Consider the following 53176-nt stretch of genomic DNA (forward strand, 5'->3'; position numbering starts at 1 on the left):
CTTTCCGAGTTACTTCATGCTGGCTGGCCTGTTCCGGCCGGGTTTGCTGTAACAACGGAATGCTGTCGCGAGTTCAGTACCCGTCTTGGACATTGTTCTACGGATGCAGCTCAGGAGGTGGAAAGTGCGATCCATCATTTGGAACAGCGCACGGGTAAGCTCTTCGGTGATGCCAAGACACCGCTTCTACTTTCCGTTAAGCCGAGTGAAGTTCGTACTACTACGAATGAACAGGAGTTGTTCCTGTATATTGGCCTTAATGATGTGACGGTGGAAGGGTTCGCTGAGCAATTGGGAGATCGCTACTATGCACTTCATTGTTATCGAAACTTACTTCAGAGCTATGGTTACTTGGTACATGGAATTCCATATGAATTATTTGGTGAAATCGCAGATGAGCCTGAAATTCAGGATGAAATTGTATTAGAACGAATCATCACCGAGCACAAAATAATAATTGAAATTCATGGTAGGACACCATTTCCTCAAGAGGTGAAGGCTCAACTCTACCAAGCACTGGGAGCATTCTCCAATTTGCACTGTAGTCCAGTTCTAGTGCAGGTAATGATGAATGGGGAATATGGTGATTTTATAAGTTCAGAAGCAGCATGCAAGACGGCTGTTGATATGGTGAGTAAAGGCTTGATTACACAAGAAGAAGCCCTATTGCGAATAGAGCCATCTCAAGTGACGGAATTAATCGGATTCATAGGACAGACCTCACAGCAATCAGTAGCAGTACAACAGTTGCTTGAATGGGCTGATGAGGTAAGGTCTGTACTGGTGCTTGCCAATGTAAACCATCCAAGAGATAGTGTCCTCGCTCGAGCGTTAGGAGCAGAAGGGATAGGGCAATGTCAGATCGAGACAATGCTGTTATCACCATCTCGAATACCTTTTGTCCAGAAGATGATCGCAGCTGACAACGAATACGAGCGTAGACGTGGGGTAGAACGTTTACTTCCGATGCTGCAAGCGGACTTTGAACAATTTTTCGAAGTGATGGATGGTTATCCGGTAACGATTAGTCTGCTCGACTCGGCATGGGATGAACGATTGCTTGATGTTGAAGCTGATCTGCTCGATATGCAGATTGAAGCGATTTTTCGCGCTGCCTTAAAAGGCATTCGTCAGGGACTGTGGGTACGACCCGAAATTTTGATTCCACCTGTAAGCGATTCCAGTGAATTGCAACGATTGAGGGAGCTGGTGGATCATATAGCTGACCAGATTTTGGGCGAGGAAAAAAGGCATTGTCTATATAAAGTAGGCGCAACTATAGAAATCTCTAGAGCGGGCACAATCGCAACTCAAATGGCTCGCATTGCTGACTTTTTCTCATTCAGAGCGTTGGATGTTCAAGAAAATAAAAATCTTGTGGAAATGAGCGTTGTACAGGGTAAAGCCCGTAAACCGTATCTCAGGTCAGGAGTCTGTGGAGAACAAGCTGCGAATGCAGCTACGATTGCTTACTGCCATCGCATAGGATTAGATTATGTGAGCTGTCCCCCAGAGCAGGTTCCGTTTGCACGAATTGTGGCTGCGCAAGCGGCGATTAGAGAGCAGAAGCAGGGCAAGACCGTACAGAATCATGACATCTCAACGACAGCGTAAATATCCATATATGAACGATTGAGAGGTATGCGTAACACTACATGATATAATGTGGCTGTTCGCATATCTCTTTTTTCGCAGAATGAAATAGCTGTACTCGTAATTCATACATAAGAGGGGAGACAGTAACATGACCACTCCAAACATACGAAACGTTCCAACACAAGCGGTGTTTATAGACCGTGATGGCACAATTGGAGGTTCAGACAAGATCGAATATCCTGGCGAGATGCAATTGTTTGATGGTGTGGCAGAATCGATCAGCACACTATCACAGCATGGATTCAAATTATTTGGCTTTACGAACCAGCCTGGTATAACAGCAGGACATTCCACAGTCGAAGCTTTTCAACAAGAGATGCAGCACTTCGGGATCGAGCATACGTATGTGTGTCCTCATCCTGCCCAAGCACAGTGTAAATGTCGTAAACCGAGACCTGATATGTTGATTCAGGCAGCAGAGGATCATCAACTGAAGCTCGAACAGTGTATTGTCATTGGCGACCGTTGGTCAGACATGGTTGCAGCACGTGCTGCAGGGTGTCTATGCATACTCGTTATGACGGGTGCAGGTATGCGTGCTTTGGAGGAAGATCGGTTTCGATGGGATACCATGGAAGCGGACTATATTGCTACTGATTTTAACGATGCGGTGAATTGGATTGTGCAGAGAAGGGTTCAACCTATTCAAGAATAATTAACGAAATAGAGGAACTACTGCTCGCGTTCGAGTCGTAGTTTTGCATTCTTTGGCATGGGACAACCTTATCAGCAGTTTTGCGCCCGAACCTCCATGGAATACATATCGCAAAACTGTTATACTGAAATATGCGTTTTGTAAACAGAACGTAAAATTTCGGATAAGGGTTGAAAACGACCATGTATAATTCTAAATACGAACGGATATCATCACGAACATTATTTGTCGTGTTATTTATCCTCTTGCTGCTAAAGCTCACGCTTTTGCGGTATTTCTTTTTCGAAGGCCTCTCTGGCATTGGTTTTCTCACAGATACGCTAGGTGCTCTAACGGTGGTCTGTGTGCTTGATTTAATTGTACCTAAGAGCTGGAAACGCATCGTGTACGGGGGCTTTAACCTGATTTTCTCGCTCGTGCTGTTTGCGGCAACGTTATATAACGTGCATTTTAGCTCAGTACCCACGTATACAGCACTAAGTGAATTAGGTCAGGTAGCTCAAGTACGAGGCAGTATCGGACCTCTCATTCGACCTGTACATTTTATGTTTTTTGTGGATATCGTGCTTGCACTGCCACTTTGGTTTATCCTACGTTCCAGACGTACTTCCCGTAGTCAAGGAAGTTATAGTAACAGTGGACTGAGCTTTGGAAAAAGCCGTAGAAGATATTGGGGTAAGGTCGGAGTCGTACTTACTGCTGCATTTAGCATCGTTCTGTCAGGTAACTTTATTGTCAAAGGTGAAACGATTGATAATGAGCTGGTTCGAGCAGAGAATCTTGGTTTTCTTAACTATCAGGTGTCCTCAGCCATTTTGACAAGTAAAGAAAACGAAGCCATCGCTAATGGCAACATTAATGAGACCATTGCGAAGATCAATCAGTTAGTGAGTCAATATCCATATCTAGATAAAACAAGTCAGGGCTCTCCAGTTAAAGCGAAGTATTTTGGTGAAGCCAAAGGCAGTAATCTGATTGTGTTACAACTAGAATCTTTTCAGAATTTTCCGATTCACGCTTCGCTGGGTGGTCAGGTGTTAACACCCGTGTTGAACGAATTAGCGAGTGAAAGCTATTATTTCCCTCATTTCTTCCAACAAATTGGTCAAGGTAATACATCGGATGCTGAATTTATGTCGAACACATCGATCTATCCTACAGGCGTAGTTCCAATGTCTGCCGGATATAGTGACCGCGATTTACCTAGTTTACCGAAACTGCTTCGCGAGCGTGGATATCAGTCAGAGACGTTTCATGGCAATGATGTGACGTTCTGGAATCGGAACAAGATGTACCCTGCAATTGGATTCGATCGGTATTTTGACAAACCAAGCTTCAATAATGATCGATTTAATGATTTTGGTCCATCAGACGAAGAATTGTATCGTGTCGGTGTGGAGAAAATGACTGCACATCAAGCTGCAAACGAACCGTTCTACGCACAGTTTATTACAGCATCGAGCCACTCACCGTTTACGGTTCCTGCTGATCGGGCACGAATTACTGTCCCTGAGACAATTACGAACACATTGCTGCATGATTATTTGCAAGCTATCAATTATACTGATTATGCGGTTGGGCAACTGATTAATGAATTAAAGGCAATTGGACTGTGGGACAACACAACGTTAGTCATTTACGGCGATCACTTCGGACTGCCAGCCAATGATGAAATCACGAAGCAAATTCAAGACAATCTGAATGTGCCATATGATGGGAATGTGAGTCGTTTCAATATCCCACTAATCATCCACACACCGCAGCAGTCTAAAGGGCAAGTGGTTGAACAACCTGGAGGTCAGTTGGACATCATGCCAACGGTACTGAATTTGATGGGCGTATCGTTACAAGAAGAGCAGTTTACGGCCTTTGGGCATGATCTGCTTAATATGGATCATAATGCATTTGGCATTCGCTATTATTTGCCGACTGGCTCATTTGTGAATAATGAGATCATGTTTGTTCCTGGTGCGGGTTTCGATGATGGGAAGGCCTATTCGATTAAAACGTATGAACCTGTCACTGATCTGGAACCGTATCGTGCCGATTATGAGCATGTGCTCAGCTTAATGAAGCTGTCGGATGAATATGTGAAGCTATTGCCTAAACGGGCACCTTAATACCTAGTGTTCTGTATAATTATAAACGTCACCAGCATTTGAGGTTGGTGGCGTTTTTGTTGTTTTCTTTCATCCGATCAAGAATGGAATTGAGTTGCGATTTTGAAACTGTAATTATTAATGTTACAATGGTAGGAGAATTAAATTAGTGATACTTGTTTTAGAACTAATTAGAGACCCATATAGACACAATGAGAGGAATGAATGAATATGAAATTAAGTGTGCTTGAACATGGACATATCAACGAAGGACGTACAGTGCAGGATACGCTTCAAGAGACGCTTACGCTTGCGAAGCATGCGGATGAACTCGGCTTTTCGCGTTTCTGGATGTCAGAACATCATGGTGGCGGTGCGCTCTCCTTTTCAAGCCCTGAAGTGATGATTGCACATGTCGCTGCTCATACGGAGCGAATTCGTGTAGGATCAGGTGGCGTCATGCTGCCACATTATAGTGCATACAAGGTTGCAGAGAACTTCCGTTTGTTAGAGGCATTGCATCCTGGTCGTATTGATCTTGGGATCGGTAGAGCACCTGGAGGGATGCCGATTGCAAGTCGAGCTCTCAATGAGGGGAAATCCTCTAATGTGCAGTTTTTCCCGCAGCAGATCGCAGATCTGGGTGGTTACTTTCATGAGCAATTGTCAGAAGATCATCGCTTTGCCTCTCTAGTAGCTGCTCCCTCCGTGCCGACAGTGCCAGAAGTATGGCTGCTTGGTTCTAGCTCCGAAGGTGCAAGAATTGCAGCCGCGCAAGGAACGGCGTATGCGTTTGCTCAATTCTTTGGCACGCCAGGCGGGGAAGAGGCGATGAAGCATTATCGTCGACATTTCAAACCGTCAATCCTTAATGATCGACCTCATTCTATGATTGCAGTATCTGCATTCTGTGCGGACACAGAAGAGGAAGCGGCTGAGCTTGCTCGAAGTAATGAACTTTTCTTCTTACGCTTAGGCCGTGGGCTGGAACAGAGTTCATTCCCGTCATTAGAGACGGTTCATAATTACCCTTATACAGCAATGGAAATGGAGCAGATTCGCCAGCGTCGTTCGTTCTCGATCGTAGGTACACCGGATCAGGTGAAAGAGAAAATTACAACCATGGCTGAGCGTCATGAAGCGGATGAGGTTATCATCGCTTCAGCAATTCATTCATTTGAAGCACGACTTCGCTCATTCCAATTGATTGCAGAAGCCTTCGGATTAAAGCAGGATTAAGCGAATCCATCGGGAATGTTATAGTAGTTGAGAATGTATAGTGTAAGTGCGAGTTCAAAAAGCTCGTTCCAGTATTAAGGAGATGGGATGAGACTAGAGGATTTTGGTTGAGTTCCATCTCTTATGCTGAGATGCCATCAGGTATTCAGCGCAATCCAAATCGGACTTTGATCGTAACCTCTATAAGAGAGGAAGGATTCACATTCGTAGATGTGTTATAAGTGATATTCATGGCTGTTACGACGAATTCAATGCTCTACTTCACCAGGTGGGCTATGATTCAGTTCAGGATGAATTGATTTTACTTGGAGACTATGTGGATCGGGGACCTCAGAGCAGACAGGTCGTTGATCAGATCATGAAGCTTAAGGAACGTTATTCTATCATTGCGCTGAAGGGAAATCATGATGCGATGATGGTTAAAGCGTTGACCAATGATAACAAGGAGTTGGATAGCCATTGGATTCGCAACGGTGGGTTACAGACGCTTGCTAGTTATGTAGACTATGTCGCAACATGGGATCAGAGTGAATTGGACTGGGACGCCTATCATGAAGCCAAAGTGTGGGTGCGTAACCACTATAGCCATCATCTTGAGTTTCTGGATCAACTTCCGTTGGTATATGAGATTCCGGGCTATGTGTTTGTACATGCAGGGATTAATCCTGACGTACCGGATTGGCGCAAACAGCCAGAGAGTGACTTTATGTGGATTCGGGAACCTTTCTACTCCAGACCTACGGCAATTGAGGAAAAGGTGGTCTTTGGGCACACGCCTGTGAAATATCTGCACGATGAGATGGGCATTTGGTTCGCTTCAACGGGAGACAAGATTGGCATCGACGGTGGATGCGCCTATGGTGCTCAATTGAACATGCTTATGATTAGGGAAGATGGTAGCCTGCAGACGTTCTTTGTGAAAAAAGCAGCGAACGCAGAGGACGTGGAACTTTAACGTGTGAGCATTGCTTATCTAGGTTCCATATGCTAATTTATAAGTTTATGTCATGTCATTATACATACGATAACAAAGCTGAGGGGAATGAAATACATTTTGGCTATTTATAATCTGGATCAACTGCAGCATCATATTTTACTCTGTAACGGTGGTACCTGTATGCGTAACGAGGGGGAGGAAGTTACCCAGGCTGTGCGGGATGAGATCAAGAACCAAGGGGCGAGTGAATTTATTCATACGACACGGACACGTTGCAATGGGCGCTGTGATGATGCATGTGTGACGATTGTGTACCCACAAGGGGATTGGTATGGCAAAATGACACCGGATTCAGGTAGAGCTCTCGTTCAGGCTCTGTGTGAGGGTGAGCGTTTGGAGAGCCATCTCATCGCTAATGTTGCGACAACAACAGCAAAATAAGGCCAATGGTCTATAACATTAGTGCTAGAAAGATTGTCTTGAGAATCATTTGCAATGAATTCGCTGTAAGGGGATTGGAATTAAGCCCTTTTAACGCTATAATCAGTAAGGGTATGAATTATAAACGACAATTATTATTCTAAATCAGAATTGACGGAGGGCTATCAATATGGAAAAAGCGTTAATCTTCGGACACAAAAATCCTGACACGGATACGATCTGTTCAGCAATTGCTTATGCGGATCTCAAAGCAAAATTAGGTCATGAGGTTGAAGCGGTTCGTCTTGGAGACGTAAATGGTGAAACTCAGTTTGCACTGGATCATTTCAAGGTGGAAGCACCACGTTTGATCAAAACTGCAGCAAATGAAGTAAACAAAGTCATTCTGGTTGACCACAACGAGCGTCAGCAAAGTGTTAGTGATATCGAAGAAGTAACAGTGGTAGAAGTTATTGACCATCACCGTATTGCGAATTTTGAGACAAGCCAGCCACTGTATTTCCGCGCAGAGCCTGTGGGCTGTACTGCAACGATTTTAAATAAAATGTACAAAGAGAACGGTGTAGAGATCAGCGCGCCAATTGCTGGACTTATGCTGTCTGCTATTATCTCTGACTCCCTGTTGTTCAAATCGCCAACTTGCACAGAACAAGATGTTGCGGCTGCACGTGAACTGGCTGCTATTGCTGGTGTAGATGCAGACAGCTACGGATTGGACATGCTCAAAGCAGGTGCTGATCTGAGTCAAAAAACGATTGCTGAATTGATTTCTTTGGATGCCAAAGAATTCGTAATGGGTCAAGCAAAAGTTGAAATTGCACAAGTCAACGCTGTTGACGTTAACGATGTACTTGTGAAAAAAGCTGAATTGCAAGCTGCAATTGAAGCAATCATCTCCAGTAAAGGTCTTGACCTCTTCGTATTTGTTGTAACTGATATCCTCAACAACGATTCTGTTGCTCTTGCATACGGCGCTTCCACGAATGCAGTGGAAAAAGCGTACAATGTATCGCTGGCTGATAGCCAGGCTCTTCTGAAGGGCGTAGTATCTCGTAAATCACAGATTGTTCCGGTTCTGACAGAAGCATTCAACAGTCTGTAATAACCGTCTGATGTTTGGCACATGAGTATCACGTACATCAATCAAGCCTGTTCTGATCTGTCATAGGTCAGAACAGGCTTTTAGAGGTTGTTCAAAAAGTCCGCTTTTTATTACGAAGGATGCCCTGAGGCATTTCAGCGTCGAATATGGGATTCAGCCGAAATAAGTAGATGCTTACGAAGGTAGTTTCCTTCGGAAACAATGTAGTTGCTCACGTAGGTTTAACTACGCTCCGCTACTCCCTTTCTATCTTCACCCCATCTTCTCGGTACTGAAAACCGCACTTTTTGAACACGAACTTTTATGATAAAGGAGGCAGTTCGTTTGATTAAAAATGAAAAGATCAAAGCATCGGAAGTTCATGTAACCGGGATAAACGGTGAGGATCTCGGAATCATGTCCACACGTGAGGCACTTGCCTTAGCGAAGCAATACAAATTAGATCTGGTCTGTACTTCTCTCATGACCAGTCCACCACCCTGCAAACTGATTGGGGCTGGTGCAGCCAAGGCAGAGGCGCAACAGGATAAGAAGAAATCAGGTAAATCACCGGATAAACGAAAGGTGAAGGAGATCCGCCTAACATTGCAAATGGAAGACCATGACCGTGATACAAAACAAGCACAAGCAGAGCGTATCCTGAAAAAAGGAGATTCCGTGAAGCTGGTCATTCAGGTTCACGGAAGTAAAGAAGGCACAGCCGGTAAAGAGTGGGCAGAGCAGCTATGCCAAGCTTTGATTGAATTCGGCACCAAAACGACGGGGGTACAAGTGAGCGGTAAACAAGTTGTTGTTCAGTTGGATCCAAAGGTGTAACCCTTCACGTGAAGCATCAGGTTCGCAAATAACGACTCCCACCTACACGAACATATAATTGTCCAGGTAACACAGGCGTCGATGGAGAACCTGGATTGGCATTATTGCTATTCGCAAAACGTGACAGATAATAAAAATCAGGGTAGATGACAGTATCCATCAGATAGGCGGAAGTGCGGCTCCCTGGAAAGCGGAATTGATTCAAGGTGCGTATGATTTGTTCGCCACGAGCAATACCGATTCCGTGACCGTAATACCAATCCTCACGAAGTTTAATCGTATTCTCTCCTTGCCACTCTGGGGTTTCGGGAGATACATCCGGATTTTTGAAATAGAGTACATCTCCAGGGAGCGCACTGTTACTGCCGTTCTTCTCTGTTAAACGTAGGTCGCTGTCATAGTGCCAGTCGAAGAGAAGCAGGTTGCGGAATAACGAATTAAAGGCATCTTCACGGATGCTACCCAGCACGCCACCATATAATACAATGACAGTTGCTGTTGCACATTCAAATGCGTACAAGGATCCATTTCTCCAAATATCACGAATTCCCTCTGCGGGGGTAACGTTGGGTCTTAACTCAAAACCACCTTGGGCATTCCGGTTCCAGTAAACGGGATTACATCTGGATTGTTCGAACGAGGCAAAGCTAACACCGCTCGCATTAAGTCCCTCTGCTGCTTCGACAAGAGAAGAACGCAGTTTCCACTCGAAACGAAGATGCTCCATGGATTGGTACGTATACACTGTAGAACTATTTTGAAGTTGTTGAAGCCAGTTCCATTCAAAGGGAGTCCAATCTGTGGGACTTAATTGGAGAGGTTGATTTGCAACAATAATCATAATTGATACCTCCATGTCGTTGGGATGTACAGAACATATCTAGATGAAATCGCCTAGGTTTGTTTGAGAATATGTTGTAGCCTATAGGGGTCGAGTTAGTGGTTTATTGGCTTGGTGGGGTTACAAGATAAAAGATGTCGATACTTGCCAAAATTTCGTACAAAAAAATCGTTATCAATGATAGGATTTGGGGTACTACTCTATAGAAGAAGTTATGTATTGAAGTAAGCTTTCATTACGAAATGGTTGGATAACTGAAAAGGAGGATAAGCGGTGTCGAATCCAATTACACAGAACCGTCTGCTGTTCGAACAATTATATACTCATGCGCCGATCGGCATTGCTGTTGCTTCACATGTGAATGGTCGTTGGCTCCAGCTCAATCCCGCCTTTTGTGAGATGTTGGGGTATCGTGAAGATGAATTAATTGATAAATCAATCATACATATGATCTATGAGCCTGATCTGGATATGGATAGCTTCCGGTCTGAATTTTACGATATGACCAATGGTGTTACCATGATGTACGAAACCGAGTTCCGCTTGAAACGCAAGAACAATACGCTCCTATGGGCATGTGTACGGGCATGTATCGTCAAAGATGAGATGACGGATGAGCCTTTATATTTACTCGTACAAGCAGCTGATATTTCGAAGCAAAAGGAAGCGGAGGAGCGTCTGATCATAGAGCGTCAAAAGTTGGAGGAGAGCAGCCAAATCTCTCGTATGCTCACAGAATCATCCTTGGATATGATTGCTATCCATGATGCGGATGTTGAGCGAACTTTCAAATATATATCGCCTGCCTGCGAAATCATGCTTGGTTATAAACCGGAGGAATTAGTAGGTCATTCCGGCTTATCTGTCATATATCCAGAGGATATTCCTTTAGTGAAGGCATATGTTACAGGTCAGATTCAAGGCCTTGCTCCGGATCGAATCAGTTATCGTCTCCGGCATAAAGATGGATCGCCAGTGTGGGTGGATACGTTAACACAGTACATGTATGATGAGCAGGGTAATCTTCAGGAGATGATTGCTGTAACCAGAGATATGACCGCTAGAAAGCAAGAGGAGCTTCGTCAGCAGGAATATCAGTCACTATTCGACTACAATCCATTGGGAGTAGCGTCACTTGATCCAGATGGAAAACTGCTTAAGGCGAACTCCGGGCAAGAGCAGCTTACTGGACATACCAAAGAGGAGCTGTTAGGTGGCTCGTTTGAACATCTCATTGATCCAGTTGATCTGGAGAAAACCCGTTACTATTTTGAAGAGAGTGTGAAGGGGAAAGCCCAGAGCTACGAGATTGGATTAATTCATAAAGATGGTCAGCGTATTGAAACGAATGTAATTAATGTTCCGATTATTCTTGAGGGACAAGTCGTTGGTGTATTTGGAATTACGAGTGATATTACAGAATCTAAACGATACGTTGAGGAAATTGAAAATTTAAGTTATGAACGTGCCCTCATATTAAATGCAATGTCTGAAGGGGTTATTGGACTGGATCGAGATGGACATATCATCTTCGCCAATCCGGCTGCGACAGAGATGATGGATTTCTGCCCGAGTGCTACAAATGGCATGCCGTTTGAGGAGATTATTTTGCAAATGCAAAGTGAAGGCATTCCTTATCCAACAAACGAAACACCCATTGTGAAGGCTGTTCGTGAAGGACGTAGCCTACCAAGGTCAGAATCCATTTTCTGGAGACTAGATGGTTCTAGCTTTCTTGCAGAATTTCAACTGAAGCCTATTATGGATCAGGGAAAAACGAGGGGAGCCGTACTGGTCTTTCGCGACATGACAAGTGTGAATGAGATCATTCGGGCGAAGGAAGTAGCTGAGCATGCCGACAAAGCCAAGTCTGAATTCCTTGCGATCATGAGTCATGAGCTGCGCACACCTCTGAATGGTATTATGGGCATGGCACATTTATTAAAGGAAACAGAACTCGATGAAGAACAACATGGATTTGCCGAGATCATTATTGATAGCGGGGAATCATTACTGCATATCCTCAATGAGATTTTGGATTTTAGCAAGATTGAAGCTGGTAAAATGGATCTTGCACGTGAAGCGGTTGATCTAAGAGAGATGACAGCGGGTGTAATGGAGCTGTTTGCGCTGCGAGCATCCGAAAAAAATATTGAGTTATACTGTGAAATATCGGATCAGGTTCCTGAACGTATAAGAGGGGATGAGACGCGTATCCGCCAAGTGCTCATTAACCTCGTTGGCAATGCGGTCAAATTCACAGATAAGGGCAATATTCAGATCCATATGAATGTAAGTCCAGCAGAATGCGAGAATGAGGATCGGCTCACACTGGCATTTACAGTGAAGGATACAGGAATCGGTATACCTCTTGAGAAGCAGCATCAACTATTCCAATCGTTCTCTCAGCTGGATCCTTCCATTAATCGTAAGTACGGAGGCACAGGCCTGGGGCTCGCGATCAGTAGGAAGCTGGTGGAGCTGATGGGCGGTGCGATTGGCGTACAGAGCGATGCTGGCGAGGGAGCAGAGTTCTACTTCACATTGTCGCTAGAGCGCTGGAATGACGAATCTGGGGATCTTATAGAGGAATCTAATGAAGTAAGTGAACTCACCGATCAGTCACGTCAAGCTGCGGGGATTAAAATCTTAGTGGCAGAGGATCAACAGTTGAACAGTCACCTCATGGAAGAAATGCTGCGTAAGCACGGCGGTGTATGTGATATTGTAGAGAATGGTGAAGAAGCTGTGAAGGCGCTGGAACGAGAGCATTATGATCTGATCTTTATGGATATCAAAATGCCGATCATGGATGGCATCGAAGCCACCTGCAAGATAAGGCAAACACATCCGGAAATTCCGGTCATTGCTGCAATCACTGCATTTGTGGGTGCTACAGATCGTGAAACATGTTTGAAGTGTGGCATGCAGGATTTCATTAGCAAACCTTTCAGTTCTCAGGAGATACGTCGTGTCATGAATACATGGATCCCCTTTATCCGAGCTCATCAAAAAACGTTAAATTAAAGATTTTGAAGTAATCTAAGTAAATAACCCATAATTGAAACAACCTGCCCCTAAGTTTAGAGGCAGGTTGCATTTCGTTTTTGTAGGAGAACTATCCATCCGAGAAGGGCTTAAAAACTTAAGACCATCCTCCAATTAAACCAGAAAGGGTTACACACTCATCATCTTCCAATTCTGCAATTAGCGTAAGTTCCTCTTGGTCAGTTGGGTCAACCGAGAACAATTCACGGCGTCCATCTTCGTGCACAATAATAACCAGTTGGTTGCCGCTTTTTGTATCAAACTGGTACTTAACTCCAATACCAGGTAAAGGACATTCCCGGATATTCATGTAATACTGTCACCTCTTTAGCTTTTCCGTAATAAGTTTAACCGTTCACACAGTACGGATGTATTCTACTATCCCTAACAACGTTTGGCAAGTCATGATTCAAATTACCGACAATTAATTATCCTTACGCTATATATTTTAGCCATTTCCTCGCTGTCTGACACGTCTTCGACGCAAGAAAAACCAGATCAGCAATGCGAGGATTAACATAAGGCCTATAACAGCTGCGATAAGAATATTTCGAATGTTCGGAATCTGTACAGTCAAATCCAGTGTATTCCGATTGAGTGGGGAAATGTGCCACGTTAGTGTTTTACCCCCATCGTCCACAACATCTGCGTTTGAATCCTTCGCTTTGATTGGGAGAGACAGCTTGAAGTCGAAATTAACATCCTTTAATAATAGGTTTTTAAGAAAACTTGGTACTTTGTTAATCTGATCTTTGATGGTACCATCTGGCATGGATTCCATGACATCCGCTTCTGCAGTAAGGTGTAGTGTTGACGAGAACAAACCTGATGTTTTGGATTGCTCGACCTTAATGCCTTGAGGCAAGCGTGACATATCAAAGTCGGTTGTGTTGCTTCTCTCATAGTGAGTGGTTGCAGTGAGCTGCTGGGTGTTTCCTTGCTTGGTAACTTCTGCTTCGAACTTGTTCTTTTTCAACGTATCGGCCAGTAGTGCCATTAGATTATCCTGTCCGATTTTGCCTAGCGCAGCATCGGTTACACTGAGATTCAGATCTAGATCGGATGATCCATCTAGATTGACGGTTACATGAGCTTCTCCGTCTGCGCAAGCCGTTAACACGGATAACATCAATGTTAGTAAGATAGCCCTAAATAAGTAACGTAAAGGCATACGAATCGACATCTAGTTCAACCTTTCAATGTAAAATCATATTTCTATTTCATAGAGTTATAGTATACACCGGATGTATTACAGATGAAACGTTGGGCATGGATTGCATTTTGTGATATGGTATGATTTGATCTGCATGCAAGGGGTGTCATTAAATCAGTACATAAGGTTCAGCATCGTTTGATGAGGTGTGGATGCAGTTGCCTAGAACGTGGAATAATGAATAACATATCATCCCGTATACAAATCCATTGATTAAAATTAAAGATTTCGTATTTTTGTCAATGTTCGGTCAATTCAAATGGTGTTTCACCGTGTAAACTGGTAGTAGTGTGTAGAATATTCGGAGCAGGGGGGTTACATTCATGACTTACATTATTATTTTGGTTGCAATTATGGTCGTGGGAATGGTCGGAATGGGCTGGTTTTATATGGTTGTGGACAAAGACAAAAATTAGTCTGATTTATTGAATAGCATATGTAAGTAAGACAAGCTTATAAGCTGGCTTCGCGATCATGCGGGGCGGGCTTATTTGCGATTGCGTATGTATCTAAGTAGACCTAACATGAATATGTAATATATATGACCTTACATGTTCTTCAATTTGACCAATGGACAAATATTTTTCGTAAAGTTGGGATTTTTAGGCTGCTCTTTTGTATAATAGGTTTAGTTTAACACGGGATTCTCCCGAATCTACCAAACAGGAAAGGGTGTACATAAATGAAGTTTAGTGAATACACGTATACACGTCCCGATCTGGAACACATCAAGACCTCTTTCGGTGAACTGCTGAAGGGATTCGAAGCGGCGGCTTCAGTGGAAGAGCAAAGTGATTTCATGGACAAGATCAATGCCCTGCGCAGTGATTTCGAAACTCAGGCACAACTGGTCTATATCCGTCACTCCATTGATACCAATGATGAGTTTTACAAGGCAGAGAATGAGTTCCTGGATGAAAGTCAGCCTGTTGTTCAAGAGTATATTACCGATTTTTACCGTGCGCTGGTGAATTCCAAGTTCCGTGCGCAACTGGAGCAAAAGTGGGGAATCCAACTGTTTCAACTCGCTGAGCAAGCTTTGAAAACATTCAGCCCGGAGATCATTGAGGATCTTCAGAAGGAAAACAAGCTTTCTACGGAATACAATCAGCTGATTGCTTCAGCCAAAATTCCGTTTGAAGGCGAAGAGCGTACACTGCCTCAACTGCATCCATTTGAGCTGTCTACGGATCGTTCGATGCGGGAACGTGCTTCAGAAGCGCGGTATACGTTTATGGCGGAGCATGAAGCAGAATTCGACCGGATCTACGATGAACTGGTGAAAGTGCGTACACAGATTGCCAAAAAGCTGGGGTATCCAAGCTATGTGGAGCTTGGTTATGACCGCATGAATCGTACGGACTATAACGCGGAGATGGTAGCGAATTTCCGTGCACAAGTCCGAGATTATATCGTACCTGTTGCAACCAAGTTAAGAGAACGTCAACGCAGCCGGATTGATGTGGATACACTCTATTTTTACGATCAAGGCTTTAGTTTCAAAACGGGTAATCCAACACCAAAAGGTGATCCAGACTGGATTGTAGAGAACGGGAAACGGATGTATGCCGAACTTTCACAAGAAACAGATGTGTTCTTCCAGATGATGACCGAAAACGAGCTCATGGATCTGGTTAGCAAAAAAGGCAAGCAGGGCGGGGGCTATTGCACCTACTTGAACGATTATAAAGTACCGTTTATCTTCTCCAACTTCAACGGAACATCGGGTGACATTGATGTCTTGACTCATGAAGCAGGTCATGCGTTCCAAGTGTATGAAAGCCGCCACTTTGAAGTGCCGGAATACAACTGGCCTACCTTTGAATCTGCTGAAATTCATTCCATGAGCATGGAGTTCTTCACTTGGCCATGGATGGAGCTGTTCTTCAAGGAAGATACCGATAAATACAAGTTCGATCACCTTTCTTCCGGACTGCTCTTTATCCCTTATGGCGTAGCGGTAGATGAATTCCAACACTTTGTCTATGCTAATCCTGATGCAACTCCGACGGAGCGCAAGCAAGCATGGCGCAACATTGAGAAGACGTATTTGCCACATATTAATTACAAAGATAATGCTTATTTGGAACAGGGCGGATTCTGGCATAAACAGGGTCATATTTTCTCCTCACCGTTCTATTACATTGACTATACGTTAGCTCAAATCTGCGCATTCCAGTTCTGGAAACGCAGCAATCAGGATATGAAGTCTGCTTGGGCAGATTATTTGACGCTGTGCAAAGCCGGAGGAAGCCTGTCCTTTACTGGATTGGTTGAGCTTGCGGGACTTAATTCTCCGTTTGAAGACGGCTGTGTCTCTTCTGTCATTGGAGATATTGAAGCTTGGCTGGATGGCGTAGACGACAAAGCACTCTAAGAGAATTCGAAGAGTAGCTTAAATGAGGTGAAATGGTACGAAGAATAATCCGCACTTGATCGGTATCGCATTCTGAGCGTAGAGCTAGTAGGACAGATTTGGATGTCTGTAGCTTACGAATACTCTTAGACAGAATGCGAGGGTTATATCATGCTGTACTTAGTTCATGATTTAACTTTACTGAAACGTATACAGGATCTTGTAGGTGATCGACAGGGGCATGTCGTCATGGGTGGAGTGCTTGCTGGACTTCAAGCCGGACGAGTATATGTCGATCACCCAGATATCTTGGGAGGCGTGTTGATCTGGGCGAGACATGAGATGTTTTATTGGATTGGTGATCCAGACGATTCGTTATTTCAGACACAGGTGAAACAGCTGTTAAGAGAGGAGCTTCTGCCTGAAGCCCTGAGGGTTGGTGAAGAGATGTTGAATCTTGAATTGCTTCCGACTCATGGAGGCAGTTGGGATTCTACCTTACAGGTGACCTTTGCAGGCAAATTAGGCAAAGGTTATCGAATTCCATTCACTTTTGATCAGATGAAATTTAATCATTGGTTGCAGCAACACGCTTGTTTGGATATACCTCCCCAATATCAGGTTAGCGTGATCGATGCTACAGTGCTGGAAGAGGACACGAGCGGTGTAATCCAAGAAGAGATTTTGAAATTCTGGTATAGGGTCGAAGACTTTATCCGATATGGACTAGGAACCTGTGTCATGCTGAATGGTCAAGTCGTAGGTACATGTATGTCCGTATTTGTGAGTGGCGAGCATCATGAGATTGGCATTCATACGTACGACGCATTGCATCGAGGTCAAGGTTTGGCTACAGCTATGGCGACTTCTTATATACGGTTATGTCTTGAACGTGGTTATGTGCCTCATTGGACAACCGAGGATTTTCGTCAAGATTCAATGGCTATCGCTCAAAAGCTGGGCTTTGAGAAGGGGAAGGCATACCGTGTGTATTATGCATCCATTCAAGAGCTGTTGAGAACCTGAACGGATCATTAGAATATGTAGTAATGAGTTAGAACTAAATGAACTAAATAAGAGTTAACCCTTTGTGGTTAGCTCTTTTTATCATTTTATTGTAGATCATCCTTAAATGTAACATTTGTTAGTCCTATTGTGATTAATTTCACTATATCTGAAAACGGATTCAGTTACAATGAAGTCAGTTACAAATCAGGGTAACAGGAGGCTGGTTCAAATGGCAACACATGCTTATTATGTTCCGCCCGTGAACTTGATGGGGAGAGGCTGTATACAAGAAGCGAGTAAAATGATTCAAGACATGGGGATTCGCAAAGCATTGGTCGTCAGTGACCGTCCGCTAATTGCTTCAGGCGTTACGGAACAGGTGCTGTCTATATTAAGAAAATCTGGGCTAGACTATATCGTATATGATGATGTTCAGCCTAATCCGACATGTCAGAACGTACATGATGGGCTTCAAGTGTATCAAGAACATGGGTGTGATGCGATTATTTCGATTGGCGGTGGTTCACCGCAGGATGCTGCGAAGGCTATTGGTATTGTAGCTACGAATGGTGGTCATATCCGCGATTATGAAGGACTTCATCAATCGCAACATAAGTCAGTACCCCTCGTTGCGTTTAATACAACGGCTGGTACGTCAAGTGAGGTGACAATTAACTACGTGATTACAGATGAGGAACGTAAAGTGAAAATGGTGATGGTGGACAAAAATAGTCTCGTTTCCCTCTCGGTAAATGATCCAGAACTGATGTTAAGTAAACCTTCTAGCCTGACTGCGGCAACAGGGATGGACGCATTGACCCATGCCGTCGAAGCGATGGTCACACCAGGCGGGTTCACGGTTACAAGTGCGACAGCAGCGGCGGCCGTTGAATTGATCTTCGAATATTTGCCGAGAGCTGTAAGAGACGGCGGTGACCTAGAAGCGCGGGAACATATGACGTATGCATGTTTTCTTGGTGGGATCGCCTTTAACAATGCTGGTTTAGGGTACGTCCACGCGATGGCGCATCAACTAGGTGGTGTATATGATCTTCCGCACGGTGTATGTAACGCGATGTTACTCCCCTATGTGGAAGAGATGAATGCAAAGCATGTACCCGGTAAATTCCGTCATATCGCCAAAGCGATTGGCATGAATGTGCAAGGGAAAAGTGATGAGCAGTGCTCTGAATATGTCATTGAAGCCATTCGCCAGCTTTCCAAAGAGGTCGGTATTCCGGAGAAGCTGTCCGAACTAGGCGTTAACGACTTGGATATCGAACTACTCGCTGACAATGCGATGAAGGACGCCTGTGCACCTGGGAACCCCTATCAACCTTCCAAGGATGAAGTGATGGAGCTGTTCCGTAAAATTATATAATGAATCGTGCATACAAGCCGGGAATACAAGTTCTCGGCTTATTTGTCGTTTAACCCTGTAATTAAATTACTTTATTTTCCATATTATATTTCCTTACAAAAACAAAAGGAGTTTGATTCCTTCTTAGCGAATACAATTCCTAAGTAACATCAAATTGTCTTGGAGGGAGTGAATTTGCACGAGAGAGAAGTAGTTGGACTTTTAGGATCAATGACTCAGTAAGTTTCGTGTTTCTTGTTTATGTTTAATGTTTACTTAGGCAAGAAACTCATTCTCTACGCAACAATATCGATTGCCACCCTGCATAATACACCTCAGTTTAACTAGTTAAATGACTCTTCACTTTTTATTTTTCATTTTAATTTCATTTCTGACATGGCAGTGATGCCAGCTAATTTACAATGTGAGTTTTCATCACTTTTGTATATTAATGCACATGAACACGGTTTATACAGCATGCTCCTGATCATGACAACAGTGTCCACTCATCCACAGAATAAGAACTTGGGCGACTGAATGAAAGAGAGAATGAAAGCAAGTGGAGGAGGCTGTAAAGATGGCGAAAAAAGAAGTTGTAGCAATGCTGTTAGCCGGAGGCCAAGGCAAACGGTTGAAGGGACTTACCAAATCACTGGCTAAACCCGCCGTCTATTTCGGTGGTACGTATCGAATCATTGATTTTCCACTAAGTAATTGCTCTAACTCTGGTATTGACACCGTTGGTGTGTTAACTCAATACGAACCTCTTGTGTTGCATTCCTACATTGGAATCGGCAGCGATTGGGATTTAGATCGCAAAAATGGTGGTGTATATGTACTGCCTCCACATGAACGTGAGGATGGAAGTAACTGGTATCGTGGAACAGCAGACGCCATCTACCGTAATCTCAACTTTATCGAACAATTTGACCCTGAGCATGTACTCGTTCTATCAGGGGACCATATTTATAAAATGGATTATGAGAAAATGCTTCAGTATCATAAGGAAAAGGACGCGGATTGCACGATTTCAGTCATTGATGTACCACTGGAAGAGGCAAGTCGGTTCGGGATACTGAACACTCATGATGACTACCGTATCTACGAATTCGAAGAAAAACCTTCTCAGCCTAAGAGTACACTCGCATCTATGGGCATATATCTCTTCAAGTGGGATGTACTGAAACGTTTCCTAATCCAGGACGAACAACAGGCATCCACCTCTTATGATTTTGGCAAAGACATCATCCCCTTATTACTTGAACATGAAAAATCACTTTATGCATATCCATTTGAAGGCTATTGGAAAGACGTTGGTACAATTCGTAGTCTGTGGGAATCCAATATGGATCTGCTGGACGACGAAGCACCTTTTAATCTGAATGATCCAGACTGGCGTATCTATACGCGCAATCCGAATCAGCCTGCACAGTATATATCTCCAACCGCGAAGGTGCGCAATTGCATTATTAGTGAAGGCACCGTTGTCCACGGTGAGGTGAACCATTCGGTGTTATTTTATGGCGTCGAGGTTGGTCAGCACAGTGAAGTTATTGACGCTGTTGTGATGCCAAAAGTGAAGATTGGGCACAATGTGCGGATTCATCGCGCTATTATATCGGAAGGACTCGTCATTCCTGACGGTGCACACATTGCCCCTCTACCCGGAGACGAAAGTGATATTGTACTCATTGATCAAGAAGAATTGGAGCGTCAGCTCCGCGAGGGAATGACAAGCAAAGCCTAATCTGAGGGTAAAGGACGGTGCATGCGATGAAACCATTGATCGGAGTTATTAACCTTGACCATGAGCTTGAAGAATTGAAGGAATTGACGTACTTTCGCTGCGGAGCTGCGGTGCCCTATGCCGGACGTTACCGTCTAATTGATTTTGTGTTGTCTAACATGATGAATGCAGGCATTGAAAGCATTGGTGTATTTGTAAGGCGTAAATATCGTTCACTCTTAGATCATCTGGGTGATGGGAAGCCATGGGATCTGGATCGTAAACATGGAGGTATGTTTATTTTGCCACCGGATTGGAATGATCCAACGGATACTTCACAGGGCGATTTACAGCATTTTCACAATAACCTAGATTTCTTTCACCGGGGGTCGGGAGAATATGTTGTTCATGCCGGTAGCCGTCATGTAACCAAGGCGGATCTGCAGGATGTCTACAGGTATCATAAAAGCACAGGGGCGGACGTTACGCTGGTCTGCAAAAAAGTAGATCAATTGTTGCCTGAGCATAATGCTTGTGTCAAAGTTGAACATGACGGGTACGGTAATGTGGTGGACATTCACCAAAGTGCCGATCACCCGAATATATATACAGAAATTTTTATCATGGAAAAAGAACTGTTCTTGCGCCAAGTACAGCGCTGCATCGATCATGGCGAGAGTCATTTTTTCCGTGATGTCATCCAGAAAAATCCGGATGGTCTGAAGATTGCTGCTTATGCGTACGACGGATATCATGCCGTAATCAATTCAATCGAAAGTTATTATCGGAATAGTCTTGATCTGTTGAATACAGGCCTATATGAACAGCTGTTCAAAGAGGAACCTATTCAGACGAAGATCAAATATGAAGCACCGGCCAAGTATCTCGATACCGCCGATGTGAAACATTCCTTACTTGCGAATGGGTGCATTGTTGGTGGGGAAGTCGAGGATAGTATTCTGTTTCGTGGGGTGCAAGTAGCCAAAGGTGCCAAAATTAAGGGTTCCATTATTATGCAGAAGTGTTACATTGGTGAGGGAGCTGTGCTGGAGAATGTAATCCTCGATAAAGATGTGAAGCTGACGGGCGGGCAGACGTTGATTGGTGACCCATCAAACCCGTATATTTTGGCAAAAAGCACTATTATCTAATCGGATCACCTAACCGATATCATCTATAAATATATAAAATAAAAATCCTGTAGGATGGATTGAGGTTCATGGACGGAAGTTATTTTGCAGAAGAGCTCAATAGTAAGTGAAGGAGACGAAATCAATTCTGAAGAAGCGTAGCGTTCGCCTTTGTCTCCAAATTTCAACCTATTAAATAGGTTAAACAAGAAATTTGGGAGACAACAGCGATCGAAAGAATGATTCGTCACCGTAACGCCAACATGCTCGAACCAAAATATGCAGGACATGAGCGTTAACATTCTACAGGATTTCACCGGGAGGAACCTACTTTTGTTTGACAACAAAGAAACGTTCAAGAGCATATTTCAACGGAATCTGGTCAGCAAATTGGGCAAACCGCTTGAAGAAGCAACACAGGAAGATGTCTATCACGTACTTGGAAGTATGATTCGCGAATACGCGGGGCAAGATTGGGCGACCTCGAATCAAGGATTTAAGCAGCGGCAGGATAAACAGGTCTATTACTTCTCGCTCGAATTCCTGATTGGACGTCTGCTCGGTAATAACCTACTCAATGTCAATGAATTGGAACTCGTCCGTGACAGCCTGGCTGATCTAGGTTTCTCGTTAGAGGACGTGGAGGAACAGGAAGCGGACGCTGGACTCGGTAACGGTGGATTAGGACGGCTCGCAGCGTGTTTTCTGGATTCATTAGCCTCCCTCGGTTACGCAGGTCATGGTTGTGGTATTCGTTATAAATATGGTCTGTTTGAACAAAAAATTATTAACGGCAACCAGGTTGAGCTGCCAGACAATTGGCTGGAGAAGGGCAATGAGTGGGAAGTCCGCCGTCCAGACAAGAAAGTCGAAGTAAAGTTCTGGGGTCGCGTAGAGACGCAGGAAGAGAATGGACGTTATCAATTCGTAACCAAGGATGCTGAATCCGTTGTGGCGGTTCCCTACGATGTGCCAATCATCGGGTATGGTCACCCTCACGTGAATACACTTCGACTTTGGAGTGCTGAGCCGAAGCGCGAAAGTTCGCTGGATACGCCTTCGAACTATTATGGATATCTCGATTACAGTCGTTCGGTCGAGTCGATCTCAGAGTTCCTGTATCCTGACGATTCTCAGTATGAAGGTAAGCTGCTGCGTTTGAAGCAACAGTATTTCATGTGTTCGTCTGGGGTACAGAGTGCCTTGCGGACGTTTAATAAGCTGGGTCTGTCTTATGACCGGTTGCCGGATAAGGTTGCTTTCCATATTAACGATACGCATCCAACACTCGTCATTCCTGAGCTGATGCGCATCTTAATGGACGATCAAGGATATGGATGGGATGAAGCGTGGGACATCACGACTCGCACGGTCTCCTACACGAACCATACCACGCTCAGTGAGGCGCTTGAAAAATGGCCTGTCTCCATGATTAGCAAGCTGCTGCCACGGATCTACATGATTATCGAAGAGATTAACAAGCGCTTCTGCGCTATGCTTCTGGATCGTTACCCTGGAGATCAGGAACGTATAACACATCTAGCCGTGATTGCACATGATCAGGTTAGAATGGCTCATCTCGCTATCGTGGGCAGCCACAGCGTTAATGGAGTAGCGGCACTGCATACCGAAATTCTCAAAGAACGTGAGATGGCTCCGTTCTATGCGCTTTATCCAGAGCGCTTTAATAATAAAACCAATGGAATAACGCATCGTCGCTGGTTAATGCATGCCAATCCTAAACTATCTCATCTCATTACGGAGACGATCGGGAATGCTTGGATAACCGAACCTGGTAAGTTAAATGAACTGACAACAGTTTCACAAGATGCATCCTTCCAAGAGCAATTCCGTGCCATTAAACGCGGCAATAAGGAACGGCTTGCGGCTTATATTTTGGATCATACGGGAACAGCGGTGAATCCAGATTCTATTTTTGATGTGCAGGTGAAACGATTGCACGGGTATAAGCGGCAATTGCTGAATATTCTGCATGTCATGCATTTATACAATAGACTCAAGAATGATCCTACGTTCGACATCGTTCCGCGGACATTCATCTTCGGCGCTAAAGCTGCGCCAAGTTATTATTTTGCCAAAAAAATCATTAAGCTCATTAATAATGTAGCAAGTACGATCAATCAGGATAAGGCAGTTAATGATCGTCTGAAAGTATTTTTCCTTGAGAACTACTCCGTTTCACTGGCAGAGAAAATTATTCCGGCTGCGGATGTCAGTGAACAGATTTCGACGGCGGGTAAGGAAGCTTCGGGCACGGGCAATATGAAATTCATGATGAACGGAGCTTTGACCATCGGAACGATGGACGGAGCCAATGTCGAGATGGCAGAGCAGGTTGGAGAGGATAATATGTTTATCTTCGGACTACGCGCTGATGAGGTGTTAAACTATGTTCATTCCGGTTCCTATCGTCCTGGTGAGCTGGTCAGTCAGGATAATCGAATCCGTGAAGTAGTAGAGCAACTTATCCATCCAGGAGCATTTTGTCATCGAGAAGGGGAATTCTGGGATATTTACGATTCACTGGTTGCCCATGGCGATGAATATTTTGTACTGCGTGATTTTGCTGCGTATGCTGAGGCACATGCCGCAATTGACGTGGCATACCGTGATATACCGGATTGGACTCGCAAGGCCGTGCTGAATACAGCACAATCAGGCATATTCTCAAGTGATCGTACCATTAGCGAGTATGCGACAGATATCTGGGGCATTGAACCGGTATCTGGATATTGGAAAGGGTAATGAAATGGAGAATCCCCTCGGTAATCGAGGGGATTTTGTCTATGTATAGATATCCTTCGAGTTGTCTTCAACTCGCATTATCATCCGTGTGCGTGTGAAGAATATTCTCTTTGTTAAACGCGTGTAAGGTTACTGTAATCTAATAATGTAGTAAACATCACTCGTTTTTTACCACAAGTCCGAAAATTTTAGTGAACAAAATCGCCTGCGGAGCAGAGATGATACAGCCTTGAAGATCCTCCATCGTCACGCCGAGATGGTGAAACTCACAAGTACTGATATCAATGCCATTCAGCGATGTGCTTGAGAATTGAGCTTTATCAATGTTGCTCTGCTCAAGTTTGATTTTGCTAAGGGTAGCACTATAAAAGTCTGCATGAGCGAAGGAGCTACGCTCGATCTCAACCTGCTTCAGATTAGCAAAACGGAGGGTAGCGTATTCGGCCAAGCATTCACTAAACCGCACGTTGCGTAAAGTCGAACCGAGCAGGTCAAGGCCTACCATTTTACAATGGAGAAATGTCGCTCGGTGAATAATGGCCTCACTCCAGTTCACGTTGGATAGATCGCAGTGCTCGAAGATCGCGTCTGTAATTTCTACACCGGGCAGAGCCATGTCTTCAAAAACAACATGTTTAAAATGCACCTTCTCCAGCAAAACTTTATTCGCCTTACAACCAGATAACGATCCATTCTCGTATAATCCTTGTTCAATAGTCTGCTCATCATGGAGCTGTAATGTCTCTACAGGTACTGGTTCAAGCTGACGTGGGAGCTTTGGTAGCGCAAGCTTGAATTCGTTGGTCACGGTTAGACGGGATTCGCGAGTCATGATTACCTCCTAATGAGAAATTATCGCTTTAATAACACCTTATCAGTAGAACAAATGTTTGCCAATAGGGAGCAGACACATGAACAACGATTAGGCATGAGCGAAATGTCCGCACAGAAAATCAAAAAAATTCGTGTTAGTTCAGTCATAATAAGCGAGAAATCGTTTATATCATATCTGCAACATAGCGTAGAAAGGAAAGGATGCAACATGGATCATTACACACGTATCCAACTTGCGATTACATACCTAGAGGAACATTTACAAGATGAATTTAATGTGAAGCAGACAGCTGCATGCGCTGGCTTCTCTGCGTTTCATTTCCAGCGTTTATTTCAGGCTATAACAGGGTACACCGTGTTGGAGTATGTGCGCAGACGTAGGCTTAGTGAGGCGGCTCAACATGTAAGGAATACGAGCGAAGGTATACTCGACATCGCTTTGAACTGGGGGTATCAATCACAGGAAGCATTTACACGGGCGTTTGCAACGTACTGGGGAGTGACACCTGCCAAATTTCGCAAGTTGGAGGATAATTCCTATTCCTCGAAGCTCCAGCAGATGATTGATTTCAACGATTATCGTACTCAGCTTAGAGGGGGATTTTATATGAACACACCACGTATCTTAACGCTTGAACCAATTCGCATTATCGGGTATGAATACAAGACGAATTTGAATGACAATCAGCATTATGGAGAAATTCCGGGCTTTTATCATCAGTTTGGAACAGAGCAGAAATTCATGGACATTCCAGACCGTTCACGTCCGGATCTAGCGTATGGCATTGCCTGCCAATTTCAGGAGGATGGTCAGTTTTCTTTTATCATAGGTGAGGAGAGCGCTAGTGTAACGCCATTGTTGGAGCCAGGATACGTGGAGTTTGAAATTCCCGGCGGCGTGTATGCAGAGTTCAAGGTTGATGGTTCGGGTCAGGATATTCGCAAAATGATCTATGGTAGCTGGTTACCCCAATCCAATTACGAGCGAGGGGAAGGAGCAGACTTTGAGGTGACCGATGTATGGAAGTCATCCCCTGAGCAATTGGACATGAAGATCTATATTCCGCTAAAATAAACAGAACCGCTCCGCGGTAATAAAAGCCGGAGGGCTTCAGGAATATGAGTGGAGATTCATGGATTAACTCCAGACAGTGTAAGATCATTGTGGCAGTGATCACCGTGATCTATGTACTGTTTATGGTCAATTTATTATTTTTCAAAGGCAGAACGGTAGGTTTAAGCTATCAATATAACTGGATTCCTTTTGAAACGATCAGACCCCTTCTCTTGGAGAGAGAAAAGTACACCACAGAAGCTTGGGTAAAAAATCTATTTGGCAATATTGTATTATTCATTCCCTTAGGCGTGTGCATTCCCGTGTTATTTCGCAAATGTCGATCCTTCCTGAAACTTACAGTAACCGTTATCCTAATTTTATTTGCGGTAGAACTAACGCAGTTAGTGACCCGGGTTGGGACGTTTGATGTCGATGACATTATACTGAACACATTAGGCGCATGGATCGGATATGTGGGCTTGCGATTCTTGATGCATGTTGGGAGACTTCGTTAAACATGTATATAGATTGAACAGCGATCGAAAGGTTATTCTGTCATCGGAGTGGTTCGTGTAAATATTTATAGTTCAGATTACTGGTTGAATAGCAGGATCGGGATAGGGTGTACCTAGCGTAGGGACTTCACTTAAACCGATCTTTTTTGCCGTGTAATTGAGTAGCGGGTGTTTATCAAGAGGGCATTTCGGATAAAACATATTAACGGGATATTGAACGACCTTCATAAATCAGAATATTAGAGAAATGAGGTGGCTGACATCGTTTGGTGGAAAGAGAGTGTAGTATATCAGATCTATCCGATCAGCTTCATGGACTCGGACGGAGACGGTCATGGTGATCTGCGAGGAATCTATGATAAGCTCGATTATCTTACGGATCTTGGAATTGATGTAATCTGGATCTGTCCGATCTATGAATCACCTGGTCATGATAATGGCTATGACATTAGCGATTATTACGCGATTATGCGTAAATATGGCACGATGGAAGACTTTGATCGATTGCTGGAAGAGGCACATAAGCGTGGTCTTAAAATCATGATGGATCTGGTGCTGAATCATACTTCGGATGAACATCCGTGGTTTGCAGAATCACGTTCAATGAAAGACAATCCGAAACGGGATTATTATATCTGGCGATCGGGTAAACATGGTCAGCTTCCGAACAACTGGGAATCTTATTTTGGGGGTTCAGTGTGGAAGCTTGATCCAGAGACGAATGAGTATTATTTACATTTGTATTCTGAACATCAACCTGATCTCAACTGGGATAATCCACAAATGGCAGAAGAGATGTATGAAATGGTTCACTGGTGGCTCGAAAAAGGGGTCGATGGCTTCCGTTTCGATGCAGTTGCTCATATTGCGAAGGCGGAGGGGCTGCCCAGTGCGCATAATCCCGATAATCTACCTGTTGTGCCTGCATATCAGCTATTCTCGAACCTGCAACAAGTTCATTCCATCTTAAACAAGCTGAACGATATGATTCTGAAACCATATGGACCGATGACAGTAGGCGAAACATCGGGTCTTGGCCCTGAGCAGGCTCTTGCTTATGTGGGAACGGATCGTAATGAGCTTAATATGGTGTTTCAATTTGAGCACATGTTTGTAGACGCTCAATCCTCAGGGATTGGGAAGTGGAATTACCGAGAGTGGAAGTTACCCGAGCTGAAAGAAATTATGAGTCAATGGCAGACCGTCTTGCATGGACGCGGGTGGAATGCGAACTACATGGGAAACCATGATCAACCTCGGCCGGTATCGCGTTTTGGAGATGATGGTAAATATAGAGTGCACTCAGCCCAAATGCTGGCGACCTGGATGATGACTCTTGAAGGTACACCATACATTTATCAAGGCGAAGAGATCGGCATGACCAATATTGCTTTTCCGGACATCGAACAATATCGAGATATTGAAACGATAAACTATTACAGACATCATATCGGTCAGGGGAGATCGAAACAGGATGTCATGGAAGCCATCTGGCTAAAAAGTCGGGACAATGCACGAACTCCCATGCAATGGGATGACAGTGAGCATGCTGGATTCACGAAAGGTGAGCCTTGGATTCAGGTGAATGATAACTTTACAGAGATCAATGTGGCTGCTGCTGAAAGTGATCCACAGTCCATTTTACATTACTATCGGAAGTTGATTTCACTGCGCAAAAAAAACAAGGTGCTGATCTATGGGGCGTATGAATTACTTCTTGCCGATGACCCTGATATCTACGCATATACACGGACATTAGATGACGAGAAAGTGCTAGTGATCCTAAACTTTAGTTCAAATGAACCTGAAATGCATTGGCCCGAGGGATGGGCAGCAGAACAAGCTAAACTCATGATCTGTAATGTGAACAAACGTTACTCGACAGATGAAGGCACCATTCTATTGCAGCCTTATGAGGCAAGAGTTTATCGGATGCTCTAAATGGTTCTAATTTTGATTTGTATGCTGGCTATGGACTATACTTATAAACGTAAGTTGTGAAATCATGGATGTGAAATAAACTACATTACAATTGTAAATTAACTTGTCAGGAGGCTGCCGAGATGCTGCAGATTACTTATCATGGACATTCGAGTGTCCAACTGGGTACAGGAGAAAAATCGCTGATCATTGATCCTTTTCTACGTGGCAATGAACTAGCTGTTACTAAACCCGAAAATATTAAGACAGACGTCGTGCTGTTGACTCATGCACATATGGATCATATTTTGGATGCTGAACCGATTGCGAAAGCGAATAACGCCAAAGTAGTTGCTATCGTGGAGTTGGCTACATACATGTCATGGAAAGGGCTTGATACGCTGGGTATGAACATGGGCGGAACTGTGGATCTTGATTTTGCGCAGGCGAAAATGATTCAAGCCTTCCATACATCAGGAATTGTGCTGGAAGAGGAACAACGCATTATGTACGCAGGATTGCCTGCAGGATACATCATTAACATTGGTGGCAAAACGATATTGCATGCGGGTGATACAAGCTTATTCGGTGATATGAAAATGATTGGAGATCGTCATAAGATTGATGTTGCCTTCCTGCCGATTGGTGGACACTTCACCATGGGGCCTGAAGATGCACTTCAAGCTGCAGAGTGGTTTAATGCCAAACTGACCATCCCTGTACATTATGATACATTCCCAGTGATTCGTCAGGATGCCGAAAAGTTCGTACAGCAGCTAGCTTCCGTAGGATTGGAAGGTCGCGTGATGGCACCAGGGGACTCCTTTACGTTATAGAGATTGTTTTCATTCGTCCACTCTGGATCGAGCAATGAAGAAGGCGAGGAACACGTTAAGTTAGATGACGTGTTGCTCGCCTTCTTTTTATTTTGAGATTTAAAATGCAAGTTGGGGTAGGTTCATGATACCGAGCTATATGCATATCTTTAGATTGAGGCGAGGTGGAGTATTCATTTTGGGTACAAATTACCGATATCATGGCGTTTCCGAACGTTAGTTTCAAAATAAATGTTACATAGCAAACATTTATGGGGAATGTGTAGAAAGGGTATGTAAAGCGGTTTTTCACTATGCTTTATCTGAGTTGCTCAGGTTAGCAAACCGAAGTCGTTAACACGAACTTATAAGAAAGAAATAGTTTCAACTTGTATATACATGTTTAGTTATGTAATATAGACATGAAGTTAACTGATGAGGTAGACCAATACGTATTTAAATTTTGGAGGCGTTAACATGAGTTCAACCGACACAACTTCCTCATCGTGGTGGAAAACGTCCACGGTGTATCAGGTATATCCCAAGAGCTTTAACGATACGACGGGAACAGGCACAGGGGATATTCGAGGCCTGACGGAAAAACTAGACTATTTGCAGCATTTAGGTATTGATATCGTATGGCTGCAGCCGGTCTATGTTTCTCCTCAACATGACAATGGTTATGATGTGGCTGATTATTACAAGATTAACCCTGACTATGGCACAATGGAGGACTTCGACGAACTGTTGAAGGGGCTCAAAGCGCGAGATATGAAATTAATGATTGATATTGTGGTGAACCACTCATCCACGGATCATGCGTGGTTCCAGCAGTCGAGGTCTTCCAAGGATAATCCGTACCGGGATTATTATATTTGGAAAGATCCAGCTCCAGATGGCGGTGTGCCGAACAACTGGCAGTCTAAATTTGGTGGGCCGGCATGGCAATACGATGAGCTTACAGGTCAATACTTCCTAACCTTGTTTGACAAAACACAGGCTGATCTGAATTGGGAGAATGTGCAAGTACGTAAAGCCGTGCGCGACATGATTAAATTCTGGGCGGATAAAGGAGTAGACGGCTTCCGGATGGATGTCATTAATTTGATCTCCAAGGATCAGCGTTTTCCAAACGATGACGGTAGTGTACCTCCGGGAGATGGTCGTAAGTTTTACACCGATGGACCGCGTGTACACGAATACATCACTGAGATGTATGAAGAGGTATTTGGCCCATACAATATGGTCACGGTGGGAGAGATGTCTTCCACAACGTTAGAGCACTGTATTCAATATTCCAACCCGAATTCCCGGGAATTCTCAATGACCTTCAATTTTCATCATTTGAAAGTGGACTATCCGAATGGTCAGAAATGGGAACTGATGCCGTATGATTTCGAGGCAATGAAGCAATTGTTCAGTGATTGGCAGACAGGCATGCAAGCAGGAGGTGGCTGGAACGCCTTGTTCCTCAATAACCATGATCAGCCTCGGGCATTGTCCCGTTTCGCGGATGATGGTGATTATCGTGCCGAAAGTGCCAAAATGCTGGCAACCACGATTCATGGCATGCAGGGAACGCCATATGTGTATCAAGGAGAAGAGATTGGGATGCCGAATCCCGTATGGAACGATGTAAGTGAGTTCCGCGATATTGAATCAACCAACATGTATCGATTGCTACAGGAGGAACGAGGTAAGACGGCTGAGGAAGCTTTTGAGATCGTGAAGCAGCGCTCGCGTGATAACTCAAGAACGCCGATGCAATGGGATGCAAGTGAGAATGCAGGATTCACAACAGGCACACCATGGATCAAGGTCGATGAGCGATATCCTTCCATTCATGTGGCTGAACAGCTGGCTAATCCGGATTCAATCTACTATCACTATCGCAAACTGATTGCTCTTCGTAAGCAGGTACCTGTGCTAATCGACGGATTGTATGAACGTCTCGATGATGCACATCCAGAAGTGTTCGCGTATGCGCGCACGAATGGAAGCGATACGTTGATTGTGGTGTCTAATTTCAGTCAGCGCAGTACGAATTTTACGTTCTCTGAAGCGATCTGGAAGGAACATATTGCCGGCAAAACACATGAATTGCTGATCGGAAATACAGAGCAGGCACCTGATCTGATGCAGGAATTATCATTAAGCCCTTATGCTTCTTATATGTGGATAGTTCCACAAAAGAATGAATAAAGGTGGTTCCAAGAGTCCATTTTGAAACCCAGACTTTTGGAACATGCACATACACACATTAACTAAGTGGGAAGTGACATTATGGCAATGGATAGAAAACAGGTAGAGGAGATTGTACGCGCAGTCGGCGGCAAAGAGAATATTGAAGCTGCAACGCACTGTGTTACACGTCTCCGGTTTGCCTTGGTTGATGAGAGCAAAGTTGATACGGCAGCTTTGGATCAAAATGAACTGGTTAAAGGTCAATTCTCATCCCAGGGTCAATTTCAGGTCGTCATCGGGCCAGGGCTAGTTGATAAAGTCTATGATGAGATGATTCAGATTACAGGTGGTGACCGGTCTTCCAAGGATGATGTGAAGGCGGCTGCAGGGAAGAAACAAAATCCGATTCAACGCGCCATCAAAACCCTTTCGGATATTTTCATTCCGATTCTGCCAGCGATCATTACAGCAGGTTTATTGCTCGGGATCAACAACATCCTGACAGGGCCGGGAATATTCTTTGATAAAGAATCGTTAGTGGATGTGTATCCGGCATGGAAGGATCTAGCTTCTATAATTAATACGATTGCAAGCACGGCCTTCACATTCCTGCCTGCACTGATTGGTTGGGCAGCTGTTAAACGATTCGGCGGCAGTCCGCTGCTCGGGATTGTGCTTGGGCTAATCCTTGTACATCCTGATCTGCTGAGTGCCTATGGCTATGCTGATGCAGTGAATGATGGTACCGTACCTACGTGGAATTTGTTTGGTTGGCATATTGAGAAGATCGGTTACCAAGGGCAGGTTCTGCCGGTACTAGTATCAGCTTATCTGCTTGCCAAGATGGAAATCTTCCTTAATAAAAGAGTGCATGATTCCGTTAAATTACTTGTAGTGGCACCCGTAACATTACTGATTACTGGATTTTTGGCCTTTACAATCATTGGACCAGTTACATTTGCAATTGCGAATGCCATTACATCGGGTTTGATTTATATTTATGATTCATATGCAGCACTGGGTGGATTAATCTATGGTGGACTATATGCATTGCTGGTTATTACGGGAATGCACCATACCTTCCTTGCAGTAGACGTACAATTAATTGGTAGCCAAGGCGGTACATTCCTGTGGCCGATGCTGGCGCTATCCAACATCGCACAAGGTTCCGCGGCGCTTGCGATGATGCTTGTACTGCGTGAACAGAAGATGCGCGGTCTCGCGGCAACATCCTCGGTATCCGCCTTCTTGGGGGTAACGGAGCCGGCAATCTTTGGTGTTAATATTCGTTATCGTTACCCGTTTATCTTCGGTATGATCGGTTCGGCTATTGGCGGTGTGTTACTTACAATGAATAATGTTCAAGCTACCTCAATCGGGGTAGGGGGCGTACCTGGATTCTTATCCATTTTCCCGAACAAATGGGGCGTCTTCTTCATCGGTATGGCTATTGTACTGATCGTACCGTTCCTGTTAACAGTTATTTTCGGAAGAGCCAAAATGAGAAAGCAAGATCGTGAGGCAGGCAGTGGTTCTGTGACAGAAGATCATGTATTTACGTCAACTTCTACTTCCGAGGATAACCGCACTACGGCAAATAAAAGCACAGCTTCTAGCGGTGCACCTGCGGATGCGCAAACTTCGATTAATGCGCTTGAAGTGATGGCTCCGTTAACGGGTAAAGCCGTATCGTTAGAGCAGGTTCCGGATCCTGCCTTTGCAGAGAAACAAATGGGAGAAGGGATTGCCATTGAACCTTCTGGCAACAAGGTCGTTGCTCCGTTTGATGCACAGGTTGCCCATGTCATTAAGAGCAAACATGCTGTCATCTTGGAGCATGCGAGCGGTGTTCAGATCCTTATCCATGTCGGTATCAATACCGTGTCACTGAAAGGTGAGGGCTTCAACATGCATGTAGAAGCTGGGGAACATGTGCGAGCAGGGCAAACCTTGCTTGAGTTCGATCGTCAGACGATTGAAGCAGCAGGTCACCCACTCATTACGCCAATTATCGTTCCTGACGGTCAGGACGTGGTAGACCGAGTTGAAGTTACAACAGGTGACGTTACATCCAATCGTAACGGCGTGTTGAAAGTATATCTGAAAGGATAACTTGATGATCCGATTAGAAAGGAAGCTGGAAGCTCAATGTATTGAGCTTCCTTTTTTATTTGGATTTATCTCATAGAGAATAAACAATGTAGTTTAATGCAATTTTCTCTGTATGTTACATTTTGTTATACGGATGTTTCAATTATCCTATATACTCGTCTTAGTTCAGGTAATATGAGAGAATTGAATAAGATGTGAATCCCCGCATACCTTCAATTTATAGAATAGCTTGAGGAGATGAAGAAATAGGTATCTGGTCAAGAATGAGGAGGGGAACCATGGCACGTATTGCGGTGATGATCATTCATGGGCTTGGTAGGCAAAAAGAAGACTATGCGGATCAGCTTATTTTACGATTGCAGCATGAATTCGATCAGGTCATGGTCATGCCGGGAGCAGCCAAGCAGTATCTCGATATTGAGCCTGTATTTTGGGCTGATGTATTTGAAGAGAGGGAAGAAGAATTGTTCCAGCAGCTTGTAGTCTCGCCTCAATTGAATTACCAGGTGCTGCGCCGATTCGTCATCCATTACCTCGCTGATGCTGTTGCTTATCAGCCTGTGGAACAGCAGGGACATCATTATGATGCTGTACACCGTACACTAAGCGAAGCGATGCACAGGCTCTCTTACCGTAACGGACCAGAGACACCCCTGTGCGTGCTGGCTCATAGTTTGGGTGCAGTCATTGCGAGTAATTTCTTCTATGATCTTCAATATCCCTCCAGTCGAACACCTTATATAATAGATGTAACATCAGCTTTGGAGCGAGGAGATACCTTAACTAGCTTTTATTCGTTCGGAACAACACTGCCGCTGTGGAGTTTACGTTATCATGATTTTAGTCAGCCCATTCAGGTTCCAGCGAAACTGGCTCACCAGTTTTTCCCGGGGTTAGAAGGGGAATGGGTGAACTTTTATGATAAGGATGATATACTAGGTTACCCCTTGCGTCCGATTGATCCGGCCTATGAAGTAGCCGTGAAGGAAGATATCGAGATTAACTCAGGTAACTGGGTACAGAGCTGGAATCCGCTCAGCCATGGTGGTTATTTTCGCAATAGAACCATGAATCATAGAATAGCCCAGGGTTTGGCTCGAATGTGGACCTGGGTGAATCGTGATTTACCATAAGACATCGTAATGAAGGAGACATTATTTTGGAATGCAGAACAGGTTGTGCCGCGTGTTGTATCGCCATTTCAATATCTTCACCGATTCCTGGAATGAAGAATGGCAAGCCGGCAGGTGTACGCTGCGTGCAACTTACGGAAGATAATCGTTGTCGTATTTTTGGACATCCAGACCGTCCTGATGTGTGTAGTGGATTACAGGCTTCATTCGATATGTGCGGTAGTACAGATCAAGAAGCTTTTCGTATCCTTAGCTGGCTCGAACAGGAAACGAATCCGAATGCTCATAACTAAGGGATACACAGTATAGCCTATAGCTCGTAGCTGAATGACTCATAACAGATCCCGATATTATTGGCCTATAAGAAAAGGTTTGAAACACGAAGAGTACCTCTGGTCAGATCCCGGGGTACTCTTTGATGTGAGAAGAATTGTCTTCGTTAATTAGGTGTTCGTGAACATGACTCTGAATTGTCTTCTTTCTGTCTCAGCAATCGAGTGAGAACGATCTTCAGAACAGAAGAGACGATGAAGAAAATAAATAAAATTCGGAACAGCTGATATCCTGAGACGACCGATAGATTGGCGTGTACCTCATGAGCCATAATACTCATCTGATCCATGCCTCCTGGAGCCATACTAAGTAGGGAAGTAGCGGCTGATAGGGAGTACACATGCATGAGAATATAACCTAGCCCCAGAGAGCCAGCAATGAGCAGTGCGCTACTAAGTAGAGCAAGAGTGACGGTTTGCGTCTTGCGCTGTAGTTGCTCAGGTCGAAGCATCAAACCGACATGACTACCAATCATCAACTGCGATAGATTGAGTACAGAAGAGGGCAGTGCAGGTGTATGCATCGAAGTGGTTAATTGAATCACACACATGACAATCATCGGCCCAAGCATAAAGGCAGTGGGAAAACGCAGCTTACGTGCGATCCAAGCACCAATGACGCATAGTGGGGCATAGATCCATATTTCTGGGAATAACGCTGTCCATAAGGCACTTGTCCCCAGCACAAGGTCTGTTCCTACAACACTAGCTCCACCGACCCATGGACTAAACAGCAAGAAGGGAACACAGAACACGATCATAATTAACCGAGTCACCTGCAAAAAGGTAACCAGGGTGAGATTAATGGATTTCATCTCCTCAGCTAAGGAAACCATCTGGGATAATCCGCCCGGGATACTCCCAACAAGTAAAGACGGAAAGTCAAATGGAGTAAGCTTCGAAGCGAGATAGGCCGTTAATGTACAGAATCCAATGAGTAGTAAGGTCATGAGCAGCATCATGGGAAGCTGGTGCATAATTCCTATTAACGCATCCTCTGTAAGGGTTAGGCCGATCGAATAACCAACAATCAGAATTCCGTAATCGCGTACGCTTGAAGGCCACATTAACGGGAGCTTAAACACCTGTGCACCAAGAAGCATAAACACCATTGGCCCTAGTAGCCAAGGGATCGGTGTGTGAATCGCAGTGAATGCGATACCTCCCAGTAATGAGACGCTTAAACTGAGCAAAAAACGAAAAACAACGGAGGGACTATGCTTACGCATCAATCCCATCCGTTTAATTTCCTCATATTAGTTGGCACGAGCCCTATATGTGAATCGGTATATAGGTTTAAGTTGCAAATTTGATTCATGTAAGATCACTCCTGATGAATAGGCGCTTATTTTACTTCAAGGAATCTTCGACCCTTCAACTAATCTCATTCTACCTTACTCGCATATCAATGAGTTGTCACCTGTGCAGCAGGTTTGGCTTCCCTAAACATCACATAGTACATCAGGGACGAAATAACATACAGGCTGCCTGTAATACTGAACGTGATCGCATAACCCCAGTACGTTCCATAGGTAGTAACCAGATAAGATTGTACAGGACCCATCGTAGCCCAGCCGATCATGAAGGCCGTCTGCATTAATGAATTCGCAATCCCACGCCGCTTATCAGAGATTTTATCAACCAGAATGGCTGAGTGAATCGGATTAGCCGCATTCATTAGTGCTTGCCTAAACAGGAAGCTGATGGAGGCGATCACGAGCAGATTCGTGAATCCCGTAAGCAATAGGAAAGGCAAGGACATGATCTGGAAAATGACGACCGCTCGAACGCTCCCTACCTTTGCTGCAAGCGAAGGCCCGATAAGCATGGAGATAATGGTCATGATCTGACCTAAGGAGATGAGTAGACTCATCCCGCTGAGAGAAACAGAAAAACGATTCGTGAAGTATAGATTCAAATAAGGTACAACAAGACCAGAACCGAGTCCAATCAATAATTGAGTTATAACAAACTGACCGATCAGTCGGGAATCCTTCTTTTTGAGCTGAACATCAGACTCACGGACTACTCCAGTGGATTCAGAGATAACTCCTTCAACGCTTTCCTTCGATTGAATGGTTGTAGGCGTTGGGTGAGTTGTTTGGGTTGTAGTTGATTTGTCGTTGATAAATAATAAAGGAATAAATGCGGCTAGCGTAGCCACGCCTCCAATAATTAACACCGTTTGTAAACCTGTGACCACCGCGAATCCTGCTGAATGAAGCAGATCAGCAAATACGCCGCCTCCCAGACTTCCTAGCACCTGAGATGCAAGAACAAGAGAAGAATAGTAACTGAACATTTTCAAGCGCTGACTCTTCTTCACATTTTCAGCCAGGAAAGGGATCGCGAGAACTTGGAATACCCCAGCAAAAAGTCCAGAGAACACGGCAAACCAGATTAACCCACTGGCGGAATAGTCGAACGAGCGTCCTATGAGGAACATTCCGCTGAACAATGCTCCGACGATGAGCAACCGTTTGCGACTGAAACGATCACCGCCGAGTCCTATAGGCACGAACATAATCGCGGTTGCCAGCGATTGAATACTGACAATCTGACCATTCATAGTGTCGTTGTAGCCAAGACCTTGAATGTACAAATTATACAGGACAGAGAACATGCCATTACCGATCTGATATAGAATACTAGCTAGAAAAAAAAGTTGGATATTGCGGGACCAGCCCCGAATTTCCGAAACAATCTGTCTTAGAACTCTCAAGTGGTTTCCCCCAGTCGATGCTGTGCAGTGTTACCAGTTTAACAGGAATGGGGAAATTTCGGAACAATTGACCACTGTTTATTTTTTGTGACTATGATATAACTCGTGCAAGCATGAATCCATCATACCCTTTGCTGCCTACCGTTTGGAGCGCAGTTGCTTCAAGTTTAGGATGGTTTACGACCATATCCAGGAAGGTGCGTACACCTTGGACTCTCTCATCTGTGCTGCTTGGATTGGCCACTTCACCATCTCGGACAATATTGTCGCCAACGATAAGACTTCCAGGACGTGCTAAGCGTAGAGCCCATCGGAGATAATCAGGATTGCTTGGTTTGTCAGCATCAATGAAGATGAAGTCGAAGGGTTCACGATACTCTTCTTGGATGTCCGGGAGTGTGGTCAGGGCTGCTCCGACGCGTAGATCGACTTTATCCATAAGCCCTGCATGGCTTAGATTATGACGAGCAATTTCTGCATGATGTGGGTCGGCTTCAAGAGTTACAAGTCTACCTTGCTCAGGCAAGGCACGCGCCATCCAGATCGTACTGTAACCGCCAAGTGTTCCAATTTCAAGGACGCGAGTTGCTCCCTGAATTTGAAGCAGGAGTTGCAGAAATTTGCCCTGATTCGGTGTGACATCATGAGCAGGTAATCCAGCAGCGGCATTGTGGTGTAAGGCTTGCTCTAGTAGTGGATCGGCGGGAATCAATCGTTCGTTCAGATATTGGTCTACTTGAGTCCAGGTGTGCGGTAAGGATGAAGAATTTACATTTTTCATTAAGCATGTTCCTTTCCGGATAGAGGTTTTGGGATTTCTTAATTCCACTATACGGCTTGCAGAATTATAAATAAAATATATATATTATATTAAAGTATAAATTTAGGTTATGTTTTGAAAGGGGATCACATGAATCTACATGGACTAAGGTTGTTTCATGCTATTGTACGATATGGTGGGGTAACACGAGCTGCTGAAGAACTCAATATTAGTCAGCCGGCCGTTTCATCCCAAGTGAAAAAGTTTGAACGAGAGCTGAACATTCAACTATTTGTCTCGGAGGGTAGAAGGCTTGTTCTTACGGATGCGGGTACACAGCTTATCAGTTATGCAGAACGTTTATTTATGCTGGAACAAGAGGTAGAGCATTTTGTGGAGGATTTCCGGGCAGGTAAGAAAGGCATGATCCGGATTACAGCAACATATCTCCCGGCTAATTTTCTGCTTCCAGCATGGATTGCTCGATTCAAGCAGATGCATGAAGAGGTTGAGGTTGTTGTCAATACAACGAATACACGGATTGCATTTGATCAATTGCTTCGATATGAAGCAGAAATTGCGGTATACGGTGGAAGTGGGATCACACATGACGGGGTTCACTGGGACGAGCTGTTTGAGGATGAGATGTGGTTTGTCGTTCATCCAGAGCATCCATATGCGGGACGGAAAGTAGAATTGAAAGACATGATGGCAGAGCCATTCATCATGCGTGAAGAAGGAAGTGTAACCAGAGATCGACTCGTATCACTCTGCACAACCAATAATTTGCCTGCACCTCGGATCGCCCTTCAATTCAATGGGCTGAATGAGACAATCAGTGCAGTAAAAGCAGGATATGGAGCTAATTTTATCTCTTCACTGGTTGTGAAGGAGGATGTTCGTGAAGGCAGACTGGCACGCGTATTCGTCCAGCATATGCAATTGAAGAATACACTCGCGGTATGTACACGAGCAGGGGAAGTATTATCACCCGCTGCTCGAAAATTGGTTGATCTAATGAAGCAGGAAGCTTCAAACATGGAATCTAACTGACTGGCTTCTTAACTACCACTAGTTGTATCCCGTACATCGCTGAACTGAGTTCGAGCATACAAGGTGATGCCTCCAACGAGCAGAACAGGAATCCACACAGAGATTAGAGGCCAATGTTGGAACAGAAGTGCGGCAGCAACGATGCCGACCAAATAAATCAGAACCGCACCAGCACGTAGATATACATCGCCGGATAATGATTTAAATAGGGATTTGGCAGAGGTGTGTCTCATCCTATACATAATGCTTACGGTATCTTCCACAACGGCGGCTAGATTATTCGTTAGAACGGTTGTCGATATACCAGCAATACCGATCCGGCGAGCTGCTGTCGTTTGTATTCCCATCGCAGCTGCTAAGACGAGAATCAATAGATAAGAAAGTTGTTCTGCATAGGGACTGATCATGGCGACAGCAAAAAAGAGCAGTAAGCTGCTCTCAACAACAAATACAGTTGTAATTCGCTTCGTCCAGCCACTTTCGCTTCGTCCCCATCCAATCATGCGAGCTGCTATTGCATTTCCGATGATAAATCCAATAAGGGCGATTAACGAACGGAGTACAACAAACTCCTGAGCGCGAGCAATAGCAATACCCAGCAGAACGATGTTGCCCGTCATATTTGCGGTTAGTACATGACCTAAGGCTAAATATCCGATCAAGTCTACCATACCGGCAGCCATGCAAAGAATGAGCAATGCGTACTTTTGGAGGGTTATCTGATGATGCATGTGACTTTCATCCTTTCACGAAAAGATACCCCTCTAGTATACAGTAACATTTGCCCCGGTGAATACCGCCGTGACGGATTGGATCACGATCGTGTCCCGAGCCATTTAAACATATGGATGATCGCGGTCTGCTGAACTGTGCCTTGGAAATGATGATTCTCTCCCCCGTAGGCGTGAAACGTAACATCCGCACCGCTGCGTTTTAATTCGTTAAACATTTGTGTACCATGACTGTACTTCACCTGAGAATCCTCAGTGCCATGCATGATTAGGACGGGACAGCGAAGCTCTGGAACTTTGAAGAGCGGCGAACGGGCAGTGTACGCTTCAGGAGCGCGATGCGGAGAATTGCCGAGAACCCGTTTAAGTGTTCTTCTCAGGTCTGTACGTTCCAGATAGGTTTGAGCCACATCTGCGACACCACTCCATAACACGAGTTTGTGAACACGATGAGGCTGTTTATTGTAAGTCGCTGCTGCGTGCACAGCATTGATCGCGCCTCTCGAGAAACCCATGATAGAGATCCGTGACGGGTCGGCAAACGGCAGTCCGTGCACCAATTGATAAGCGGATACAACATCTTGCAGATCACTGCCGCCATACCCATCACGCCCTTCACCACCTTCATTACCGCGATATGCCGGAGCGAACACGATATACCCGTAATTGACAAATTGTTCGATCCAAGACGTATTAACCCCACCATAATTACCGAGTCCACCTCGGCAGTAGATTAGTACTGGCCATAATGTGTTCTGATCGATGTGGATCTGATTCGAATGGGCTCTGGAATAACGACTAGCCAGTGCAGTCAATTTCACAGGTTGGAGCGTGGAAGATAAGGTTGGCGAGGGTGGTAAGTTATCAATCTCTGTTGGGACAGAGAAGGAAGACCACGAGCAGCCATCGGGAAGACCGAGATATGCTTTTACACGATAAGAATCGGAAGAATAAGTAACATGATAGAGAATCAGAATCGCTCCCTTTCTTTGAGAGTGTCTCTTTGTTGAGTGGTGGAGTAGGTTTAGCATATGTCAAAATATAGATCTCATTCACCATCTTCGTTAGACCGTCATCGTGTAGAAATTCGTTTATTGGCTCCAGATGATTTATAATGAGTGCAAAGGCATGAGGATGAACCCATGTTATCTTCAGATTTCATAAATTTACTTTAGTGTCCACGGAGAAAGGAAGAACATAATGATGAACGCACCACACCCAATTGATCAATTCAAGAAATTCAAATATGAGATTACGCGGTTTATGATGATTTATAAATTTGCACTTGATCAGATGGAAACGAAGATCGAAGTGCTTAAGGAAGAATTTCAGTCCCTGCATGATTACAGCCCTATTGAACATACAAAATCAAGGTTGAAGTCACCTGAAAGTATTATGAATAAGATGTTCCGCAAGAATCATGAATTAACCTTCGAAAGTATTAAGAAAAACATTAAGGATATCGCTGGTGTTCGCATCACCTGCTCGTTTATTTCTGATATTTATCGTATTAAGGATATGCTCTGTAATCAAAGCGATCTACGTGTTCTAGAAGTAAAGGATTACATTCAAAATCCGAAGCCTAACGGGTACCAGAGCCTGCACTTGTTGGTCGATGTGCCTGTGTACATGTCCAATGGGGAAGAGCGAGCTTGCGTAGAAATACAGATCCGCACGATTGCGATGGATTTCTGGGCGAGCCTCGAGCATAAGATCTTCTACAAATACAACAAGGATGTTCCCGAACATCTGACAAGAGAGCTGAAAAGTGCTGCGGATTCTGCGAATGCGCTTGATCAACAGATGGAGCGATTGCACCGAGAGATCCAGGAGATCAAGGATGCTGAGAATGATCGGACAGAAGAAGAGCTACGCCGTATCATCATCAACAATCAGCAATTTACGTTACCTTCCAATCTGCTCAAGTTACTAGGAAACGGAGAGCAGTAACGTTATGCGTACAAAATCGACATCGGCTTCATTAACCACCCATTCAACATCGCGCATACGTATGGCGCTAATTCTCGGGACATTGTCGGCCTTCGGGCCGTTGTCCCTGGATATGTATCTGCCCGCACTGCCTACGCTAGCATCGGATTTCGAATCTTCAACGTCTTATGCACAGCTCAGTCTAACCGCTTGTATGGTTGGACTTGCTCTAGGACAACTGCTCGCTGGACCATTAAGTGACGTTCGAGGACGCCGGACTCCGTTGATTGCTGGATTGTTACTCTACACGATAGCCTCTATTCTGTGTTTGGTTAGCCCAACGATGGGTTCTTTTGTAGTATTACGCTTCATTCAGGGTGTTGCAGGAGCGGCAGGCATCGTAATTTCTCGTGCAGTCGTTCGGGATGTGTATGACGGACCGGAATTAACACGATTTTTCTCACTGCTAATGTTAATTAACGGTGTAGCACCAATTGCTGCGCCAATTATAGGTGGTCTGTTACTCGAATACACGTCATGGCGAGGCGTATTTATTTTATTAAGTCTTATCGGGGTACTGACATTATTAGCTGTCATTTTTGGCTTAGGAGAAACCCTGCCAGCAGATCGAAGATCTAGTGGCGGATTGAAACAGACACTGGTCACGTTCCGCCAAATTGCGAGTAATCGTTTATTTATGGGTTATGCTCTGACTCAGGGATTTGTAGGCGCAGGTATGTTTGCGTACATATCAGGTTCACCATTTGTGTTGCAGAAAATATATGGCATTTCACCTCAGATGTTTAGTCTCTGCTTTGCGATTAATGGCTTGGGAATTATATTAGCCAGTCAGATCGCAGGAAGGCTTGCTGGAAAGGTGTCCGAATCTCGTTTGCTAATCGCTGGTCTAATGGTTGCGGCATTGGGAGGAACTTCTCTATTTATTGCGATCATAGCCGGAGGTAACCTGATTTCAATACTCATTCCATTATTCCTAGTGGTCTCCAGTGTAGGCCTAGTAAATACAGCTTCATTTGCATTGGCGATGGCTAATCAATCCAAGTCTGCGGGAAGTGCATCCGCACTGATTGGTGTGATGACCTTTATGTTTGGAGGAATTGTGGCTCCACTTGTTGGACTAGGGGGTGAGGGAACGGCTGTACCTATGGGAATTGTTATTCTCTGTGCTGATCTCGGCGCAGTACTTATCTACCTCATGATGGTTAGAAATACAAGTAAACGGCAAGTGGCACACTAAGACACGTGGCAACGCCCCACTCGGAGAGATGATCTCACCGGGTGGGGCGTTTGTTTTTTAGGGCGTATCGTATAACCCCGTAAGAAGCAAATGTTCAGAAAGTTTGAGAAACGTCCTAACAGAGAGAGAACAAAATTTGTGTATTCAATAATATACCTGGAGTCTGGAATGGATAGAAGTAACCAACCACGAATCCGAACAGGTTAATGGCAGGCCACATTAGATAGACATCATTGTAAGTGAACACGAGAGACCAACGGTTGTAACAGAACCGGTTCAGCACGCGCTCTTCGTTGTTCCGAGGTGCCGATACACCTGATTGCGCAAATTGCACAGCTTGGGTCAAGCTCTGTGGCTGCTGCTGAATAAATAGTGGAAGTAGACCGGGACTGCTTTTAATTAAATTGTATAAGAAAACCATCTCTGCTGGAGGTTGACCTACTGGCCGAGGGTACGCGCTCAGTAAAGTGGGCAGATTGCCTTGTGCAAGTTGGGCAGGAACACCTGGCGCTGTACCAGGAACTCCTCCTGGAAAGTATGGTGGTTGACCACCTGTGCCCCCACCTGGGAAAAAGGGAGGTAAGCCCCCGGAACCGCCGGGGATTCCAGGAATCGGTTGGCCTGGAATTCCACCTGGGGTGCCTCCCGGGAAAATGGGCGGAAATTGAAATGAGCGATTCTCCTCATAGGCGGAATACGTGTTATATGAGTAACTCATGATCGAACATCCTTCCTGTCTGCTTAGTCTGAAATCAGCATATGAAGGCATCCGCCTATAGGTGATGAAGGATGTGAAATTTAACATAATCTGAATCCATTTCATCATATCTTTAGCTGCTTCAATCCAAACGACATATAAATCAAAACGATTCATTTTGTCTATACCTCGTTACATTTATTCCCTTTTAGTGAGTTATGAAGTTGATTAATCTTATGATTCAAAATGTTGCCAACGACTTTAACGATGTTGACTTCTATGTTGATAACGATTATCATTGTCGGTGGATCGTTACGTATGTATAATATGTGCTGATGTTTAGGAAGGTCGGATGTTCCGGGGTATTCAAGTTTTAGAGAGGTACATATTGAAAGGGGATATTTTCGTGTTTAACAAAAACAAAAAAAAGATCATGCTATTGATTACGGTGATGGTCATGTCCATCTGGTTGGCAGCTTGCGGAGCGAAGTCTGCAGAAGAACAGCCGTCAACGACAGGTGAGAATACAGCAGCGGAGTCTGAGACGCAGACAGAAGCACCGACAGAACGTACCATGACAGACGCGATGGGCCACGAAGTCCAAATTCCTGCTAATCCAGAGCGTATTATCGCTTCTTATCTAGAGGATCATTTAGTTACGCTTGGTGTTAAGCCAGTAGCTCAATGGTCTGTAACTAAAGGGGTTCAACAATATTTACAAAAGGACTTAGAGGGGATTCCACCTATTGCATCTGATCTTCCCTTTGAAGCTGTAGTCAGCTTCAGTCCCGATCTGATCATCATTGGTACTCAGGACATGGTTGAAGGTGAGAAGTATGACCAATACAACAAAATTGCGCCTACCTTTGTACTGGGTGAAGAAGTTTATAAAGACTGGCGTAAGACGTTGCTAAAAATCGGCGAAATTCTGAATAAGAATGACGAGGCACAACAAGTTCTGGACAATTACGATCTCAAGGTAAAAGAGGTTAAGGAGAAAATTAACACCGTTACAGGTGGAACCAAGTCAGCTGCGGCTATTTGGTTAGTCAACGGGAAATTCTTTATGGTGAGCGATAACGTATCCAGTGGAGAAGTGATGTACAATGAGCTTGGACTAGCTAAGCCTGAGGTTGTAAAGGAAATATCAGCTACAGCAACAGGCAACTGGTCAGCTATTTCCTTGGAGAAGCTTGCGACTATGGATGTTGATTATCTGTTCTTTGTCAACAGTGATGTGGGTACAGGGGCAGAAGCCTTGAAAGATCCGGTATGGCAGAACATACCTGCAGTGAAGAACGGTAATCTGTTCGAATTTACTCGTGAAAGTAGCTGGTTGTACAGCGGAGTTCAGGCTAACACGCAAATTATGGAAGACATTCAAAATAGCATTGTTAAATAAAAACAAAGTATACTACGGCTAGGTGTTGCTAGCCTAACCAGACTCTTTGGCATGAAGATGCCAAAGAGTTTTTGTTATTCTTATATCGCGCGTTATATAATAACGGAGCAGAATATATGAAGATATTTTAAATAAACGATAGATATAAAGGAGAGGCGATGACAGCATGTATACATTAGATCCACAGCAATTAACGGCTAAAGACAATTATAAATTTATGAGTGGCTCGGTTGTGCCGCGGCCAATCGCATTTGTTACGACATTATCGCAGGAAGAGGGAATTGTGAACGCTGCGCCGTTTAGTTTTTTCAATGTAGTCAGTTCAGATCCCCCATTGTTGTCGATTTCAATTGGACGCAAGGCTGGTGTGATGAAAGATACTGCTCGCAATATTTTGTCTGGTAAAGAACTGGTTGTACATATCTGTGATGAAGCGATTGTAAGCGATATGAATGAAACGGCAGCAATGCTGGAGCCACATGAAAGTGAACTTGACCGTACAAACCTTACGACTGTGCCAAGTACTGTGGTCGCTGTACCAGGTATACAAGAGGCGCTTATTCGAATGGAATGTACATTGTATCAGCATATCCCCATCTCTAATGATGAGGGTGAACCTGTCAGCGATCTCATATTAGTACGGATTGTGCAATATCATTTCAGCGAAAACGTGTATGATCCAACCACAAAGTACCTATTGATGGATCAACTGAAACCGGTCAGTCGACTTGCAGGCAATGATTATGCCAAGCTTGGGGAACGCTTTACCGTAATACGACCTCTGTAGTATGGGAAATGCATTTAAGAAGACATAAGGTTAAGTGATATATATACCAATTAGGCGGGCATCATGTGCAAATGTACATGATGCCCGCTTTTCGTTGTTTGCTAAACATAAAGAGATTTTGATCCGAATAGACTTGTACTATATTCTGTCATATATGCTTCGAGCTTGCGGAACAGACTTCTGTCAAAATAGGTTTCCAATTTGATATTAGAGGAGCATGGGTATGGGGTATCGCAGCCTAACTATGCTTGTGAGCCGTTATCCCCGGTTCATTATATGGTGCTGGCTTATTATTATTGGGATGTCTGTCACTTGGGCAATGAAATTACCCGGTGTCGTTGAAGATCATGGATTGAAGCTGATGCATGGGGATGCTCATCAGGTTGAGCTTATGTTGCAGGAGCAATTCAATATCCCGGTTGACCCGGTCGTGGTTGTATTTGAGAAGAAAGAAAAAACACAACTTACTGAGTTCCGAGCATGGATTGAAGTCCATTTAGAAAAGGCACGGCAAGTTCCGGGCGTCCATGCGATCATCTCTCCGCTTGAACCACGCGGGTCACTCATGCTGCGTGAAGATTTAGCTTACGCGTTGCTGGATCTGAATACTCCAACTCATCAGATAAAAGATGTCATTCAACAATTGCGCTCCGTGTTAACCGAAGATAACCCGGGAACTGTGCAATTGACCGGCAAGCCGGTCGTACAGCAGGACGTGAACCGTTTGAGCTTTCGTGACCTGGAGCATGCTGAAGTGGTTGGTGTGCCACTAGCCCTAATGATTCTGTGGTTTGCCTTCAGAGGATGGAATGTTGCTCTGATCGCAGTCATGATGGGGATTTCCAGTGTAGTAATCGCCATGGGAGCAACGGCTCTTATGGGTCATCAGGTGGAATTGTCTAACTTCATTATCAATGTCATTCCAATGGTGGGTATGGCGCTAAGCATTGATTTTGCTCTCATTATCCTAAGTAGATATAGAGAAGAGTTAAGTAAGGTTCGAGATGGGAGTTCTACAGTATCCACGCTATATGCTGAAGTCCTTCAACGAACCATGCAAACGGCGGGTAGAGCTGTGTTATTTTCTGCTGCTTGTGTATTTCTCGGCTTACTTGGTCTACTCTGGATTCGTTTACCTATGTTCATGAGTGTTTCTTTTGGAGCGATAACCGTTTTAATCGTCGCTGTACTTCTTAATATAACGTTATTACCTGCGATTCTCTCGTTATATGCTAGACATATTTTTAAACATATCAACATCTCGTCATCTCATCTCTCGAATCAAGGGAATGGTATGTGGCGTCGATGGTCAGGGATCGTCATGAAGCGACCCATTCGGATGGTTATTCTTGGAACAGCGGCCTTGTTGCTGTGTGTTTTACCCGTTTCTAAACTAGACATGGCAGTTCCAGATGCAACATCCTTACCCATTCAGACGGAGTCACGGCAAGCGAGTGAAAAGGTGCAGAGTGTATTTGGGCAGCGAGAGGTCTCTTCGGTAGATCTTGTCATTGGTGGTACGGATCAGCTATTAAGTAAAAACCACTGGAATACTGCCTTGTATAAACTTCAGGAGCTTCGACAAGATCCGGATGTTGTTGATATTGATTCACCGTGGAAGCAGATCAACCCTAGTATGGTGAATTCAGTTTCAACCTTGGCGGAGCTGGGCTATGTCTCGGATCATGCGATTCGGATGAAGGTAACCGTGAAGGGAGAACCCGGTTCAGATCAGATTGCGACCTGGATTGAACGGATGTATCGACATGATGCTGTATCTAGTGTGAAGCAGGGGGTGCCAATCCATTATGGTGGAGAAGCGATTGACCAGTACGAAATTATGAAAGAGATTATGGATAAGCTTCCTAAGGTGATTGTTTTTGTCGTGGTATCGAACTATTTAGTTATGCTTGTTGCTTTCCGATCATTAATTATTCCTATCAAAGCGATTGTAATGAATATACTTAGCCTGGTAGCTTCCTTCGGCATTCTAGTCATGATATTTAACGAAGGACATTGGGGCATGGAGCCTTCGCCCGTTGCCATCATGATTCCTGTTTTTATTGCTGGCTTAGTATTTGGTATATCCATGGATTATGGTGTATTTATGCTGACGCGTATTCAGGAAGCCTATCGACGAACAGGAGACAGCGACTTGGCTGTGCAGGAGGGACTTTTATCAACAGGACGACTGATTACGTCAGCAGCAGCCATTTTGCTTGCGGTGACCATTCCGTTTGCTTTTGGCGATGTAGCGGGAGTGAAGCAACTTGGAATTGGGATCACGGCTGCAGTTCTAATTGATGTAACGATCATTCGTCTATTGCTTGTTCCTGCATTAATGAAACTGATGGGCAGATGGAATTGGTGGCTTCCTGGTCAAACAAATAAGTTATAAATAGCTTGAATTGGCGATAAAGTAACAATAATGTTCAACTCACAAGCTAGCATTGTGATTTATAATGTAGGCAAGAATGATTAGCTGAGTGTGGGAGGGAGTATTCGGAAATGTCTACGATTGAATCTTATTTGAAAGAGCGAACAAGCCAGCAGGGACGTTCAACATATCAGCCTGGTGATTCGCTAGAGCAGTGGAGTAGTCAGCTAAGATTGAGGATAAAAGAAAGACTGGGTGGGTTTCCAGATATCGCATCTGCATTAAACGCTGTACGACTGGAGCATACCGTATGCGACGGATACATTCGTGAGCGAGTTGAGATCACAACGTATGAGGGGTTACGTATGCCTATATACATGTTATTTCCCTCCGAAAGGGATGCTTCCTCTGAAAACAGTATTCGACCAGCAGTCATTGCTTGCCATGGCCATGGGTACGGCAGCCGAGAAGTGACTGGAATGGAGCCGGACGGCACTCCGCGCGCAGGTGATCCGGGATTACACAAGGATTTTGCATTATCTCTTGTGAAGCGCGGGTATATCGTGGCCGTTCCAGAATTGCTTGGTTTTGGTGATCGTAGATTAGAGGAAGATCGGGACGCAGCGCCTGGCGTAAGCTCATGTACGAAGATTGCTGCTCACCTGTTGATGGTTGGAGAGACGCTGGCGGGACATCGGGTCTACGAGATGATGCGAGTGTTCGATTATTTATCCGAGAGAGCTGACGTTGATTCGGAGCGGATCGGAATGATGGGTATTTCGGGCGGAGGGCTTGTGACGGCTTTTACAGCTGCACTGGATCAAAGATGCCGTGCGGCGGTTGTGAGTGGGTATGCGAGTACGTTTCAGGGCAGCATATTAGATCGCAATCATTGTTTGGATAATTACATTCCAGGAATTTTGTTAGAGTCAGAATTACCAGATATCATCGGTTTGATGGTACCGAGACCCTTATTTATTGAAGCAGGCAGTGATGATCAGGTATTTCCACTATCCTCTGCGAAAGAAGCTTATGCTCGGTTAACCGAGATTTACGAGCAACAAGGAGCAGCTGAGCTGCTGGATGCAGATTTTTTTGCAGGTGGACATGAGATAAGTGGTGCCATAGCCTATGACTGGTTAGAGAGATTTTTGTAAGAGCTACTTCAAAGAGTGTGTTAGCTTGTGATGCAGATGAAATCTAATATGCCTAGGAGGAGATATTCAATGAACAGATGGTCAAGAACAGTAAGAGTTCTGTTGAGTGTTACTTTGCTTGCTGGGGTGTTAGCTACTGGGTTCGGATCAAGCGAGAGAACAGTTGCACATTCGGCAGGTAATGAATACAAATTCGACTTTGGTGCGGGTACGGTTGAGAACGGTTACATTGGCGTATCTGCCTCGGATGCGTATACATCTACAAGAGGGTATGGCTTCAATACCCCGTCACAGATGCGCAACGTGTCAGCATCAGGTACAGGGGTTGCAAAAGATGCAGTACAGTTTCTCACATACGGCACGAAGAGCACCAATACATTCAATGTGGATCTGAGCAATGGTCTCTATGAGGTAAAGGTAACCCTAGGCAATACAGCACGAGCGAGTGTTGCTGCGGAAGGTGTTTATCAACTGATAAACATGACGGGCAATGGAGCCACGGATCGATTCCAAATACCTGTGACAGACGGTCAGCTTAATTTGCTCGTAACGGAAGGCAAGGCAGGCACTGCATTTACGCTGAGTGCACTTGAAATACGGAAAATCTCAGATCAGGCGATAACGAAACGTACCATTTATATTGGTGGCGATTCAACGGTAGCTAACTATTATCCCTTGAGCAGTAGCGTCCAGGGTGGATGGGGGCAGTTATTGCCTTCCTACGTCAATAATAATACGTTCCAGGTGCGTAACATGGCTTCTGGAGGGCAAATCGCACGAGGATTTCGTGACGATGGACAGATGGAAGCGATTCTGAAGTACATCAAACCAGGGGATTACTTCATCCTGCAACTCGGGATCAATGATACCAATGCGAAGAACAATACGACGGAAGCGCAATTTAAGGAGATCATGCGGGATATGGTGGTGCAAGCCAAGAACAAGGGAGCTACGGTTATTTTATCTACTCCGCAAGGAAGAGCCACCGACTTTAATTCAGCTAACGTGCATAGTGCTGAGAATCGGTGGTATAACCAAGCTACACGAGCACTGGCTCAAGAAGAGAACGTAACACTCGTAGAGCTTAACAAACTAAGTTCAGCCTACTTCACCTCCATTGGTCCTCAAGCAACGCTGGCACTCTATATGACTGGAGACAGCTTGCACCCTAATCGCCAAGGGGCATCAGAGCTAGCACGCATTTTGGTGAATGATCTGAAAAGACAAGGAATGAATGGCTTCTAGGTTAAGTTAAAGTCTCAGATGGACACTCCCATGGAAAACGATTAATTAAATAAAAGACACGGCGCTTTATTCTACATAATGTAGTAAACAAGCGTCGTTTCTATTTCTAAGTGGCACTTCCAGTTCGAGCGATCAAATTGTGCCGTTTACTGTGACCGACACGAACACCAAACTTGGGCTTTCTGCTTATTCTTGTTAAGCTAAGGAGCAGTTACGCGTAACTTTCAAGGAATGTAAACATCTAAATAACGTAACTAACGAGGAGGCAGACAATTCATGGGAGGATCGAATGTATGGGATGCAGAGTGGGAGGTTAACGAAGAGCAGGCGCGAATACTGATCGGCAGACAATTCCCTCAGCTGTCATCGAAACAAGTGAAGCGATTGGGCTGGGGCTGGGACAATACGGTTTTTCTTATCGGTGACGAGTACGTGTTCCGGTTTCCAAGAAGAAGGATTGCAGTTGGCTCGATTCGTATGGAAGGGAAGCTGTTGCCGAAGCTGGAGACATATATGACCATCCCCTATCCGAAACCGTTGTTTTTTGGTGAAGCAAGTGACGAATACCCGGCACCGTTTCTTGGCTATGCCTACATGCCAGGGGATTTCCCTATCGGTTTGACGGAAGAACGCCGAGCTTTATCGGCAGAGACGCTGGCGAGATTTTTGCGGAGATTGCATGAGTTTCCGGTGCAGGCGGCGCTGAAGTGTGGAGTTCCGCAAGATCATCGAAACTTGACGGACATAGCATCGCGTAAAGTGAAAATGGAGGATTTTCTAACGAAGGTGGTCGAACACTTGTCGCCGGAGGAGTTCGACGTGATCGAAGCGTATATTAGCAGCCTGCAAAAGGATCGTGTCGAGGCGGTGAATGCACTGCTACATGGCGATCTTCATTTCAAAAATATGCTTGTGAATGAGAACGGGATCGTTTCCGGCATCATTGATTGGGGCGATCTGAGCGTAGGCCATCCGGCTTGCGATTTGAGCGTTGCTTATAGCTTTTTACCACCTTACGCTCGCGGCGTGTTTTTTGAAACGTACGGAGGAGCGGACGAGGAAACGAAGCTGCTGGCACGGCTGATCGCGGTATACATCCCCATACTGATCTTAATGCAAGCGATCGATGACGGGAATGAAGCGATTGCGGTAGAGGCGAAATCCAACATCATGCGGGCACTGTCGGATTAGATTAAGAAATAAAAAAGATACGTCAGGGATACTTGGATAACCATGATACGAATGGTGACCCAAATGACTTGAATAAAGTAAATACTACATAAAAAGACCTGCATCATTGGTATTATCCCCTTTAAGTAGACACTTAAAAAAACCTTCATGTTATCATGAGGGTTCAAGTGAGACTTGGAGGGGATATTTTTTTATGGCGAAAAAAGGACAAACATTTCAGACGTATACCGAAGAATTCAAATTGAATGCAGTTAGATCGTATGTCGAAGGGTCTTCGAGTTACAAGGTGGTCGCTGAACGAGAAGGAATCCGAAATTGTTCACAACTAAAGGTGTGGGTGAAAAAGTGGAAAAACGGGGAAGCGTTTGATGAGCGAAAAAATAGTTCTCTAAATCCAATGAAGGGACGTCCTCGTACAAGCTTTGACAGCGTAGAGGAAGAACGAGATTATCTTCAAGCGCAGGTCGATTATTTAAAAAAGCGGTATCCAAATCTAGTAAAGGAGAAGCGCTGAGTCAGCGGGAGAACTACGATATCCTAGATGAACTACGCTCCGTGCATGGCATTACACG

The 53176-nt window shown here is 44.5% G+C and carries 43 protein-coding genes (1 of these 43 running past the window's edge); 33 read left to right on the plus strand and 10 right to left on the minus strand.

Annotation, left to right across the window (positions count from 1 at the left end; all coding sequences use genetic code 11):
- The 8 genes from J2T19_RS08030 to infC all read left to right on the plus strand — a co-directional run.
- Positions 1-1614, plus strand: partial view of a putative PEP-binding protein gene (locus tag J2T19_RS08030; RefSeq protein WP_307214490.1) — the 3' portion only. The gene continues 75 nt to the left of window position 1, outside the view; the window shows 1614 of its 1689 coding nt (coding positions 76-1689); the start codon falls outside the window, past its left edge; the stop codon is at positions 1612-1614.
- Positions 1615-1744: 130 nt separating this feature from the next.
- The gene (locus tag J2T19_RS08035) at positions 1745-2311 is read left to right on the plus strand and encodes an HAD-IIIA family hydrolase (RefSeq protein WP_307214492.1); all 567 of its coding nucleotides are present in this window, start codon (positions 1745-1747) and stop codon (positions 2309-2311) included.
- Between the two features lie 182 nt (positions 2312-2493).
- Positions 2494-4431 (plus strand): LTA synthase family protein, encoded by a 1938-nt coding sequence (locus J2T19_RS08040; protein ID WP_307214494.1) that lies wholly within the window; start codon positions 2494-2496, stop codon positions 4429-4431.
- Positions 4432-4641: 210 nt separating this feature from the next.
- Entirely contained in the window at positions 4642-5649 is a 1008-nt protein-coding gene (locus J2T19_RS08045; RefSeq protein WP_307214598.1) for an LLM class flavin-dependent oxidoreductase, read from the plus strand.
- Positions 5650-5866: 217 nt separating this feature from the next.
- On the plus strand, positions 5867-6604 hold the full coding sequence (locus J2T19_RS08050) for a metallophosphoesterase family protein (RefSeq protein ID WP_307214601.1): 738 nt from the start codon (positions 5867-5869) through the stop codon (positions 6602-6604).
- Positions 6605-6703: 99 nt separating this feature from the next.
- Positions 6704-7027: a (2Fe-2S) ferredoxin domain-containing protein gene (locus J2T19_RS08055; protein WP_145409551.1), complete on the plus strand. Its 324-nt coding sequence runs from the start codon at positions 6704-6706 to the stop codon at positions 7025-7027.
- Between the two features lie 169 nt (positions 7028-7196).
- Positions 7197-8129 carry a manganese-dependent inorganic pyrophosphatase gene (locus tag J2T19_RS08060; protein WP_307214496.1) on the plus strand — a complete coding sequence of 311 codons (933 nt, stop codon included), beginning with the start codon at positions 7197-7199 and terminating at the stop codon, positions 8127-8129.
- Between the two features lie 324 nt (positions 8130-8453).
- On the plus strand, positions 8454-8945 hold the full coding sequence (infC, locus tag J2T19_RS08065; protein ID WP_307214499.1) for a translation initiation factor IF-3: 492 nt from the start codon (positions 8454-8456) through the stop codon (positions 8943-8945).
- A 16-nt stretch (positions 8946-8961) separates the two neighbouring features.
- Here infC and tgl read toward each other — a convergent pair whose 3' ends face one another.
- A complete protein-coding gene (gene tgl / locus J2T19_RS08070) occupies positions 8962-9786 on the minus strand; it encodes a spore coat transglutaminase TGL (RefSeq protein ID WP_307214501.1) in 825 nt (274 codons plus the stop codon).
- 273 nt (positions 9787-10059) lie between these two features.
- Between tgl and J2T19_RS08075 the strand changes: the two genes are divergently transcribed.
- On the plus strand, positions 10060-12813 hold the full coding sequence (locus tag J2T19_RS08075) for a PAS domain-containing hybrid sensor histidine kinase/response regulator (protein WP_307214503.1): 2754 nt from the start codon (positions 10060-10062) through the stop codon (positions 12811-12813).
- Positions 12814-12931: 118 nt separating this feature from the next.
- On the opposite strand, the gene J2T19_RS08080 is transcribed toward J2T19_RS08075, so the two are convergent.
- Positions 12932-13144 carry a cation:proton antiporter regulatory subunit gene (locus J2T19_RS08080; protein ID WP_056701081.1) on the minus strand — a complete coding sequence of 71 codons (213 nt, stop codon included), beginning with the start codon at positions 13142-13144 and terminating at the stop codon, positions 12932-12934.
- 138 nt (positions 13145-13282) lie between these two features.
- Positions 13283-14017 (minus strand): hypothetical protein, encoded by a 735-nt coding sequence (locus tag J2T19_RS08085; protein ID WP_307214505.1) that lies wholly within the window; start codon positions 14015-14017, stop codon positions 13283-13285.
- 712 nt (positions 14018-14729) lie between these two features.
- Here J2T19_RS08085 and J2T19_RS08090 point away from each other — a divergent pair.
- The 6 genes from J2T19_RS08090 (at position 14730) to J2T19_RS08115 (ending at position 24393) form a co-directional block, all read left to right on the plus strand.
- Entirely contained in the window at positions 14730-16424 is a 1695-nt protein-coding gene (locus J2T19_RS08090; RefSeq protein ID WP_307214507.1) for a M3 family oligoendopeptidase, read from the plus strand.
- A gap of 150 nt (positions 16425-16574) precedes the next feature.
- Positions 16575-17429, plus strand: a complete 855-nt coding sequence (locus J2T19_RS08095; RefSeq protein ID WP_307214509.1) for a GNAT family N-acetyltransferase — start codon at positions 16575-16577, stop codon at positions 17427-17429.
- Between the two features lie 211 nt (positions 17430-17640).
- Positions 17641-18792, plus strand: a complete 1152-nt coding sequence (locus tag J2T19_RS08100; RefSeq protein ID WP_307214511.1) for an iron-containing alcohol dehydrogenase — start codon at positions 17641-17643, stop codon at positions 18790-18792.
- A gap of 556 nt (positions 18793-19348) precedes the next feature.
- Complete coding sequence (locus J2T19_RS08105) at positions 19349-20518, plus strand: glucose-1-phosphate adenylyltransferase (protein ID WP_307214513.1); 1170 nt, start codon at positions 19349-19351, stop codon at positions 20516-20518.
- A gap of 26 nt (positions 20519-20544) precedes the next feature.
- On the plus strand, positions 20545-21648 hold the full coding sequence (gene glgD / locus J2T19_RS08110) for a glucose-1-phosphate adenylyltransferase subunit GlgD (RefSeq protein ID WP_307214515.1): 1104 nt from the start codon (positions 20545-20547) through the stop codon (positions 21646-21648).
- A gap of 312 nt (positions 21649-21960) precedes the next feature.
- On the plus strand, positions 21961-24393 hold the full coding sequence (locus J2T19_RS08115; protein WP_307214517.1) for a glycogen/starch/alpha-glucan phosphorylase: 2433 nt from the start codon (positions 21961-21963) through the stop codon (positions 24391-24393).
- 157 nt (positions 24394-24550) lie between these two features.
- Here the strand turns inward: J2T19_RS08115 and J2T19_RS08120 are convergent, their stop codons facing one another.
- Positions 24551-25225 carry a pentapeptide repeat-containing protein gene (locus tag J2T19_RS08120; protein ID WP_307214519.1) on the minus strand — a complete coding sequence of 225 codons (675 nt, stop codon included), beginning with the start codon at positions 25223-25225 and terminating at the stop codon, positions 24551-24553.
- Positions 25226-25435: 210 nt separating this feature from the next.
- Here J2T19_RS08120 and J2T19_RS08125 point away from each other — a divergent pair, with 210 nt between their 5' ends.
- The 8 genes from J2T19_RS08125 (at position 25436) to J2T19_RS08160 (ending at position 35256) form a co-directional block, all read left to right on the plus strand.
- Positions 25436-26302, plus strand: a complete 867-nt coding sequence (locus tag J2T19_RS08125) for an AraC family transcriptional regulator (protein ID WP_307214521.1) — start codon at positions 25436-25438, stop codon at positions 26300-26302.
- A gap of 44 nt (positions 26303-26346) precedes the next feature.
- Positions 26347-26799, plus strand: a complete 453-nt coding sequence (locus J2T19_RS08130) for a VanZ family protein (RefSeq protein WP_307214523.1) — start codon at positions 26347-26349, stop codon at positions 26797-26799.
- 252 nt (positions 26800-27051) lie between these two features.
- Entirely contained in the window at positions 27052-28740 is a 1689-nt protein-coding gene (locus J2T19_RS08135; RefSeq protein WP_307214525.1) for a glycoside hydrolase family 13 protein, read from the plus strand.
- Positions 28741-28862: 122 nt separating this feature from the next.
- Positions 28863-29555, plus strand: a complete 693-nt coding sequence (locus J2T19_RS08140) for a metal-dependent hydrolase (RefSeq protein ID WP_307214527.1) — start codon at positions 28863-28865, stop codon at positions 29553-29555.
- Positions 29556-30011: 456 nt separating this feature from the next.
- The gene (gene treC / locus J2T19_RS08145; protein ID WP_307214529.1) at positions 30012-31736 is read left to right on the plus strand and encodes an alpha,alpha-phosphotrehalase; all 1725 of its coding nucleotides are present in this window, start codon (positions 30012-30014) and stop codon (positions 31734-31736) included.
- A gap of 81 nt (positions 31737-31817) precedes the next feature.
- Entirely contained in the window at positions 31818-33830 is a 2013-nt protein-coding gene (gene treP / locus J2T19_RS08150) for a PTS system trehalose-specific EIIBC component (protein ID WP_307214532.1), read from the plus strand.
- A gap of 278 nt (positions 33831-34108) precedes the next feature.
- Positions 34109-34963, plus strand: coding sequence for a chemotaxis protein (locus J2T19_RS08155; protein ID WP_307214534.1), 855 nt, complete (start codon positions 34109-34111; stop codon positions 34961-34963).
- Positions 34964-34989: 26 nt separating this feature from the next.
- Entirely contained in the window at positions 34990-35256 is a 267-nt protein-coding gene (locus tag J2T19_RS08160; protein WP_307214536.1) for a YkgJ family cysteine cluster protein, read from the plus strand.
- Positions 35257-35402: 146 nt separating this feature from the next.
- Here the strand turns inward: J2T19_RS08160 and J2T19_RS08165 are convergent, their stop codons facing one another.
- The 3 genes from J2T19_RS08165 to J2T19_RS08175 all read right to left on the minus strand — a co-directional run bounded on the left by J2T19_RS08165 (position 35403) and on the right by J2T19_RS08175 (position 38798).
- A complete protein-coding gene (locus J2T19_RS08165) occupies positions 35403-36524 on the minus strand; it encodes an AbrB family transcriptional regulator (RefSeq protein ID WP_307214538.1) in 1122 nt (373 codons plus the stop codon).
- A gap of 176 nt (positions 36525-36700) precedes the next feature.
- On the minus strand, positions 36701-38017 hold the full coding sequence (locus J2T19_RS08170; protein ID WP_307214540.1) for an MFS transporter: 1317 nt from the start codon (positions 38015-38017) through the stop codon (positions 36701-36703).
- 91 nt (positions 38018-38108) lie between these two features.
- Positions 38109-38798, minus strand: coding sequence for an O-methyltransferase (locus tag J2T19_RS08175; RefSeq protein ID WP_307214542.1), 690 nt, complete (start codon positions 38796-38798; stop codon positions 38109-38111).
- A 129-nt stretch (positions 38799-38927) separates the two neighbouring features.
- On the opposite strand from J2T19_RS08175, the gene J2T19_RS08180 reads away from it, so the two are divergent.
- The gene (locus J2T19_RS08180) at positions 38928-39830 is read left to right on the plus strand and encodes a LysR family transcriptional regulator (protein WP_307214544.1); all 903 of its coding nucleotides are present in this window, start codon (positions 38928-38930) and stop codon (positions 39828-39830) included.
- An 8-nt stretch (positions 39831-39838) separates the two neighbouring features.
- Here J2T19_RS08180 and J2T19_RS08185 read toward each other — a convergent pair whose 3' ends face one another.
- Together J2T19_RS08185 and J2T19_RS08190 are read right to left on the minus strand one after the other, a co-directional pair.
- Positions 39839-40561 (minus strand): YoaK family protein, encoded by a 723-nt coding sequence (locus J2T19_RS08185; RefSeq protein WP_307214546.1) that lies wholly within the window; start codon positions 40559-40561, stop codon positions 39839-39841.
- An 83-nt stretch (positions 40562-40644) separates the two neighbouring features.
- Entirely contained in the window at positions 40645-41592 is a 948-nt protein-coding gene (locus tag J2T19_RS08190; RefSeq protein ID WP_307214548.1) for an alpha/beta hydrolase family protein, read from the minus strand.
- A gap of 172 nt (positions 41593-41764) precedes the next feature.
- On the opposite strand from J2T19_RS08190, the gene J2T19_RS08195 reads away from it, so the two are divergent.
- Positions 41765-42511, plus strand: coding sequence for a GTP pyrophosphokinase (locus J2T19_RS08195; protein ID WP_145048657.1), 747 nt, complete (start codon positions 41765-41767; stop codon positions 42509-42511).
- Positions 42512-42515: 4 nt separating this feature from the next.
- Positions 42516-43748, plus strand: coding sequence for a multidrug effflux MFS transporter (locus tag J2T19_RS08200; protein ID WP_307214551.1), 1233 nt, complete (start codon positions 42516-42518; stop codon positions 43746-43748).
- A gap of 115 nt (positions 43749-43863) precedes the next feature.
- Here J2T19_RS08200 and J2T19_RS08205 read toward each other — a convergent pair whose 3' ends face one another.
- The gene (locus tag J2T19_RS08205) at positions 43864-44622 is read right to left on the minus strand and encodes a hypothetical protein (protein WP_307214553.1); all 759 of its coding nucleotides are present in this window, start codon (positions 44620-44622) and stop codon (positions 43864-43866) included.
- A gap of 229 nt (positions 44623-44851) precedes the next feature.
- Here J2T19_RS08205 and J2T19_RS08210 point away from each other — a divergent pair, with 229 nt between their 5' ends.
- The 7 genes from J2T19_RS08210 to J2T19_RS08240 all read left to right on the plus strand — a co-directional run bounded on the left by J2T19_RS08210 (position 44852) and on the right by J2T19_RS08240 (position 53118).
- A complete protein-coding gene (locus tag J2T19_RS08210; protein ID WP_307214555.1) occupies positions 44852-45847 on the plus strand; it encodes an ABC transporter substrate-binding protein in 996 nt (331 codons plus the stop codon).
- Between the two features lie 166 nt (positions 45848-46013).
- Positions 46014-46634: a flavin reductase family protein gene (locus J2T19_RS08215; protein WP_307214557.1), complete on the plus strand. Its 621-nt coding sequence runs from the start codon at positions 46014-46016 to the stop codon at positions 46632-46634.
- Between the two features lie 223 nt (positions 46635-46857).
- Complete coding sequence (locus tag J2T19_RS08220; protein ID WP_307214559.1) at positions 46858-49032, plus strand: MMPL family transporter; 2175 nt, start codon at positions 46858-46860, stop codon at positions 49030-49032.
- Between the two features lie 110 nt (positions 49033-49142).
- Positions 49143-50168 (plus strand): dienelactone hydrolase family protein, encoded by a 1026-nt coding sequence (locus J2T19_RS08225; RefSeq protein WP_503128756.1) that lies wholly within the window; start codon positions 49143-49145, stop codon positions 50166-50168.
- Between the two features lie 69 nt (positions 50169-50237).
- Positions 50238-51413 carry a rhamnogalacturonan acetylesterase gene (locus tag J2T19_RS08230; protein WP_307214561.1) on the plus strand — a complete coding sequence of 392 codons (1176 nt, stop codon included), beginning with the start codon at positions 50238-50240 and terminating at the stop codon, positions 51411-51413.
- A gap of 276 nt (positions 51414-51689) precedes the next feature.
- On the plus strand, positions 51690-52604 hold the full coding sequence (locus J2T19_RS08235; protein ID WP_307214563.1) for a phosphotransferase: 915 nt from the start codon (positions 51690-51692) through the stop codon (positions 52602-52604).
- 193 nt (positions 52605-52797) lie between these two features.
- Positions 52798-53118, plus strand: a complete 321-nt coding sequence (locus tag J2T19_RS08240; protein WP_307214565.1) for a transposase — start codon at positions 52798-52800, stop codon at positions 53116-53118.
- Positions 53119-53176: the final 58 nt, after the last annotated feature.

The sequence above is a fragment of the Paenibacillus tundrae genome (assembly GCF_030812775.1).
Lineage (GTDB): Bacteria > Bacillota > Bacilli > Paenibacillales > Paenibacillaceae > Paenibacillus > Paenibacillus tundrae_A.

Excerpts from the sequence above, each read along its gene's own strand:
- J2T19_RS08035 (WP_307214492.1), top strand. The coding sequence starts at position 1,745 with ATGACCACTCCAAACATACGAAACGTTCCAACACAAGCGGTGTTTATA.
- J2T19_RS08040 (WP_307214494.1), top strand. The coding sequence starts at position 2,494 with ATGTATAATTCTAAATACGAACGGATATCATCACGAACATTATTTGTC.
- J2T19_RS08045 (WP_307214598.1), top strand. The coding sequence starts at position 4,642 with ATGAAATTAAGTGTGCTTGAACATGGACATATCAACGAAGGACGTACA.
- J2T19_RS08060 (WP_307214496.1), top strand. The coding sequence starts at position 7,197 with ATGGAAAAAGCGTTAATCTTCGGACACAAAAATCCTGACACGGATACG.
- tgl (WP_307214501.1), bottom strand. The coding sequence starts at position 9,786 with ATGATTATTGTTGCAAATCAACCTCTCCAATTAAGTCCCACAGATTGG.
- J2T19_RS08080 (WP_056701081.1), bottom strand. The coding sequence starts at position 13,144 with ATGAATATCCGGGAATGTCCTTTACCTGGTATTGGAGTTAAGTACCAG.
- J2T19_RS08085 (WP_307214505.1), bottom strand. The coding sequence starts at position 14,017 with ATGTCGATTCGTATGCCTTTACGTTACTTATTTAGGGCTATCTTACTA.
- J2T19_RS08090 (WP_307214507.1), top strand. The coding sequence starts at position 14,730 with ATGAAGTTTAGTGAATACACGTATACACGTCCCGATCTGGAACACATC.
- J2T19_RS08095 (WP_307214509.1), top strand. The coding sequence starts at position 16,575 with ATGCTGTACTTAGTTCATGATTTAACTTTACTGAAACGTATACAGGAT.
- J2T19_RS08100 (WP_307214511.1), top strand. The coding sequence starts at position 17,641 with ATGGCAACACATGCTTATTATGTTCCGCCCGTGAACTTGATGGGGAGA.
- J2T19_RS08105 (WP_307214513.1), top strand. The coding sequence starts at position 19,349 with ATGGCGAAAAAAGAAGTTGTAGCAATGCTGTTAGCCGGAGGCCAAGGC.
- glgD (WP_307214515.1), top strand. The coding sequence starts at position 20,545 with ATGAAACCATTGATCGGAGTTATTAACCTTGACCATGAGCTTGAAGAA.
- J2T19_RS08120 (WP_307214519.1), bottom strand. The coding sequence starts at position 25,225 with ATGACTCGCGAATCCCGTCTAACCGTGACCAACGAATTCAAGCTTGCG.
- J2T19_RS08125 (WP_307214521.1), top strand. The coding sequence starts at position 25,436 with ATGGATCATTACACACGTATCCAACTTGCGATTACATACCTAGAGGAA.
- J2T19_RS08130 (WP_307214523.1), top strand. The coding sequence starts at position 26,347 with ATGAGTGGAGATTCATGGATTAACTCCAGACAGTGTAAGATCATTGTG.
- J2T19_RS08140 (WP_307214527.1), top strand. The coding sequence starts at position 28,863 with ATGCTGCAGATTACTTATCATGGACATTCGAGTGTCCAACTGGGTACA.
- treC (WP_307214529.1), top strand. The coding sequence starts at position 30,012 with ATGAGTTCAACCGACACAACTTCCTCATCGTGGTGGAAAACGTCCACG.
- treP (WP_307214532.1), top strand. The coding sequence starts at position 31,818 with ATGGCAATGGATAGAAAACAGGTAGAGGAGATTGTACGCGCAGTCGGC.
- J2T19_RS08155 (WP_307214534.1), top strand. The coding sequence starts at position 34,109 with ATGGCACGTATTGCGGTGATGATCATTCATGGGCTTGGTAGGCAAAAA.
- J2T19_RS08165 (WP_307214538.1), bottom strand. The coding sequence starts at position 36,524 with ATGCGTAAGCATAGTCCCTCCGTTGTTTTTCGTTTTTTGCTCAGTTTA.
- J2T19_RS08175 (WP_307214542.1), bottom strand. The coding sequence starts at position 38,798 with ATGAAAAATGTAAATTCTTCATCCTTACCGCACACCTGGACTCAAGTA.
- J2T19_RS08180 (WP_307214544.1), top strand. The coding sequence starts at position 38,928 with ATGAATCTACATGGACTAAGGTTGTTTCATGCTATTGTACGATATGGT.
- J2T19_RS08185 (WP_307214546.1), bottom strand. The coding sequence starts at position 40,561 with ATGCATCATCAGATAACCCTCCAAAAGTACGCATTGCTCATTCTTTGC.
- J2T19_RS08190 (WP_307214548.1), bottom strand. The coding sequence starts at position 41,592 with ATGCTAAACCTACTCCACCACTCAACAAAGAGACACTCTCAAAGAAAG.
- J2T19_RS08195 (WP_145048657.1), top strand. The coding sequence starts at position 41,765 with ATGAACGCACCACACCCAATTGATCAATTCAAGAAATTCAAATATGAG.
- J2T19_RS08200 (WP_307214551.1), top strand. The coding sequence starts at position 42,516 with ATGCGTACAAAATCGACATCGGCTTCATTAACCACCCATTCAACATCG.
- J2T19_RS08205 (WP_307214553.1), bottom strand. The coding sequence starts at position 44,622 with ATGAATCGTTTTGATTTATATGTCGTTTGGATTGAAGCAGCTAAAGAT.
- J2T19_RS08215 (WP_307214557.1), top strand. The coding sequence starts at position 46,014 with ATGTATACATTAGATCCACAGCAATTAACGGCTAAAGACAATTATAAA.
- J2T19_RS08220 (WP_307214559.1), top strand. The coding sequence starts at position 46,858 with ATGGGGTATCGCAGCCTAACTATGCTTGTGAGCCGTTATCCCCGGTTC.
- J2T19_RS08225 (WP_503128756.1), top strand. The coding sequence starts at position 49,143 with ATGTCTACGATTGAATCTTATTTGAAAGAGCGAACAAGCCAGCAGGGA.
- J2T19_RS08230 (WP_307214561.1), top strand. The coding sequence starts at position 50,238 with ATGAACAGATGGTCAAGAACAGTAAGAGTTCTGTTGAGTGTTACTTTG.
- J2T19_RS08235 (WP_307214563.1), top strand. The coding sequence starts at position 51,690 with ATGGGAGGATCGAATGTATGGGATGCAGAGTGGGAGGTTAACGAAGAG.
- J2T19_RS08240 (WP_307214565.1), top strand. The coding sequence starts at position 52,798 with ATGGCGAAAAAAGGACAAACATTTCAGACGTATACCGAAGAATTCAAA.